This is a genomic window from Candidatus Alcyoniella australis (assembly GCA_030765605.1).
GTDB classification, from domain to species: Bacteria; Lernaellota; Lernaellaia; order JAVCCG01; family Alcyoniellaceae; genus Alcyoniella; species Alcyoniella australis.
In genome coordinates this window covers 1-41,766 of record JAVCCG010000110.1, presented here as the reverse complement: position 1 = coordinate 41,766, position 41,766 = coordinate 1, and the positions used below count along the sequence as shown (strand labels likewise).

Here is a 41,766-nt window from a genome sequence, read left to right as displayed (position 1 = left end):
GATCTTCTTAAGCTTCATCATCCCGGTCTACGTTGTGCTCTCGATGCAGGCCAACTGGCTCCAGAGCGACAAGACCCGCATCAGCATGACCCTGCTCTTCCCGCTGGTGGTGATGCTCGCCTGCGGACTGGCGTTCGTGGTGCGCTCGCTGCTGGCCAAGAAGCTCGCCGCGCCCCTGGCGCTGGTGGCGCTCACGCCGCTGCTGATATTTTTACCGCGGGCAGCGGCCAGGCTCGATTTTGAGACCACCGATTTCTACCAGCACTGGAACATGCTCTACGCCCAGGAGTCCGAGCAGTATCACCAGGTGGTCGCACGCGCCACCACCAGCGTGGGCCTGCTGCCCGACTACGGCCGCATCGACCGCGAGATCGACAGCGGACTCAAACGCGGGCTGCTCAAGCTCAACGAGCACATGCTGTTCTTCACTGCTCCCGAGATATCGGAACACCTGTTTCTCTACCGCGACTGGGGCCTGCTGTTTCCAGACGACTACAGCGTGAAGCCGCGTAGTTGCGATGGCGAGCCAATGCTGCTGAGCATCGATCTGAACACCATCGGCGACCCATCCGGCCCAGCGGTGCAACTGGTCGATTCCGCGGACGGGGAGCGCATGGCCGTTGACCTCAGCGTCCAGCGAATAAAAATGCTGCCGCACTTCGACCGTGTCCTGCTCGCCTGGCAGGATCAGCCGGTCTCGATCAACGTTGACCTGGAACGTGCGCCGTTTAGCTGGTCGGACCGCACGAGTACGGTTATCGACCTCAACCTCTACTCGACATCCGCAGGCCAGTTGAGCCTACCCCATCATCCCGAAACAATGGACAACGTAGATCCCGACGATCCACAGGGCGCGCCGGGTCCGGGTTTGCCGTCGATCTCGCCGCGCCGCTATATCCCGGCCGACTTCTCCGATGGACGGCTGCTGCTGCGGGTGCGGGCCGGTTGCCCGCTGATAGTGCGTAACTGGATCATCAACCACGCCGACTCAACCGTGTTGCGTGTAGATGTTTTTGAGCTTTGCTGGGACGGGGACGTTCCTACGGGAATGCGCTTCCGCTTTAACGAGCCGCGGTTCTATTTCTGATCAGGGTTGATCGACGACCAACGATTGCCGCAGTTCTGCGGCCTGTTGCCGGAAGTATCCGCACTCCCAGCCGTCGGTGATCCCCTGCGGGCAGGCGATGTCGACGTCGAGCAGTTTGTTGGCTTGGTCGGGCTTGTCCATTTCAATGTACAGCTCGGCCAAATACACGCGGTTGCGGTAGACCCAGGGAAAGGCCTGCAGCGCACGCTGGTACGCCTGCTGCGCGCGCTGTCGGTCGCGTAGCGGCCAGGGCACGAGCTGGTAGAAGCGGCCCAGTCCGATGCACGGCCCGGCGTAGTCGAACAGCGGCTGTTGTTGATAGCAGTACTCGAGCTCGTCGCGCAACCGGTTGCCGACCCCCTGGGCCAGCGCCTTGACCACGCTGATGCTGTCGGCGTATTCGGCCATACACAGCGCGTTGTAGTAGTGCCCCTCAATCGCATCGGGCGCGAGCAGCAACGCCTTACTCGCGTAGTCCATGCCGCGCGCGCCAAAGCGTCCGTCGACCTGCGGATCATCTGAGCGGTCGCAGATCCAATAGCAGGCGCGCGCCGCGCGCCACAGCAGGCCATAGTTTAGGGGATCGTTTTTCAGGGTGGCGTCGAGCAACTCCAGCGAGCGCAAAGCATTGCGCCGACCGCCGTCGCGGGTGCTCCACAGCTCGTCGACCTGTATTGCGATTTCGTCCGTGCTGTCGGCAAAGGCGCTCGACGCGATCAGCGCGCAGAGCGCAACGAGAACAAGCAGTGCGCGCCTCAGCGCAGCAACCCCTCCACCGCGGCCAGGGCTTGCTCGATGCCGCCGGGATCCTTGCCGCCGGCCTGGGCCATGTCGGCCCTGCCGCCGCCCGATCCGTCGATCGCCGGTGCGATGGCGCGGATAATATCGTTGGCGTTAAAGCGGTCGGTCAGATCGTCGGTGACCATCGCCAGCAGCAGCGCCCTGCCCCCGGACTCGGCGCCGATCACCACCACTCCAGACTTGAGTCGGTCGCGGACCTGTGTGCCGAAGTTGCGCAGTCCCTTGGGGTCGTCAAGGTCGATCTTCACGGCAAGCAGCTTGATCCCGTTGACGTCCTTGACGTTGTCGTAGATGTCCGAGCCGCCAGCCGATGCCATTTGGGCCTGGATTTTCTCGATCTCGCGCTCCAGGCCCTTGATGCGTCCCAGGGCGCGCTCGGTGCGTTCCACCAGTTCGTCCTCGTTGGCCTTGAGCAGCGTCGCGGCCTCGCGCACGCGCTCACGGTAGCGGCGGGACAGCTCCAACGCTCCGAGCCCGGTGCGGGCCTCGATGCGCCGCACGCCCGCGGCCACGCTGGACTCCGATGTGATCAGCAGCGAACCGATCTCGCCGGTGCTGCGCGCGTGGGTTCCGCCGCACAGTTCTTGCGACACGCCCTCAACGCTGAGTACGCGCACGCTCTGGCCGTACTTTTCGCCGAACAGCGCGGTCACGCCCGCCTCGAGCGCCGCGTCGAGGGGCATCGTCTCCCAGCTCACCAGTCGATCATCGAGGATCAGCTCGTTGGCGATGATCTCGATGCGTTCCAGTTCGCGCGGCTCGATTGCCGCGTAGTGCGTGAAGTCGAAGCGCAGCCGCTCGGGCGTAACCAGGCTGCCCGCCTGCTTGGCGTCGGGTCCGAGTACGGTCTGCAACGCGTGGTGCAGTAAATGCGTGGCCGTGTGGTTGCGCTGGATCGCCGCGCGCCGTTCGCGGTCGACCTCGAGGCTCGCGCTGTCGCCGAGCTTGACCTCACCGCGCAGCAGCTTGGCGCGGTGGGCCACCAACCCCTGGGCCGCATAGACCGCGTCGCGCACCTCGGCCAGAAAGCCGCTGCCCACGATCTTACCCGCGTCGCCGACCTGGCCGCCCATCTCGGCGTAGAACGGCGTGCGGTCGCAGACGATCTCGATCTCTTCGCCCTGCCGCGCCGATTCGACGCGCTGTCCGTCGCGGATCAGTCCGACCACCCGCGCTTCGAGCACGAGGTTGTCGTAGCCCACGAACTGGGTCGGCCCCGCTTCGGCCGCGAGCTCGGCGTAGGCCGACGACACCTGCTGCTCGCCCGAACCGCTCCAAGCCTTGGCGCTGGATTGGCGTTGTTTGGCCATCGCCTGTTCAAAGCCCGGCTTGTCCACGCTGAAACTTTTATCGCGGCCGATGTCCTCGACCAGGTCCAGCGGGAAACCGAAAGTGTCGTAGAGCTTGAACGCCAGTTCGCCGTCGAGTACGCGCTCGGATCCCAGCCGCTCGATCTGCTCGTTGAGCAGCTTCAGTCCGTTCTCCAACGTGCACAGGAAGCGTTGTTCCTCGTGCTTGACCACGCGCGCGATGTAGCTGGTGCGCTCGACCAGCTCGGGATACGCCGGCTGCATCACGTCGACCACCGCGCCACAGATCTGGTAGAGAAACGGCTCGTTGAGCCCGATCAGCACGCCGTGACGCGCGGCGCGGCGCATGATCCGACGAAGCACATAGCCGCGCCCCTCGTTGCTGGGCAACACGCCGTCGCCGATTAAGAAGGTCGTGGCGCGGGCGTGATCGGCGATCACGCGCTGGCTGACGTCGGCCTCGTCCTCGCCGCTACGGTATCCCTTGCCGCTGACGCGACCGATCTGCTCGATGATCGGCAGAAACAAATCCGAGTCGTAGTTTGAGGGCTTGCCCTGCAGCACCGCGGCGATCCGCTCCAGGCCGGCGCCGGTGTCGATGCTCGGCGCGGGCAGCGGCAGCAGCTCGCCGCCGGGCTGATCGCGCTGGTACTGCATAAACACCAGGTTCCACAGCTCAAGGAAGCGGTCGCCCTCGACGTAGGGGTCGTCCGGGCCGAACTCGGGCCCCTGGTCGAAGAGGATCTCGGAGCACGGGCCACAGGGGCCGGTCTCGCCCATCGCCCAGAAGTTGTCCTTCTCGCCCATCCGCAGTACGCGATCGGCCGCAACGCCGGTTACTTCGACCCACAGTTGCGCGGCCTCGTCGTCCTGCTCAAAGACCGTGGGGTACAGCCGGTCGGGGTCCAGGCCGTATTCGCGGGTCAGCAGTTCCCAGGCAAAGCCGATCGCCTCGCGTTTGAAGTAGTCGCCGAAGCTGAAGTTGCCCAGCATTTCGAAAAACGTGTGGTGCCGCGGAGTGCGGCCGACGTTCTCAAAGTCGTTGTGCTTGCCCGAGACGCGCAGGCACTTCTGGCTGGTGGTCGCGCGCGTGGAGCCGATGCGCGAACGCCCGACGAACACGTCCTTGAACTGCACCATCCCCGCGTTGGTGAACAGCAGGGTCGGATCCCCCGCGGGCACCAACGGGCTTGAGGGGAGCACCGCGTGGCCGTGCTGTTTGAAGTACTCGAGGAACCTGCTGCGAATCTCGTGACCGTTCATCGGCTGTTGAACCCTATTTCTGGAAGCGCTCGATCACCATGTCGCCCTTCTCGGCGACCTCGTCGTAGTTCGAGTCGTCGCCGGTGGTGACGCCGGAGACGCGCATCTCGAAATCGCCGGGGTTGCTGCTGTTGGCCAACGCCTCCTCGCGGGTGATCATGCGCCGCATGTACAGGTCCATCAGCGCCATGTCGAAAGTCTGCATGCCATAGGTCGAGTAGCCCTGGGCCATCGTGTCGTTGAGCTCGGGGGTCTTCTTCCGGTCGCGGATGCAGTCGCGCACGCGCGCGGTGGAGACCAGCACCTCAACCGCCGGAACGCGCCCCTTGCCGTCCATCCGCGGAATCAGCCGCTGGCAGATTACAGCCTTGAGCACCGAGGCGAGTTGGAAGCGGATCTCCTCCTGCTGGTACGCCGCAAAGAACGAGATGATGCGGTTGACCGTCTCCATCGCGTCCATCGTGTGCACGGTGGAGAGCACCAGGTGGCCGGTCTCGGCGGCCATCAGCGCGGTCTGGATCGTCTCCATGTCGCGCATCTCGCCCACGAGAATCACGTCCGGATCCTGGCGCAGGGCGCTGCGTAGCGAGTCGACGAAGTTCAGCGTGTCGAAGCCGATCTCGCGCTGGGAGATGATGCTCTTCTTGTCGCGCAGCAGGAACTCGATCGGGTCCTCGATGGTGATGATGTGGCAGGTGCGGTTCTCGTTGATGTGCTGCACCATCGACGCCAGGGTCGTGCTCTTGCCCGAGCCGGTAGTGCCGGCGACCAGCACCAGGCCGCGGCCCTCCATCGAGATCTTCTCCAACGTCTTGGGCAATCCGAGCTGGGAAAACGCAGCGACCTGAAACGGAATCAGCCGCATACTGATCGCCACGGTCCCGCGCTGTTGGAAAACGTTGGTGCGGAAACGCCCCACGCCGGGCACCGAGTAGGCCAGGTCGACCTCGCAGTTCTCGCGGAAACGCTGCACCTGACGCTCGGACATCATCACCTTGGCCATCGCCGAGATCTGCTGCGGTGTCAGCCGCTGCGTCTTGGGATGCTGAACCAGCTTGCCGTCGACGCGGAACACCGGCGGCATGCCCGGCTTCAAGTGCACGTCGCTGGCGCCCTTCTCCACGGCGATTTTGAGGATATCGTTGAGCTCCATCGTCCCTACTCCGTTATTTTTCGGGCTCGGCCGGCGCCTCGGGCTCGGCCGGCGCCTCGGGTTCGGCCGGCGCCTCGCGCACGGCCTCTTTGCCCAGCGGCTCAATCTCGTAGACCAGGCGCAGCTTGTTCTCCAGCTCGAAGGCAATGTCCGGGTTGCTCAGTAAAAATTCCCGGGCTTTCTCGCGCCCCTGGCCGATGCGGTGCTCACCGTAGGAGTACCAGGTGCCGCTCTTGTCGACCAGGCCGTTGGCCACACCCAGGTCGATCAGCTCGCCGGTCTTGCTGATCCCCAGGCCGTAGATGATGTCGAACTCGGCGTCGCGGAACGGCGGGGCCAGCTTGTTTTTAACCACCTTGACCCGCGCGCGAGAACCGAGCACCTCCTGACCGGACTTGATCATCCCGATGCGTCTGATGTCGAGGCGCACCGAGGAATAAAATTTGAGCGCATTGCCGCCCGGCGTGGTCTCCGGGTTGCCGAACATCACGCCGATCTTCATCCGGATCTGGTTGATGAACATTAACGTCGTGGTCGAGCGCGCGATGACCGCGGTCAGTTTGCGCAGGGCCTGGGACATCAGCCGCGCCTGCAGCCCGACGTGGATGTCTCCCATGTCGCCTTCGATTTCGGCTTTGGGAGTCAGGGCGGCCACCGAGTCGATGACCACGATGTCCACCGCGCTGGAGCGCACCAAGACCTCGGCGATCTCCAGCGCCTGTTCGCCGTTGTCCGGCTGGCTGAGCAGCAGATCCTGGGTGTGGACGCCCAGCCTGCGCGCGTAGGAGACGTCCAGGGCGTGCTCGGCGTCGATGAACGCCGCCACGCCGCCGGTGCGCTGAGCCTCGGCCACCACGTGCAGCGCCAAGGTGGTCTTGCCCGAGGACTCGGGGCCGTAGATCTCGACCACACGCCCCCGTGGCACCCCGCCGATGCCCAAGGCAACGTCCAGGCCCAGCGATCCGGTAGAGATCGACTTGATCGGCACCACCGCCTGGCTGTCCCCCAGACGCATGATCGAGCCCTTGCCGAACTGGCGTTCGATCTGGGTGATCGCCGTATCCAGAGCGGAATTCTTCTTGTCGCCCAACTGCTTCGATTCCTTAGCCATGGATGTACTCCTGGTTTTTTTCACATAAAACAGGCGAGTTTATATATCACGCCATCTTGTAGCGGGCAAGACAAGTGTAGCGCGCACCGCCGGGCAGCAGCTGGCTTTGATAGAGCACGATCCGCCGCGCCTCGAGCACCCCCAGATCGGCCTGCGAGCCCGCCTCGACCGCTTTGATCAGCTCGCCCAGTCGTCGGGGAGAACGCACCCGACCCAAAGTCAGGTGCGGCGAGAACCCGCGTCGCTCCGGTTCAAACCCCAGGCGCGCCAGGCGCTGCTCCACGTCCCGTTGCACGGCGCACAGCGCGTCTAGGTCGCCCTCGAGCCCGGCCCAGATCACCCGCGGCCGCCGCAGATCGGGGAAAGCGCCCAATCCCTTGACCCGCAGGGTCCGACCGCGATGCGCAGCAACGCACTGCTCGAGCTCAGCGCTGATATCGGGAACCAGCCGCTCGTGGGTATCGCCGAGAAACTTGAGAGTAAGGTGGATCGACCCGGGCCTGGTCCAACGCAGATCAGCATTGCTCCGGGCCAGGTTGTTCTGGGCTTGTTCCAGGCGTGAGCGCAAATCGTCGTCAAGGGGGATCGCCACGAACAGCCGCCGTTGCGTCAAGAATCGCTCTCCTGGATTCCGAGCATCTGCCTGCGCAATCGTTCGAGGGCGGACCAGGCGCTGACCATTCGCACCCGCGCGCGATCCCAGGGGAAGCGCTGCTTCCAGGCCCAAGATTGGTCCGGCGTAGACAGGCTGATCCAGACCGTGCCCACGGGCTTATCCTCGCTGCCGCCCTCGGGTCCGGCGATGCCGGTCACGCCGATGCCGAAGTCCGCGTCGGCCTGCTCGCGGATGCCGCGCGCCATGGCCAAAGCCACCGGCTCGCTCACCGCGCCGTGCTCCTCGATCAACTCCAGCGGCACGTCGAGCATCTCGACCTTAGAGCGGTTGGTATAGGTCACCGCGCCGCGCATGAAGACCGCCGAGCTTCCCGGCAGGTCGGTGATCAGCTTGGCGATCAGCCCGCCGGTGCAGCTCTCGGCCAGCGCCAGGGTCTGGCCGCGCTCGATCAGCATCCGGGTTACGACCTCGGGCAACGCAGCCTCGCCCGCCGCGTAAACGTAGCGGCCGACCACCGAGCGCACGTGGCGCTCGCACTCGTCGAGCTCGTCCAGCGCACCGTGGCCCGCGGCGCGCAGGGTCAGCAGGATCTCGGGGAACCCGGCCTTGTACCCCAGCTCCACGTCCCCTTGGTAAGGATTTTTACGCAGCAGATCCGAGAGCCCGGACTCGGTCATACCGAAGGTACGCAGCAGTCGCAGCTCGATCGGCGGCCCGAGATCGAGCAGTTCATATAGCCGCGGCAGTAGCTCGTTCTCGAGCATCGCTGCGCACTCGAACGGCGGCCCGGGCAGCACCGCCACCTGCGCTTGGGCGACCGCAACGATAAATCCCGGGGCCGTGCCCTTGGAGTTGGGCAGCACAATCGCGCCCTGCGGCAACTGGGCCTGCTTGACGTTGCTGCGCGGCATGACAAAGCCCATCGCGGAGAAGCGTTGTTCGAGCTGCGCTAGGAGCTGCTCGTCGAGCTCCAGTTCGAGACCCGCGGCCTGGGCCACTGCGCTGCTGGTCAGATCGTCCTCGGTGGGCCCCAGCCCGCCGGTGACCACCACCAGCTCGACCTCGCGCGCCGCGCGCAGTACCGCGGCCGTAATCGCCCCGGAATCGTCGCCCACCAGCTCCACGCGCTCGATTGCCACTCCCCGGCTGGAGAGCGCCTGAGCGATAAGCGGCGAGTCCGCGTCGCGGGTCTTACCCGCGACCAGTTCGGCCCCGGTGGCGATCAGTACCGCTCGCGGGCCCACTTAGATCCATCCGGCGCAGAGCAGCAGCTGCATGGCGATGCCGGCGTAGAGCCCGGCGAACACGTCGTCGAGCATCACGCCCCAGCCGCCGCCGAGCCGTTTGTCGATACGCCGTGCTGGAAACGGTTTGACGATGTCGAAAAAGCGGAACAGCAGAAAACCGTATATCGCCGCGCGCAAAGTAAACGGCGCGAGCAGCATCGTCACTAGGAATCCGACCACCTCGTCGATCACGATCTGGCCCGCGTCCTTCTTGCCGAAATGTCCCTCGGCCCAGGCTGCGGCGAGCACGCCGATGAACAGCAGCGCGATCGTGCTCAGGGCGTACAGCGGCCATCCCAGCTGATAGAAAATGATCCAAACCGGGATGCCGGCCAGCGTGCCGAAAGTGCCGCTGATGATCGGCGCCTCGCCCAGGCCCGCGCCGGTGGCAATGAAGTACAGCATGCGTTCTTTGGCGTTCATCACTCGCCTCCTGTGGCGCCCGAGTCGTGGGGGTTGGTCGGCAGCCCTTGCTCCGCTGCATCGGGCTGCGGCGTGGGCTCGTTCGCAACAACGGGCTGCTCCGCGACCTCAACGCTCCGTCCGGACGGCGGCGTCAGGGGCTGTGCGTTTTGATCGAGGTTCATCTGCGCCATGCGCTCGCGCGCGTACTGCTGGAACTGCGTCAAATATTCGGGCTTGAGCGGCTCGGTCGAGGGCAGCTTCTCGCGCAATGGATTGACGAAGTGCCCGTTCTTCTTCATGCGGAAGTCCAGGTGCGGCCCGGTGGACATTCCGCTGGAGCCCACGTAGCCGATCACCTGCCCCTGTTTGACGCGCACGCCGCGCTTGACCCCGCGTCCGTACTTGCTCAGGTGGGCATAGCAGGTGTTGTAGTTGTTGATGTGCCGGATCTCGACGTACCTGCCGTAGCCGCCCTTGCGCCCGGCAAAGACCACGGTGCCGTCGGCCACCGCGCGCACCGGCGTGCCGGTGGGTGCGGCGTAGTCGATCCCCTGATGCGGCCGCACGATGCCCAAAATCGGATGCTTGCGATGCATGGTGTAGCCCGAGCTGATCCGGCGATAGTTCAGCGGAGCCTTGAGGAACGCCCGGCGCAGACCCTCGCCCGCGAGGTTGTACCAGCCGGCCTTGCCCTGGGGGTCGGTCCAAGACACCGCGGAGTGCGGCTCGTCGTGCACCACGGCCACCGCCGAGACAATCCCGCCGTACTTGTAGAATCGTCCGTGATCGTACTTGTGCTCGAGCAACAGCGTGTAGTCATCGCCCGGTTGTTGCTCCATGAAAAAGTCGATGTCGTACTCGAAGATCTCGATCAGGTTGCCGGTGGTGCGGTCGTCCAGCCCCGATTGCTTGGCGTCCCACCACAAACTGTTCTCGACCTTGAAGCTGTAGGGGGTGAGCAGCACGTCGAGTTCCATCTCGCGCATCTGCGCGACGAATCCCTCGTCATTGCGGCTTACGATCAGCGTGCGCTCGTCGTCGGGCTCGTAGACCAGGCTCATCAGCCGTGCGGGCTCGCCCTGAACGTCGAGCAGCAGCTTATCGCCCACGCGGACTTTAGCCAGATCGTAGTGCTCGGATGCGGCGCCGAGCAGAGCGTGGATCTCGGTCGCGGTCACTCCCCTGTCGAGCAGGATCTGGTACACGGTCTGATCGCGCTCGACCGTCACCGTCTCACCCTTGATCTGCTGCGGCCGTTCGGGCAGTTCGACCAGCCGCGCCAGGGCCGCGTGCTGCTCGTGCAGATCCTGTTGCACAAGCAGCTGCTCGCGCTTGTGCGACAGGTGGATCACCGCTGCGACCACCACCAGGATGGCGATCAGCGCCAAAACCGATTTGAACTTCACTTATGCGCTCCCGAATTCAGTGGCGCTGATCAGCCCGCCGCCGCTGGGCGCGCTGCGCACCGCGTCGATAATCGCCCCGGATACCGCGTCGGCGGCCAGCACTCCGACCCGCGTCTGGTCGGCGCTCACCTGGCCCAGGGACAGGGCAAAAACGATGTCGCCGTCGTAGGGGCTCCAGGCCGGGACCACACAACGCGCCATACCGGCCTGGGCCATGCGCGCCACGCGGTTGGCCTCGATCTTGTCCAGCGCTGCGTTGGTGAACACCGCGACCAGCACCGTGTTCTCGACCGGCCCCAGGCGCGAATCCGCGTCATAGGCCAGTCGGTCCGGAGTGAATATCTCGCCCGGGCTTTGCGGGTCGCGCGCGCCGGCAACGGGTCGGCAGCCGGTCGGGTCGTAGACGCAGCCAAAGGCGTTGACCACGGCCAGGGCGAAGACGATCAGCTCGCCGGATTCCACGCTCGCCGAGCCGATCCCCGATTTCATCGCCTGCTCGATACCCAGGTACTTGCCCACGGCAATGCCGGTCCCCGCGCCGATTGCGCCGACCTGATAATCCGCGGACGCGGACTCGCACGCTTGACGCGCCATCTGCGGAGTGGGCCGCGCCCGCGCGTCGCCCAACCCCAGGTCGAAGACCACGGCGCAGGGCACGATCGGCACCTGGGCGTAGACCGTGTTCTGGCCGATCTCGCGCTCGGCCAGATAGTCGAGCACGCCGGTCGAGGCGCCGGTGCCAAAGGCGCTGCCGCCGGCAAAGCACAGGCCGTGCACGCGCTGGACCACGTGCAGCACGTCCAACGAGTCGCACTGGCGCGTGCCCGCGGCAAACCCGCGCACGTCCATTCCGGCCACTGCCCCATCAACGGTCAGCATCACCGTGACGCCCGTCAGTGCGGATTGGTCCTGAGCGTTTCCAATGGTGAGTCCGGGGAGCGGTATGCGGCGGTTGATCGGCATTTGGCCCAATTTAGATGCCGTCCGAGGGGCTGTCAATCGACGGTCGTCAGCAGCAGCCGGATCGGCGGATTCGGGTCGTAGCTTAAATAGCGCTCGCGGTACAGGCTCCAGTTGCGCATAACGTATTTGACGTAGTTGCGCGTCTCGCGCAGTGGGATCAGCTCCACGGCCGCGGCCTGCTCCATCCCGGAAAAGCGCGGCCACCACTTGGCCGCGTTGCCCGGACCGCCGTTGTACGAGGCCACGGTGCGCACCGCGTCGTTGTCCGCGATTCCCTGCAAATGCCCGATGTACCAGCAGCCCAGGGCGATCGACACATCGGGCTGGTACAGCAAGGCGTGCTTGTAGCGCTCGAGCACGCCGAGCTTGCGCGCGATGTACTTACCCGTGGAGGGCATAACCTGCATCAGGCCGCGCGCGCCCGAACGGCTGGTGACCCCGCTTTGGAACGCGCTCTCCTGGCGCATCAACCCCATCATCAGGTAGGGATCCACGCCGTTGTCCTCGGCCATCAACTTGACCGTCTCAAAGTACGGCTTGGGCAGCCGCAGGCTCCACAGCACGCCATGGGGATCGGGCAACCCGCTGAGCCCGGCCAGGCGCTGCGCGTAGTTGGCCACGATCAGACTGCTCAGCAGCTGCTGCTCGTCCCACAGCGCCTCAGAGAGCAAAGCCGATGCGCTTACTCCGCCGTAGTCCCGCGCGCTGCGCAGCGCCTGCACCTCGAGCTGGGCCTGATCGATCAACCCCATGGCCAGCTGCTCGCGCAGCCGCAGCAAATGGAAGGCCGCGAATCCCTCCTCTTGCGCCTGCGCCGTGTGGACCAACCCCGCTGCATCGTCCGTCGTGGGCAGGGCCATGCCCGCGGGCGCCAGCGCGCCCAGGGACGGGGCCGCGCCGCCCAAATCGAATCGCTCGGAGCGGACCAGCGGCGGCACGCCCATGGACCGCAGTCGTTCACGCGCCAGCAGACCGTAGTACTCGTGCGGCCCCTGGTCGAGCACCGCGAAGTAGCCCAGGGCCGCGCCGGGCCGGTCGCCGCGCGCCTCACAAGCACGGGCCGCCCAGAACAGGGCGCGCTGCACGTCCTCAGAGTCGCTTTCCACATCGGCCGATGCCTCCAGCGCCCGCACCGCGTTGCTGTACTGCCCGGTCATGTACGAGGCAAAGCCGCCGCGCCACAGGGCATCCCCCCGACGCTCGAACTGCTCGAAATTCTCGGCGCAGTACAAAAACAGCTCTGCCGCTGAAACGAAATCGTGAGCGTCCCAAGCCGCGTCCGCCAAGTCGTAGGCAGCCCAGGCTGCCCAGTGGCTCTGGGGGTAGCGCTCCAACAACGCGGCCTTGCGTTGGTCGGCCTCGGAGTCGGAGAGCAGCGGCGTCGAGAGGTAGAGCGCCGCGGCCACCCACTGCTCGTGCTGCTTATACTCGGCGAGCACCTTGTTGAACAGCTCCAACGCCTTGTCGCGATCGCGCCTGTTGCGCGACTTGCTCAATCGATTGGCGTAGTAGACCGTGGCCTCGGCCGCCGCGGCCCCACGCGCCCCACGCTCGATAAGCTGCTGACCGTAATAGCCCGCGGTCCGCGGATGATCGCGGCCAAAGTGGCTGCGCGCCACCTCGAGTAGTTCCTGCGACGAGAGCTTTGGTTGGGACGCGAGTTCACGACTTTGCAGCAACCGCAGCCGCTGCTGTGCCTCGTCGTGCCAACGATTTCCCTTGAACATCGCGGTGAGCAGCAAGTACTCGTGAGCCGCGGCCGCGTATTGGCCGCGCCCCTCCAGGGCTCGCGCGCGGATAAAGCGCAGCCGTGAGTCGCCGGGATGCTCCTGCGCTTCGAGCTGCTGCGTGGCGAGCTGCTCGGCCCGGGAGTAGCTCCCCAGATCGATCAGCGCGTAGAGCTGTAGTTCCTGCGCCTGCTCCACAAGTCGGCTGTACCCATCCAGCTCGATCAGCCGCTGGGCGAAATCGAGCACCTGCCCTGGACTGTCCAGCCGCTGGGCACACAGCGCAGCGTAGTACAGCAGGTAATCCTCCATTTCCGCGTAGCGCCCGCACAGACCCTCGAACCCGGCCAGGGCCCGATCATAACGGCCGCGCTCAAAGGCCGAGTGGGCCGCGTTGAACTCGCTGCGGCACAACTCGATCCGGGATTGATCAGAATCGGCCGCAGCCGTGCAAGACAGCGCCAGCAGCACGACCAACAGCACGCGAAAAATACGGGGTCTGAGCATTGTCTTGGGGGTATCACAACGCGCGGCGCAGCACAATCGCTTGCCCCACAGCCGCCAGATGGCTAAAAATCGGATTGATGAAGATCGCAGTGGTGCAAATCGACGTGCTCAACGGCCAACGCGAGGAAAACCTGCGGCGCATCGAGCGCCGTTTGCGTACAATCGACGTCGAGCTGGCGGTGCTGCCCGAGCTGGTCACCAGCGGCTATTTATTCGCCGACCGTGCAAGCCTGCTGCCGCTGGCCGAACCGGCCGCACCCGGCGCGCCGAGCTTCGAGCTGCTTAAGCGCCTGGCCCGGCGCAGCTCAATGCACATTGTGGCCGGTTTTCCCGAACTATGTGAAGACCGGATTTACAACTCGGCGATGCTCGTGGGCCCCGAGGGGCTGGTCGGGGTCTATCGCAAGACCCACCTGTTCGACCGCGAGCACAGCCTGTTCGACCCCGGCGACAGCGGCTTTAGGGTCTTCGACCTGCCCGGACTGAGACTGGGGATAATGATCTGTTTCGACTGGGCCTTCCCCGAATCGGCGCGTAGCCTAGTGCTGGCCGGCGCGCAGCTTATCGCCCACCCGGCCAATCTGGTGCTGCCCTATTTCCAGAATGCGTCGATCACCCGCGCGCTGGAGAACAGGCTGTTCATCGCCACGGCCAACCGCATCGGCATCGAGCGCGTGGACGACCAGGAGCTGACCTTCACCGGCCGCAGCCAAATCGTGGCCCCGGACGGCCGGGTGCTGGCGCGCGCCGACGGCAAACGGAGCCGCACGTTGCTCGTGGATATTGATCCGCGCCAGGCCGACGACAAGCACCTGACCCCGCGCGATCATTTACTCCAGCGGCGGCGGCCCGAGCTGTACCGGACTACTTGAACAGTCCGAGCTGACAGCCGACGATTTTAATCTTCAGCTCGTTGGCCACGGCCCCGACTTTGCGCGGCGTGACGGCCAGACTTTCGGCGAGTTTGAACGCGGTCTTGCACGAGAGTTTTCCCTGACGGCTGGCGCGCCTGACCGCAGCCTCGATCTCGGATTTACTGGTTGTCATCTATTCCTCCTCTGATGTTGAATCGCTCTGTCCGGTGAGAATCGCGTAGACCTCGGAGCGCGGCAGGCCGAACTCGCGGGCGATCCGCGAGGCGGCCTTGGACGGCGGCTCATCGGGCCGACGAGCGCGCAGCAGCAGCGGCCGCAATGCCTCGGCCGAGAGCTCATGGTCCTCGGGCGGTGCGATCAATAGCGTGACCTCGCCCCGTGGCGGCTCGTCGTGGTAAAGCCGCTCAAGTTCGCTGAGTCGACTGCGCACGAACTGCTCGTGTTGCTTGGTCAGTTCCCGGGCCAACACGGCCCGGCGGTCGCCGAAGATCGGCAGGGCCTGGCCGCAGAGTTGGGCCAGCCGCCGCGGCGACTCGTAGATCACAACTGTCCCGGGAAAGACTGCCAGTTGCGCCAGCCGCTGCAACCGCCGGGCTCCCTTGCGCGGTAAAAAACTGGTGAAGCAAAAACGTTCCATCGGCAGGCCCGAGGCCGACAGCGCGGCGATCAGCGCCGCCGGACCGGGCAGCGGCCGGACCTCGATCCCGCGCTCGAGGGCCGCGCCGATCAGGCGGTACCCCGGGTCGCTCAATCCCGGAGTTCCCGCGTCGCTGATCAGCGCCACCCGCTGCCCCTGCAGCAGCCGCTCCAGAATCGGTTCGATTCGCTGCTGCTCGTTGTGTTCGTACAGACTGATGAGCTTGTTTTTTATATTGTGGTGGGCGAACAGTCGTGCGGCCTCGCGAGTGTCCTCGGCGCAGACCAAATCGGCCTGGGCCAAGAGTTCTACAGCACGCAAGGTGATGTCGTCGCGGTTGCCCAGAGGCGTGGCGACGATATACAGTGTTCCTTTAGATTCAAGCATTTATTAGTTCTCTGCCGTCTTGTTTGCCGTGTTGACATCAGCGGAAGGGCCGCACTAATATCGCAAGCTCGGTGCGGACGGGTCAAGGTATTTAAAAGGAGGACCCTGTGAGAATCGGAATTTTGACTGGAGGAGGCGACTGTCCCGGCCTGAATGCAGCGATCCGGGCGGTAGTACGCAAGTCCAAAATCTATGGTTGGGACTGCCTGGGTATCCTCAGCGGTTGGAAGGGATTAATGCAGCTCAACGCACGCGAGCTGGACCTGCGCAGCGTCTCGGGAATTCTGCCCAAGGGCGGCACGATCCTGGGCACCAGCCGGACTAATCCGTTTAAAGACGAAGAGGGGCCCAAGGTCGTTCAGAAGAACATCGAGCACCTGCACCTGGACGCGCTGGTGGCCATCGGCGGCGAGGACACCCTGGGCGTGGCCTCGAAGCTCCACGAGATGAACGTCCCGGTGGTCGGCGTACCCAAAACCATTGACAACGACCTGATGGGCACCGACGTCACCATCGGTTTCGACACCGCGGTAACCGTGGCCACCGAGGCCATCGACCGTATCCACACCACGGCCGAGAGTCACAACCGCGTGATGATCGTCGAGGTGATGGGTCGCCATGCGGGGTGGATCGCCCTGCGCGCCGGGATGGCCGGCGGCGCGGACGTGACGTTGATTCCCGAATTCCCGTTCAAACTCAGCGAGGTGGCCAACCTGATCATCCGCCGCCACAACCGCGGTAAAAACTTCTCGATCGTGGCGGTCAGCGAGGGGGCCAAGTTCGACGAGGCGGACGGCGAAAAGCTGATCACCCAGGGCGCTTCGATCGACGAGTTCGGCCACGTCACCCTCGGCGGTATCGGCGAGGTGCTCTCGCGTAAGCTACGCGACGCCACTGGGTTCGACGCCAGGGTCACCAACCTGGGACACACCCAGCGCGGCGGCACGCCCACGGCCTACGACCGCAACTTGGCCACGCAGTATGGTGTGATGGCCGTGGAGATGATCAAGCAAGGGCAGTTTGGCATGATGGCCTCGCGCACCAACGGCCACTTCACCTCCGTCGACCTGTCGATTGTCAGGGAGGGGATCAAAGAGGTTCCGGCCGAGTTGTACGAGGTGGCACGGGCCTTCTTCGGCTAATCTGCTAAAATCGAGTATCGGCCCACGTTCGAACCCTGGTGGTTCGATCGATCTTTGACAACCTGCTTCGGTTCGTTCAATCACCGATGAATCGTTTCGTAATTGAGATATCTATTGCCCGGATCATGCATACGGCTTCGTTTCGCCAAAAATCCGGACCCATCGGCTGGTCTGTTTGCCGGCCAATCTTTCGAGACAAGGAGTTTGACAATGGATTTCGAATGGAGATTTTTCACTCCCAATCGTTTGGTGCAATCAATCCCCGACATCTTTTCTGAGCTCAAGGCGCTGGTCGAGAAAATACCCGAGGAACAACGTTCACGTCAGGAAGAGGCGCTGGAGAGACTTTGGGATACCTACAAACAATACCAGGATAATCCCTTAACGGTTAAAACCGACAATCTCTACAAATCAATCGCCTTTCCCTCGATGTTCATGGCCAAGACCCTGCAGGCGATCGACCTGCCCCACGAGGCGATACAGGCCGCCAACCTGGCGACCGAGTGCTTCAACCTCGCCAAGTGGGAACAAAAAATGGTCGAGAGCCTGATGACCTATCTGTACTGCAGGCTCAATGCGGTGCAGGCCGAGGACTTCGTCCTGGACCAGGTGCAGCAGACGATCACCGAACAGGTCAAGACAATCTGCCGTCACCGCGGCTACGAGTCCGATCCGCGGCCGGCGTGCAGCTTCGATCTTCCCCTGCGCCGAGCGCAGGAGGCGGTGTGGAATACCTTCTCGCAGCACATGGAGCGGCTCTCCGAGGAAAACAACGAGCAATACCTGGCGGTGCTCGAACGCGAGCTTAAAAGCGCCTGGAACTTCCCGAGCCACGACCGGCTCAAGGAGCGCGTTCGGCTGTTCCGCGAGCAGGTCAGCGCCCTGCTCCCCGAGCAGGTGCGCCTGGGGATCGAGTCCGGGGCTCTGCGGCCGTTCCACGAGGAGATCATCCCCTCGGAGCTGCACGACCAGATCCGCGAAGCGGTCAAGGCCGGCGACAAACAACAGGTCGTCGAGCTGATTTCGCCCACTGTCGAGTCCCAACTGCGAACCCTGGGCGAGCGGCTGGGCGAGGTGCTGGCGTTCAAGCCGCCCTACCGTCCGCGCAGCCTGCCGCGCGATGTCTACGGCCGCTGGGTCGCGGCCGAGCGCCTCGACTCCGAGGGCGAGATCTCCCGGGCCGAGCAGGCGTTCTCCCAACTGTTCTCCGAGGAGCCGGAGTACCCGATCCTCAAGGAATGGCTGGCCTATTGCCAGGCCCGGCTGGGCAACCTCACCGGCGCCCAGCGTCTGCTCGAACAGGTTGTCAACGTCAAGCGCAGCAACTACCTGACCTTCTGGAACCTGGCCTGCATCCACTTCAAGCTCGAGGATCTGGAGAGCGCGCAGAAGTACCTGGACCAGGACTTCCTGCTGCAGAACAACATGCGCAACACCGACTTCATCGAGTCGATCCTCGGCCTGACGATCCTCCTGGGCTGGGATGAGCGTGTGCTGCACCTGATCGACCATTTCCCGACCAACGAATACGCCGCGCTGGGGCTCTACCTGTCGAACAAGATCGGCAACGAGGAGCGGGCGGCGAACTACCTCGACCGGCTGTTGCAGTTGCTCTCGGGCCCAATCAGCTTCGACCCGGCGCGGGTTCCGGGCCTGACCGATCCGCGGCCCGGCGCCGAGCGACTCAAGCGCGCCTTCAGCTACTTCATCGCCTCGGGCCTCGAGGAACAGGGCGCGGCTTACTTCATCCAACGCACGCGCAATTTCCCCAACAGCTATATCGATCTGGAATACCTCGGTTGCCTTTACGAGAACATGGGCAAACTCGAGCAGGCCAAGAACGCGTTCTTGCGCAAGGCGCAGATCACCAATCGCTCGCGTGCGCACGTCAGTACCAAACGCGAGGTGACCAGCCAGCTGCTGCAGTTCGTAGTGCGGCACAAACTGACGACCCTCGATCCGGAACTACTCGAGGAGGCGCGCGAACTAGAGGTCGATCAGTGGCTGATCGAGCAGGCCGAGCCGTTGATCGCCCAGGCTGCGGTCGAGGAGATTCGGTCGCAGCCGTTCTCGATTGACGAGAGCGCGCAGCCGCAGCCGCGCTACGAGCAGCTGCCGCCGCCCGAGCCGCCGCGTCCAGTGGAGCCGATCGACGCCGCGCAGCTCGCGGCCGATTGCGCCAAGCTGATCAAGCTCGACGACCTGATTCCGGCCTACGTCTTGGCCGAACGCGCCGTGCCCGGTCTCGAGGCACTGGGCCAGGTCGAGGGCAACGTGGCTGCGACCGTACGCGACGCTCTGGAGCTGGCGCGCGGGATTGTCGAGGATCAGGAACTTGAGGCCAGCCACGGCGATCTGGACGCGCTGAACAAACTGCGCATCAAAGCGGTCGAAGCCCAGTCCGCACTGGTCGGCGAACGGGCGGGTTCGACCAGCGCGCTGGTCCAGATGGTCGAGCGGCTGGTCACCGAACTGGGGCGCGACGTACGGCTGCTACCCGATCTGACAATCGAGGCGATCAGCCCGTTCCTCAGCTCCGATGCCGCGACGACCAGCCTAGTGCTCGTCGTAGAGAACCGCGAGCCGATGGACCAGCACGAGGTCAGCGTGACCCTCGATCCGGTCGGCGACGCGGCCGAGCTGCTGGTCACGAAAAAAATCTCGATCGGCGAGATTCCCGCGGGCGGGCGCGCTTACGTCAAGTTTAAGCTGCGGCCGATCCAGTCCGAGGGCAAGGCCGCCTTCAAGGTACGGGCCGAACTGACGGTCAACAAGCAGCGCTGCACGGTCGAGCCCAGCGCGCCGCTGCGCGTGACCGTGACCGATTTTTTCAAAGCAGCCGGCGTCTCGGCGATCACCTCGCCGTTCCTGCCGTTGCGCGACATCCCGGCCAACCGCGGCGAGCTGTTCGTCGGCCGCGACAACCAACTGCGCAGTCTTACCCAGAGCCTCTCGCAGATCCCACAAGGCCGCGTGCCGTTTCTCGACGGCATCAAGCGCGTGGGCAAGACCAGCCTGTTCAACTTCCTCGCCGGCAGCCTGCCCGATGAGTTCTGCGTGGTGCGGCTCAACCTCGAGGGGTTGCTCGCCGATCCGCAGACCTCGAAGTTCGCCTTTTACAAGGGGCTGTGCAACCGCATTGCGGAGACGATGGGCAGCCTTGGTTGCCTGACCAATCCGCCCGACCTCAGCGCACTGGAAAAAGACCCGGACAGCACCCTGGGCGAGTTCTTCAACGCCGTATCCAACGACCAGCGCCACTGCGTACTGCTGTTCGACGAGTTCCAGTACGCGGTCGAGGCGATCCTCGCCAAGGCCAAGAACGGAGTGGACAGCAGCTTCCTTTCGCTGCTCTCCGCGGCGATCGACGACGGTCGTTTCTCGGCCGCCTTCAGCTCGGCCCGGCGGCTGGACGATCTGCTGCACCGTCTGCAGCACAACCTGTTCTCGCGGGTGGTGCGTGTCGAGCTGGACCTGCTGACGCGCCGCGACCACGACCAGTTCCTGAGCTCGGCGTTCTCCTCGCAAAAGATCGTCTTCCCCGAGGAGCTGCTACAGGCCGCCTATCAGCAGACCGGCGGGCATCCGGCCTTCGTCCATCTGCTCGGCGACTGGCTGGTGGTCCACGCCCTGGGCGAGGACATGCGCACGGTGCTGATCCCGGACGACGTGCTCGACGCGGCCGAGGCCCTGGCCCGCGAGGAGGTCTACTTCTCAACGTGGTGGGACGCCTCGATGTTCAACGAGCTCGATGCCCTAGTGACCCGGCGGCTGACCGAGCTGGGGTCGGCGGGGCGCGATGAACTGCTCTCGTCGGTCTCCGCCGCCGAGCAGCTCGAGGGGCGCCAGTCGGTCGAGCGGCTGATGCGCTACGGCATCTTCCGCGAGCAGGACGGCAAGCTGTCGATCAGCGCCGGAATGCTAAGCAAGCACTTGTCCCGGCTGATCGAGACCCGCGGTAACCTGCCCTACCAGACCGACGGCACGGTTGAGCCGCCGGTTGCACGCAACATCGCACTGTTCGTGGATCACGAGAACCTGTTCCTCTCGCTGCAGACCAAGCTCGAGGAGCGCGGGATCGATTTGCGCGACAACAAGCGCATGCAGCACGTGATCGAGCGCCTGCGCGAGCAGGCGTCGCAACTGGGGCCGATGGCGCGTTGCGTGGCCGTGGCCAACTGGGACAATCCGGTATTCTCCGCGCACCAGCGGCTCTACCGCTCCACGGGCTTCGACACGCTGATGCCCCCGGACGCCGATAAGGACGGGGCCGACTTCGAGATCTACGACGAAATCTCCCGGGTTTCGTCGGAGGAGCCCAACGTCGGCACTTTCATTTTAGTCTCGGCCGACCGCGACTTCAGTCGGATCATCATGCGCCTGCGCAACCAGGAAGGACGCTCGGTGCGCGTCTGGGCCGTACGCGGCGTCAGCCTCTCCGAGCGCTACAAGCAACGCCTGGGTAAAGCCCTGGAATACGTGGACGACATCATTAAACTTTAAGATTAATCGATCTTCAGAGTACGCTGGATGGGCTGCGGCCGACTGCAAGCCGCCGCTGGATAATCTCGATCACCAGCGGCGCCAGGTCGCGGTGGATCACCGCGTGCCCCATGGCGTTGGGATGGCAAAAGTCGGTGGTGTACCATAGCCAGCCGCCGGGGCTGCTGTTCATCGCGGGCTCGCCCAGAATCGAGAGGAACAGCTCGCGATCCTGTGCCAACCGCGGCTGCGCCTTGATCCAGTCCGACGAGATCATCTGCAGATCGAATGTGCCCAGGAACGGCGCGCCGAGCTCGTCGGCAACGCGCGCCATGGCCTCGCGGTATTGCGGATGGAGCACGCCGATCTCAATAAACAGCACGTCGGCGCCCGCCGCGCGGGCCAGACGCGCAATCTCGCGTAGGTTGTCCTCGTAGTCCTGGACGCTCACGCGATAGACCACGTCTTCCGGCAGCTCAATCCCGCGATCCTCGTACTGCTGTTCGCCGTAAATCAGCCGCACCAGCAGCCTATAGAGCGCAGTGCTGCGCAGGACGTTGCGCGGCCCGCGCGCTTGGTTGCCTTGGCAACGCTTGGTCAGCCACTCCATGTTGGCGGTAAATCCCAGCTCGCGCGGCACAAGCTGCTTGTCGGGCAGGTTACGGCTCAGGTCCTGGGGGCTGAACGCCGTGTCGAGTTCGTCGTTACGTCCGAAGCTGACAAGTAGCAAGTCCGGTTCAAAGCTCAGCACGCGGTGTTCCAGGTGGATCAGGCCGAACCACGATGAGAAGTTGGGCTCGCCGGCATTGACCACCTCGATTGTCTGACCGCTGAACCGCTGTTGCAGCGCATCCTCGAGTAGACGGCCATAGGTCTTTTCCAGGGGCGTGTCCCAGCCGAAAGTCGAGGAATCGCCGAGCAGCACCACGCGCAAAACGCCCGGCGGCTTGGGCAGCGCAAACTCGGGACCGCGACAGCCTTGGCTGTTGATGCTCAGCTCGTAGGTTGCGTCCGAGCGGGCGAACAGTTCCGAGTACTGGCCGTAGACGCCGTAGGGCGCATCGATCCGCGCTCCGGGTTTGAGCACAAAGGGCAGCCATTGGTCCGAGTCGTAGATCGGCTTGTAGACATCGGCCCGCGGTTGCGGTCGCAGTTTGCCCGCCGCCTGGTTGAGGCAGACCAAGCCGATCAACGTAGCCAGGAAGCAGATCAGCGCAAAGGCGGACCAGAACAGCAGCCTGCGGCCGATGCCAGCTGCTCCCGCCTTGCCGATGCGCGTTTGCTTTCTCATTGAGTCATCTTAGATTCGGTCAAAGATCGATCAATCGTGCTGATCCGGGCGCTGTGGCTCGTCCTCGTCCAGCGATTCGAGGTATAGGTTGTGCATTCCGTGCTCGATCCCCAATCGATCGAGAGCCGCGATCAACTCGACCAACCGCTCGCGCCTGATCTCGTAAGTGTTTTGGTTGTCGGAGGTGCGCCACAGCCGCCAGTGGTGCTCGTCGGGCAAGACAATATCATAGCGCTCGGGATTCCGTTCCAGGTCGCAACTTGGCACGATGATGCAGGTCGAAACCGCTGAGACGCGGTCGATCAATCCGGAGTGCTCAACCAGCGCCTCGAGGGTCTGCGCGAAATCCTGCCGCCCCTCGCCGGGGAAGCCGACGATCAGGTTGATGTGCGCCTCGACTCCGCCTTGGCGGCAGCGCTCCAGGCATTGCAACGCCTGCTCGCCGCTGAAGCGCTTGCCCATCAGCGTAAGCACGCGGTCCGAGAAACTCTCCACCCCAAAGACCAGGCTGTCGCAGCCCGCGCGCTTGAGCAGCGCAAAATCGTCGACCGTCATCTGCGGATCGATTACCGCCTGTCCTGTCCAGCGGATCGACAGGTCCGCGTCGATCACCAGCCGCGCAAACTGGAGTAGCCTTGGGCGCGAGGCGTTGAGGATCAGATCGTTAAAGGCAAACGCGCCCACTGTATAGCGCTCGCTGTAGTGCATGATCTCGCGCAGCATGGTCTCGGGCCGTTTCATGCGATAACCCGCGATCAGCTGGTGGTCGTTGCAAAAGGCGCACTTGCCGATGCAGCCGCGGCCGAACATCACCGGCAGCTTGTTGCTCTGATAAAGATCGAGGTCGAAGTCCTCGAACAGCGGCGTGGGCAGTTCCTCCAGCGGCCGGATCGGCTGCCGTTCGCTGTAGGGTTTGTCCTTGAGCAGCAGGCCCGCAGTCTCGCGCAGCTCACCATGGGCCTTGAAAGCATCGAGCAGTTCATTGAGCGTGGCCTCGCCCTCGCCAACGACTATGCCATCGACCAGCCCGGCCGGAATCAGGCGTCGGTCGGCCTCGAAGAACACCCCCGGGCCGCCTAGCAGCACCTTCTTTTGCGGGTTGCTCTTTTTAATCAGCTCGATCAGCCGCATGCTCAGCCGGAAGTTGCCCGCGTGTACGGTCAGCCCGACCAGCGGCTCCTCTCCCTGGGCCGCGCGCTCCACAAACGCCTCGAACACATCGGCGGTATGTCTAAGGATTTGTTGCAGGTGTTCGGGCTCCTCCCAAAACTTGAGGTGCTCCAGCTGCCACCAGCTGCGATGCTGCTCGTCCGCCGCATCGTACATCGCCATGTTCAGGTCGTAGGCGCTTACCGCGTGGCCCGCCTCGCGCGCGCTGGTCGCCAGCGCGGCCAGACCCAGCGGCGGAAACTCCACGCCCCACGGCGGCGCCATACTCAGCAGCAGCAGCGGGCCGCTGCTTTCGTCCAGACGTTCGCGCGGCGCCTGTTTGCTGATTCCCTCGGAGGCCTCGATCTCGCGCAGATTGTCGCGCTCGTCGTCGTAGAGGTTGATGGTATGGATCGACTTGTCCCACTCGGCCACCAGGTTGGTGATCCGCAACAGTCGGCGGCGGCGCACCTCAAAGGTGTTCTCGCCGTCCGCGGTGGACCACTTGACCGACGGCTCGTCCTTGGGAAAAACGATGCCGTACTTTTGAAAGTCGCGTTGCAGCGGCGCTCCGAGGTTGACCAGGCACGGCGAAATCGACGCCACCTGGTCGATCAGCCCACGGTGCTCGATCAAAAAATCGTAGGTCTCGCGGAAGTCGTCCTCAGTCTCGCCGGGGAAGCCGACGATGATGTTGATGATCGCTTCCATCCCCGCTTGCCGCGTGGCGCCCAGCACGTCGATGCACATCGCCTTGGTGTACGGCTTGTTCATCAACTTAAGCACTTTGTCCGAGAACGACTCCACGCCGTAAACCATGCTCATGCAGCCCGCGGCGCGCATCAGGCTCAGGGTTTCGAAATCCATCTCCTTGCGGACCACGCCCTGTCCGCCCCAGTGGATCTCCATCCCGGCGTCGACGATCAACTTGCACAGCCCTCGCAGCTCGCGCACGTTGCCGTTGATCAGTACGTCGTTGAACGTGAACTCGGTGCGCCCCTGCTCAAAGTGAAAGCGAATCTCGTCGAACACGTCCTGGGCCGAACGCCCGCGGTACTTGCGGTAGATGTGGTGGTCGTTGCAAAACGTACAGCGTCGCACGCAGCCGCGGCTGGCCAAAAGCGGCGCCGCGCGGCTGGAGTACTCCTCGAGGCGTATCGAATGAAAGCGCGGGAACTGCAACTCCCCGGGCTTGAGCACGATCGACCGTTCGATCTGCAACACGTCCGCGGTGTCCCCGGCGCGACGCACGCCCTCGATCCCGCTCTGGAATCCCTCGCCAAGCAGCGCACGCACCAGCTGGACCAAACTGTGTTCGGCCTCGCCGAAGATCACGAAGTCGCCGTTCTCCGGTCCGATACGATTGGGCTCAAAGCTGTTGGACATCCCCGGCCCGCCGAAGATCAGCGTGCGCTTCGGCTGCCGTTGCTTGATGCGCCGCGCGATCTCCAGCGCCACCTCGATGTTGCTGGTGAAGGTCGATAAGCCGATGATCGGCGCGTCCACGGCCAGAATCTGATCCAGGTAGTGCTCGAACAGCTCTGACATCGACTCCACGGTCGGCCGCCACTGCTCGGGGTCGGTCCAGGCCTTGTAACTCTCCATGGTCCACAGCTCGGGACGGTCGGTGCGATTGTAGAGTTTAATGTTCAGGTCCAGGCAACCGACTTTGATCCCGGCGTCGAGCAGCGCCTGCTCGAGGTAGGCGATTCCCAACGGCGCCACGCCCACACCCCATACCGGCGGCAGCAGCAGCAGCACGTCGAACGGCCCCTTGTCGATCTGTTCCAGCCGCGGCGTGCCGCGCTGGTCGCGCATCGGGTCTTGCTCTCCAGGGCGCATGCCCGGAGACGCGGGCTGCTCGTCACAGACCGCACACGGCTCCTCGGGTTCCGAGGGCCCGCAGGGCTGATCGGCATCGGGTCGGGCCTCGATCGCGGTCGGGTCGTCCACGCGCTCCTCAAGGTTGCTCACCAGAAAGTGCAGGTCGAGTTCGCGGATCTTTTGCACTAGTCGCTGGGCGCGCTCGCGTCGCATCTGCGGCGTGTTGAGCTGCGGAATGAACCATTCGAGATCCGCGTTGCGCTTGGGCAGCACGATCCCGTGACGCTCCGCGTCATCAAATATCGGTGAGCCCTCGAGCAGGATCAGCGAGTTAACGCTGGTGATGCCGCATATGTGCTCGCGGTGCTGCTCGATGAAGCGCATGGTAAGTTCGAAGTCCTGTTCAGTCTCACCGGGAAAGCCGACAATGAAGTTGAGCATGGTGTTGATGCCGGCCTGCCGTGCGCGTTGGATGCTGCGGGCCGCATCGTCCGTGCTGAAGCCCTTGTTCATCGCCTTGAGCACCTTGTCCGAGCCGGACTCCACGCCGAAGTTCAGCGTGTAGCAGCCCGCGGCGCGCATCTTGGCGAACAGCTCGGCGCTCATCTCGCCGCGCGGGGCTGCCAGCGCGATCCACTCCACTCCCAGTCCGCTGTCGATCAGCAGCTCGCAGAGGCGCTCGAGCTTGCGCAGGTCGCCGTTGATCAGCTGGTCGTTAAAGCGGAAGCGCCGCCTGCCGTTGTGCGTTACGTGATAGCGGATCTCGGCCAGCATGTGTTCGGGTGGGCGCGCGCGGAAGCGGCCCATGGCCCCGTGGTCGTTGCAAAAAGCGCAGCGTTTGATGCACGAGCGGCTGAACAGTAGCGGCAATTCCGGCTCCTGTTCCGGCTCGCCGTAGAGGCCTATGTCGAACCCCTCGTAGGTCGGGAACGGCAGCAATGCCAGATCGTCGCACGGCTCGCGCGGGGTAAGCTCGGTCCAGGCCTCGCCGCCGGGCACTACCACGCCCGGGAACGGTTCAATGTCGCGATTGTCGAAGATCGCCTCGATCAGCGGCACGATCGCGGTCTCGCCCTCGCCCACAACCAGCGCGTCGAACACGTCCGGCGGAAACAGCAGACGCTCGTTGTGCGTGGTCACCCCGCGCCCGCCGGCGATGATCACCCGATCAGGCGCGCGTTGCCGGATCATCCGCGCCAGCTCGATGGCCGCCGCGCGGTTGGGGCTGTATACCGAGAAGGCGATCACCCGCCGACCGGTGCCCACGATCCGCTCGGCCGCGGCCTCAAGCTGCGGCCGGATCAGCCGCAGCACCTCGGGAAAGCGGTCGACGTCGGTCCAGTTGCGGAAGTTGTTCTCCTGCCACAGCGCGGCGGTCCGATCCTCGACGTTGCGCGCCATGTAGGCGTTGAGGTCCCAAATCAGCGGATCGTAGCCCTGGGACTGCACAAAGGCCGCTACGTATGCAAGTCCCAGCGGCGGCATTTGCGTACCCCACACCGGCGGCAGCACCAGCATCAGCCCGCCGTACCCCGGCCGAATCGGACGCGGCCCGGCTTGCAGCAACCGATCGATGCTCGCCTCAACGTTGTTCAGCCGCCCGATCTGCTGATCCAGCCGCGTGCTGATTCCGGCGATCCGCTCGTCGATGAACGCCGGGGTGGGCAGCACCTCGTCGCGATTGGAGAACTCCACGGGCACGCCCAGACGCTCCAGGGCCGCGCGTACGCGATCGATGCGCGCCACGCGAGTCTCGGGCGTATTCTCGCCCACGGCCCAACGCGCGCCCCAGCCCGGCTCGGAACAATCGGGCATCTCGATGTCCAGGCTGCGCGCCTTTTTAAAAAGCGGGCTGTCGTCGAGGATGATTAGCCCGTTGAGACTACGTACCAGATCGACGTGTTGGGCGTTGCGCTCAAGCCAGTCGATTGTCTGATCGACGTCGTCCTCGGTCTCGCCCGGATAGCCGACGATCAGGTAGAGCACGGCCTCGATCCCCGTAGCGTGGGCCAGGCGCACGGCTCGCGCCGCGTCGTCGCCGTTGTTGCGTTTGCCCATCAACTTCAGCACCCGATCCGAGCCGCTCTCCAGGCCGAACTCCAATCTGAAGCAGCCGGATCGCGCCAATTTATCAAACAGCGCGTCGGGCAGCGGCGGATGGATCGCGATTCCGGCCGACCAGCGGATTGGCAGTCCCGCGTCGATCAGGCCATCGGCGATCTTTGCCAGATTTTCCGCGTCGCCGTTGAGCAGCGAGTCGGCCAGCGAGAAGTACTCAATGCCGTGGCGACGGTGTAGCTTGACGATCTCGGCCACGGCCTGCGCCGCGGGCTTGGCGCGATACCCGCGCCAGAACTTGTTGACCTGGCAAAACGCGCAGGCGTTGAGGCAGCCGCGGCTCCACTCCAACCCCAGGCTCTTGTCGGTGTAGGCCGCCACGTCAAAGCCATCGAAGGTCGGCGAGGGAATCTGGTCCGCAGCGAGCGCAGCCCGCGGCGTGTAGCGCTCCTCGCCGGTCTGCGGATCAACGGTCAGCACGCCGGGCAGGCCGTCAAAATCCCGCCCCTGTTCCAGCGCGCGACAGATCTCGACCAACGTTTGCTCGCCCTCGCGCAGCACGAAGCCGTCGATCATCCCCGGCAGCCGCCCGCAATAAAGCTGTCGCAGCTTATCCGAGAGCACGCCGGGGCCTCCGAGCACGATCGGCCTTTGCTCGCCTGCCTGCCGCAAACGTCTGACAAGCAGCACGATGGCGCTCTCGCGACGATCGTAGGCCGAGATGCCGATCAGTTGCGCCGGATGATCGAGCACACGTTGCGCCCAACGATCCCACTGCGCGCCGAAGCGCTGCTCGATCTGGGTCTCGTCCTCCCAGAACACCCCGCGCTCCCACTGCCAAAGCTGCCGCGTGGGCTCGTCGCTACTGCCGTAAAGCTCGATGTTGAGATCAAAGACCTCGGCGCGGAATCCGGCGTCCGCGCAATAGCGCGAGAGGCAGGCCAGGCCCAACGGCGGGTTGGCCGGCAGCCACGGCGGAAGCTGCAACAGCAGTACGCAGGGATCCTGCTCATCGTCCGTTGCTTGCTTGTCGTCCGCGGCTTGACCCTCATCCTGAGCCTGCGAACCCTCTGCCGTTGCAATCGCCGAAACCTCGACCACGGCAGCAGCAGGATATTGGGCCGCCTCGTCCGTCGGCTGCTTGGCCTGCTCGGCCTGTTCGGCCTGCTCGGATTGCTCCGCGATCGCGTCCTCGCAGTGCAGGCAGATGAAATCTTCGTCAGCATCATCTTGGCCGCAGGCCCGCCGCAGAAACTCCAGGCGCTCGGGACCGCGCCAGATGTCGAGCACGCTACGTTTGTTCAGATCGCCCCAGATTTCGGAGCGAGCCCAGTCCATGCAGCACGGAATCACCGAGCCGTCGTGGAGCACGTGCAGCATGCGGTAGGCCCAGACCGTGCGGCAGCCCGCGAGAACGTCGTGCCGTAGCGGTTTGTGTCCAAAGACCTCGACGTTGCCCGCGCGGCTGACGTACCCCTGATAAAGGTCGAGGCGCTGCACGCCCTGGTCGCGCCAGAATTGCGCGGCCTGGTCAAACTCCGCGTCGCTGACGTAGGGCCGCACGTGGTAGATGTTGACCATCGAGTAGTTGGGGTCCTTGAGCTGCTGCGCACGCTGGATAAAATTCACAATCCGGCCGCGGATTATCGCAAAGTCTTTGCGTCCGCAGACCTGGCGGTAGGTCTCGGTGGTGTTGGCGTGCACCGAGAAACCGATCCAGTCCAGGCCCGATTCGAGCAGCCGCTCGCTCAGCCGCGGGGTAAGCGCCGCGCCGTTGGTCAGGATGTGCACCTTGGCCTCGGGCAGCGCCGCCTTGACCGCGTCGATGCGCTCGACGATCAGCGGATCGAGCAGCGGCTCGTTCATCAGGTAGACCATCGCGCGCTCGAACCCGCCGATCTGCGCGCACTGGGCGAGCAGGTCCTCGAACAGACCTTGGTCCATCTCGCCCTGGGGCAGCTCGCGGCGCAGTTTGGGATATGGGCAAATCACGCAGCTGGAGTTGCAGCGGCCGGTGGTCTGGATCATCACCATCCGCGGCCGGTCGTACTGCTCGACGATCTGCTGGGCTTTCACGCCCCCTTCTCCCTGTCCGCCTCCGGCCCCTTGAGCAGCAGGTGGCCGAGCACTAGGTAGTCCAGGTGTCCCTCGTGGAACGAGCGGATGGCGTCTTCGGGCGTACAGACGATCGGCTCCTCGTGCATGTTGAACGAGGTGTTGATTAGGGTCGGCAGGCCGGTCAGCTCGTGATAGCGCCGCAGAGTCCGGTAGTAACTCGGATTGTCTTGCTCGGCCACCAGCTGCGGCCGCGCCGTGTTGTCCACATGCACCACGCCCGGGGTACGCTCCCTAGTGAACGGCGTACAATTAAAACAGATGTTCATAAAGCGTGCAGTGAACTCCGCGCCGCCCACGCCGTTGAAACACTCGTCCGCGTGCTCGACCAGGGTCGCGGGCGCAAAGGGCATAAACTCGGTGCGCTTCAGCCGCCGGTTGAGCCAGTCGTTGACCGCCGGGTCGACCGCGCTGTAGAGAATCGAGCGGTTGCCCAGGGCCCGCGGCCCATATTCCATCCGATCGCAGAAGCGCGCCACGACTTTACCTTTTGCCAGCAGCGCGGCCGCCTCGTGCTCCATGTTCTCGGGCTGCTCGACCCCGTGGGGCCACTGCGCTGCCGCCCGCTCGATGCTCCGGGCATCGAACTCGAACCCGGTGTAGACCGTGGGCAGCGGATGCGGCTCAAGCCCCGCGGCATACAGCGCCGCGCCGTAGGCCAGGCCGGAATCGGACATATTGGGGAAGATGTAGATTTGCTCCACCGAGTCCAGCTCGTGGATCCGTTGGTTGAGTTTGACGTTCTCGAACACGCCGCCGGCCAGCGCCACGTTGCGCACGCCGGTGATCTCGACCCAGTGCCGCACGAACTTGACCGCCTCGCGCTCGAGGTTGAGTTGCAGTGCGGCTGCCACGTCCTCGCGCGAATGGCGTCGCAGCTCGCGGTAGTGACCCAATCGCGGCGACTGCTTGAGGCAGTAGTTGAGCCTTGAGAGGCCCGGCGAGCGGAAGTGCAGCAGTCGGTTCATCTGATCGAGCAGCGGGAACGGGTCGCCGTAGGCTGCCAGGCCGGTGAGCTTGCCCTCGTGGCGGTTGGGCGTAAACCCCAGGAACTCGGTGGCGCGCGAGTAGTAGCTGCTCAGCGAGCACAGGCCCTTTTGCCTGAACACGCGATCGAGGCTGCCGTCAGGGCGGCCGACGCTGACCGTGACGCTCAGGCCGTCGCCCATCGCGTCCATTGTGATCACCGTGGCCTCGGAAAACGGCGAGGTGAGAAACGCCGCCGCGGCGTGAGACGTGTGGTGCTCGACGAATCGCAGCGGCGCCTTGAAACCGCGTGCGCGCAGACGGCGGCTGATCAGCAGCTTAGAGAGCAGCATGTCCAGCTGCCAGGTCGGCGGCAGGCTCAGCGCGGCGACCTGGTAGAGGATGTAGAGGTTGAACAGGTAGCTGAACTGCCCGGCGTTGCGCCGCATGCGCTCGTGTCGGCGGTTGAACAATCTTAAGGGAAAGGATGGCGTGAAGTTGCTCGCCAGCGCGACCAGGTCAACGTCCTGCGGCGACCAGCCCGCGCTCTGGAGCACCGCATCGATGGTCTGCCAGGGGAACTCGCCCGAGTTCTTACGGCGATCCAGGCGCTCCTGGTTGACCGCCAACAGCACCCGGTCGCCATCGAGCAGCGTCGCGCCCGAGCCGTGGTTGTCCGACAGCGCCAAAATCTTCATCGTCCGCTCACAGCTTGCAACAGCGGGCGCAGCCGGGCATTAGCCCGCCTTTGACCAGCCGCCGGTAGGCGGTGTAGCGCTCGTTGTTCCAAATCTGCTCCATGCTCTGTCCGCGCACGTTGCCCATCGGCAGGTAGATGAACTGGCAGGGGTAGACCTCGCCGTCGGCATTGAGGAACGTCGAACGCCAGATGAATACGCAACGTCGTTTGATCTCGAAACGCTCGGAATACCACGAGCGCATCTCAGCCTGGTCGAGGATCGGCTTGAGCACGATCTTTTCGCCGTAGCGTTCGAGGATGTCCAGCAGTTTGTCGATGAAGTCGTCGGGGTTCGGCGAATGGCAGTAGGCGAGCACCTCGGACTCCACGCCCGGGAAATTCTTGTCGAGCACCCGGCGCTGGGCGTCGAACTCAGCGTGGGTCAGGCAGTTCAGGTGACTGATGCGCACGGTGCGGATCGGCAAATCCTGGGCCAAATCGATGAACGCCGGCAGGTCGTCCAGCGACTGCTCGGTGATGATGTAGTTGACCATGCAGCCCTTGCCGCCAAGCTCTCCGCCGTAGGTTCGCAGGTTGTTCATCGAGCGTTCGAACGCGCCGGGCAAGCCCACCGCCCGGTCGTGGTTCTGCGCCATGCCGTGGAAGCTGAAGATCATTACGTCGTTGCCCGCAGCCACCAGCGAGGCCAGCGTCTCGCGCTCGGGCAACAGCCCGTTGGTTACGATCCCCGTGGCGCAGCCGCGGCGCTTGGCCAGCTGGACGATATCGGGCAGGTCCTTGCGCACGAACGGCTCGCCGCCCGAAAGAAATATCCCGCTGCGCTCGGTGCCCAGCTCGTTGAACAGCCGTTCGATCTGGGCCAAATCCAGCTCCTCGCCGCGCTGTATCGAGTTCTCGGCGTTGAAGCAGAACTCGCAGTTGAGATTGCAGCGGGTGGTGACGTTGAAGTTGATGATCGAGGGCAGACGCCGCCCGCGGCCGCCGCGCAGATAGTAGTCCAGCGGAAAGGTCACGGTCTCCACGATCAGCCGACCGATCGGGAAGAACGGCCGGAAGACCTGGAAATTGACCAGCTGGCTTTTCAGGCTGCTGCGCGTGCTCAACGATCCTCCGTCACTGGAACAGACCTTTGTTTTGCGAAACCCAATCGATCAGCCGCTCCACGCCCTGCTCCACGTCAACCTTTTGCTTCCAGCCCAGCTCGTCCTCCACGCGGCGGATGTCCGAGACGTAGATCAACTGGTCGCCGGGACGCCAGTCCGCGAACGCCGGTTCGATCTTGCGATCCAGTCGGCGCTCGAGCATTTCGATCAGCTCCAGCAGCGAAAGCTGGCGCTGCGGCCCGCCGCCGATGTTGAAGATATTACCCGCCGAGACCTGCGGCTGCGCGATCGCGCGGGCGTAGGCGTCGACCAGGTCCTCAACGAACAGCACGTCGCGCACCTGCATCCCGTCGCCATAGATTGTTAATTGTTTGCCCAGCACCGCGGCGATTACGAACCAGGCGACCCAGCCCTGATCCTCGACGCCGAACTGCCGCGTGCCGTAGATGCAGCTCATGCGGAACACGCAGCTGGGCAGGCCGTAGATCCGTTGATAGTCGCGCACGTACTGGTCGGCCGCGCCCTTGGAGCAGCCGTAGGGCGAGTAGAAATCCAACGGCCGCTGAGCGTCCACGCCGTGGGGCAGGTCCTGGTAGGCGTAGCGCCGACCATCTTGCCGGATTTTGAGGTCCTCCATCTTGCCGTAGACCTTGTTGGTCGAGGCGAAGACCACGAACGGCAGCTCGTCCAGCGCGCGCGCCGCCTCGAGCACGTTGAGCGTGCCCTGGGCGTTGATCTCGAAATCTTCGCGCGGATTCTCAACCGAGGTCGTGACCGCGACCTGCGCCGCGAGATGGATCATCGCCTGCGGCTTGAATTCGCTTAGCGCGGCGTTCACCGCGTCGGCGTCGCGCACGTCGCACTCGAAGAACTCGAAATCGCCGCGCCCCTTGAGCCACTCGAGGTTCGAGCGCGAGCCGCGGCGCGACAGGTTGTCCAGCAGCGCCACCTGGTGGCCGTCGGCCATCATCCTGTTGGCCGCGTTGCAGCCGACGAAGCCGGCTCCTCCGGTGATCAGTACTCTCAACTCTCCTCCTCGGTCTTGGCCCATTGGATGGTTCGTTGCAATCCCTGCTCGAACGTCACCTGCGGTTGCCAGTCCAGCAGCTGCGCGGCCTTGGCAATCTTGGCCTGCATGTGGCGCTGGTCTCCGGGCCGCACCGGCTCGTAGCGCACCTCGTAGTCCTCGCGCGTCTTGCCCAAATCCGCGAGCACCGAGTCGACCAGCCGGTTGACGGTCAGCAGCGTGCCCGAGCCCAGGTTGAACACCTGGCCGTAGGACGCGGGCTTGTCGATCGCCGCGATCCAGGCGTTGACCACGTCGTCGATAAATATGAAGTCGCGCGACTGCTCGCCATCGGAGTGGATCACGATCGGCAGACCGCGCAACGCGGCGTTGATAAAGATCGCCAGCACACCCTGGTAGGGGTTGGACAGGCTCTGTCGCGGACCGTAGACGTTGAACATGCGAAACGCCGTGACATTCGGCGGCGCGTCCAAATCGCTGCGCATGCCCGTGGCCAACAGATAGCGTTCGGCCGCGAGCTTGGTAATGCCGTAGTAGCTCACCGGCAGGGTCGGGTCGTCCTCGGTCACGGGCAGCCGCTGGGGAAGGCCATAGGCGGTCATGCTCGAGGCGTAAAGTACGCGCGGCACGCGATGCTCGACCACGGCCTGCATCACCTCGATCGCGCCGTTGACGTTGACCGACAAGTCGTCCGCCGGGTCGAGAAAACTGCGGATCGTCGAGGCCTGCCCGGCGATGTGCACCACCAGATCAAGCGGTTGGTCAAAGGCCGCGGCCAGCTCACGGCGATTGCGCACGTCGCCCTTAATGTAGCGCACGCCCTTTGGCACGTTGGCCGGGTTGCCCGTGGATTCGTTGTCGATCACGGTCACGTCCCAGTCCAGATCGAGCAGCCGCTGCGCCATGTGGCTGCCGATAAATCCCGCTCCGCCTGTTACCAATGCCTTACTCATTTCTCGTCCACCACCTCGTGATAATCGCGTTCAAGATATTTATGTTCGGTCTCGCTCAACGCCTCCATCCGGCGTTGCAATTGTTCGTTGTGCATCAAGTTGTCGCAGGTGCGGTAGCAATCGATCTCGCGAAAGTACGGATCGGACTTGCGCTTGTTCAGCGCCATGCGCCTAAACTCGCGGTAGCGTTCGCCGTTCCAGATCTGCTTGAAGCTCTCCTTAAAGAGGTTGCCCATCGGCTTGTCCGAGCCGCGGCAGCACGGCGCCACATCGCCGTCGGCCAATACCCGGCTGAAAATCCAGCCCACCGCGCAGGGCACCTGATCGACCGTGCGCAGGTCGTAGCGGCCGTTTTGCACGTCGCCTTGCCCAAGCCTACGCATCAATCCCTCGTAGTTGTCCAGTACAAAGCTGCGCTCGGGCGGTAGTTGGGCCACGCGCTGCCGCACCTGCTCGAGATGTTCGGTGAGCACCTCCACGTGCGGCGGCGTGAGCAGCAGCCCGTCGGTCTTGTGGCTCACCGAGTCGACCAGGGTGAAGTAGATGCCGTCGGCACCCACGCGCAGGGCGAAGTCGAGCATCTCGCGCGTCTCCATGAAGTTCATCGAGAACAGCACGTTGGCCAGCAGCACCTTGGTGCGCTCGGTCTTCTCCGCGCATAGCTGGCGTAGGTGGGCCTCGATGCGCTCAAAGGTGCGCGCGGTTTTGCTCGGATGGCTGCGGCCGTAAACCTCGGGCGTCCCCGCCCAGAGGCTGACCGTCACCTCGTCGAGCTCCAGCGCCGCCATGCGGCTGACCCACTCGGGTTTCATCACCGAGAAGTTGGTGGTCACCGCGCAGCCCATTCCCCGATCCTTGACGTGGGCCATCAGCTCGAGCAGCTCGGGGTGCATGAACGGCTCGCCGCCGCCGGTGAAGCGCACTTGCTTGGTGCGAAGCTCGTGCAGCTGATCGATCAGCTCGCGGATCAGCTTGCCGGGCAGCTCGAGGTTCATCCACTGGGCGCTCTGCATCTCATCGCCGAGCAACGGAGAGCGCGTCCAGCAGCCGATGCAGTTGTTGTTGCAACGGTTGGTGGGATCGATGGTCACGATCGACGGGCCGACGTACGCCTGCTCGCCGTTGAACACGCCGGCCAGGTCGAGGTTGTCGCGCAGGAATTTGTGGTACTGATCGGCCTTGCCGCCGTGCAGCTCTGATTGCTGCGGCTGATCCTCGCTGGCGGCCTCGTCGGTCGCGGGCTCGGTTTTAATTAGATAGAGCAGCGGGTCGCCGATCACCTCGAAGCGGTATTCCACCGCACGCGCCGCGTGAAGTTCGAGCGCACCGCTGAAGGGGCCCGCGCCCTGGGGCGGATCGAGGGTCAGCGACTGTTCGGGATTGCCATCGAGGCTGTAATGGCAAATCACCTCACGGCAGAACGGGATCGAGGGATAGTAGCGCACGGGCCAGCGCCGTTGATCGTAGTTCGCGAGCAGATCGAGCACTTGCCGCTGCTCATAGCGCGGACCCAGTGCGGCCGATCCCATGCTGAAGCTGCCGGTTCGCGGTAAGCCGCACAGCACGTAATGGCCGAACAGCGCGTTTCCCAGGGCAATGCCGTCGTCCGCCGCGCCGGGTTGGATGAAGATCCGTTTAAACGGCGTGCGGTCGACGATGATCTGGTTGGCCACCGAGTTCAGGCCCACGCCGCCGGCCACGCAGATGTTCTCCAGTCCGCTGCGGCGCTGCAGGTCGGCGGCCACGTGCACCAGCACGTCCTCGAGCCGACGTTGCGTGGCCCAGGCCAGGTCCTTGTGGCGCTGCTCGATCGCGTCGCTGGGCGCCTTGGGATCGCCGAACGCCTCAAAGAAACGGCGGCCCAAACGCTTGAGGTTCACCGGGTCGTCCAGCACCCGGTCGCCTTGCCACCAGCACATCCAATCTTCATCAATGCGCACAACGCCCTCGGGCTCAAGGCGGATGATGCGCTGCATGGTCTCGTAGAACGGGCTGTCCGATCCGTGGGAGCTAAGTCCCATGAAACTGCCCTCCTCCATCCCGAGGAAGTGCGCGACCAGGGCGTAGAAGTAACCCATGCTCGCGTTCGGGCCGTGCTCGAACAGCTCGACTATCTTCTCGCCGCGTCGCGCCGTGCAGGCGCTGAGCGATTCCGAAGGATAGTTGCGCGCTTCGCCGCCGCGGTCCTGCTCGAGCAGTTGCGCGAGGGTCGGATTGCAATGGCTTACCGTAAAACCGCGGTCGCGGAACTCGACCTCGTGCGGCAGTAATCCCCAGTGGCAACGGTCGGGGACCAGCGGCGGGATCCCGCCCGAGGCGTCCACCGAGAGCACGGCCGCGTCGCTAAAGCCGCTTGGAAAAAATGCGCTCGAGATATGCCCCAGATGATGAGCGAGCTGCACCACGCGATCCTTGCGCTCAAAGTCGGGGAACACGTCCACCGGGTCGTGGTCCGGCGGATAGTAGGTCGCCGTATCGCAGAAGATCCAGTCCACCTGGTCCAAGGTCAAGCCAGCTTGGTCCAGGCAAGCGTGCAGCGCGCGGCGGATCGAGTTGCGCTTGTCGCCGCGGCGCACGCGGGCCAGCCGCTCCTCGTTGACGCAGCAGACCACGCGGCCATCGACCAGCAGGCAGACGCTCGAATCGTGATCCGAGACCACACTGCCCACGATCTTCAGCGCGCTCAACGCTGCTCCGCCCGATGCTTGGTGACCAGCACGTCCTGGATCACCAGCGCGTCGAGCTCCACGGCAAGGAACTCGGCCAGTGCGTCGGCCGGTGACTCGACGATCGGCTCGCCGTGATCGTTGAAGCTGGTGTTGAGCAGCACGCCCACGCCGCTGAGCTTTTCAAACTGCGTCAGCAAAGCGAACAGCGGCGCGTTGTCCTCGCGGGTCACGGTCTGGATTCGGGCTGTGCCGTCGACGTGGGTAATCGCCGGCAGTCGCTCGCGCCACTGCTCGCGCACCGGCGCCACCAGCAACATGTGCGGGCTGGGCGCGTCGAGCTCGAAATAGCGCGAGACCTGATCGGCGAGCACTGCCGGAGCGTAAGGCCGGAACCACTGGCGATGCTTGATCTGTTCGTTGAGCCGCGCGACCACCGTGGTCGAACGCGGGTCGGCCAGGATGCTGCGCTGGCCCAGGGCCCGCGGGCCGAACTCGGAGGCGCCGTAGAACCAGCCGACGATTTTGTCATCGGCCAGCAGCTTTGCCACCTGCGCCGTCGGGTCATCGAGCACGCGGTGCTCCACCAATGGCAGCTTGACCCGCCACATTCGGCCGTCGCGCGTATCGGAGTAGACCAGCCGCCCGCTCATCCGCCGATCATCCTGTTGCGTCGGCGGTAGCGCCGCGCCACGGCCTTGAGGATCGCGCGCTTGTGCGGTGAGAGACTGTCGATGCGCATCTTCATGTGCTCGATGCGTCCCAGGTCGTCGCACGACTTGTAGCAGCCGATCTGCGCGTCCGGGTCGTTGCCGATGTAGCGGAAATACGGATCGCGCTTCTCTTTGACGTTGGCCTTGAGCCGGAACTCGCGCTGACGTGAGCCATTCCACAGCTCGCGGAACCCGGTCTGGTGCAAATTGCCGATCGGAATCCGGTGGCTCTTGAGGCAGGAGTTGACGTTGCCGTCGGCCAGCACCCGCGCAAACTGCCAACCCACGGTACAGGGCATGGTGTCGATGATCGTGCGGTCGTGCTCGCCCACAGTGGTGTGGTCGGCTGAGATCCGCCGCAGAAACTGATCAAAGCGAAAGAGGATCAGCGGATCGCCCGAGGCCGCCAGCCGCTCCCGCGCATCCAGCGCATCCTGGTAGAGCTGCGCGCGCTGTTGCTCGTTGAGCAGCAGGCCGTCGGTGCGTGCGGGAATCGTGTCGACCACTGTGAACTCCACCGACTCGCTGCCCGTGTCGCGGGCGAAGTCGATCATCTTGTCGATCTCGTGGAAGTTCAAATTGCTGATCACGTGGTAGACCTTGATCCGTGGGACCTCGCGTTTCTCTTTGTTCAGCCGCGTGAGCGTCTTGCGGATCTGGTGGAAAGTCTCCTCGGTCTTGTTCGGGTGCAGCAGCGAGTAGGTCTCGGGGCTGCCGGCCCAGACGCTGATGTTCATGTAATCGACCGGCGCCTCGATCAGCTGTTGCAGGCGCTGCTCGTCGATCAGCGTGAAGTTGGTGTTGATGTTGCACACCAGGTTGTGGCTCTTGATGCCCTGGATGATGCGCTGGATCTGCGGATGCATGTACGGCTCGCCGCCGCCTGCAACGTAGACCTCCTTGCTGCCCATCGCCGCGATGTCGTCGAGCAGTTGCTCGATCATCTCGATCGGCAGGGTTTGGGAGCGCTGCTCCGCGGGCAGCGCCTTGTCCAGCAGCAGCGGGCTGCGGCACCAGCAGGCCAGGCAGTCGTTGTTGCAGCGGTTGGTCGGATCCAGCTGCAATGTGTGCGGTCCGACGTAGGCGTACTCGCCGTCGAGCACGCCGACGATATCGAGGTTGTGATGAATCAGCCGGCCCAACGGTCCGCGGGCTTTGTCCAGCGGCAGGGCGATGGCCGGGCCGTCTGTGCCCGACCGTTGTTCGGGCGCCTCGCCCACATCGCCGCGCTCCATCACCAGGTGCGGGTTGATCCCCGGCCCGGCGGTCTGGGTCTCGGGACGGTCCTCGTCGTCAAGATCGAATGCCGCGCTAGCCTGCTCGACGGCGGGAGCGGCATTGGGGGGCGGCGATTTTTTTATAGAAGCGGGCCGCGGCTTTGGCTGAGGCGTCAGCGCTTTGTTATGTTCCTTGTTTTTTTTTTGCTTCCAGTACAGCCAGCGCCGCTCCTCCAGGGCCAGCTGGTAGGCGCTGAGCAGGTTCTCGGCGGTCACGCCCCAGTTGTACTTCTGTTCGGCGCGTTGCCGCGCACCCTGGCCCAATCGCCGCCGCAGGTCCGGGTCGGCCAACAGCCGCAGAATGCCGTCGGCCATCTCGTCGGCGTCGCCGGGCTGGACCAGCACACCGCTGTCGCCGACCATGTTGATCACCTCGCCCATGCGCGAGGCGACGATCGCCTTGCCCATCGCCAAGTACTCGACGATCTTCAGCGGGCTCTTGCAGCGGGTCTGGGCGGTGTCGGCGAACGCGGCCACTGCCACGTCGGCCTCGGCGATGTACAGCGGCACCTGATCGTGATCCACCGGCCCGGTGAACACGAAGCGGTGGTTGATGCCCAGCGCCTCGGCCAGTTGGTACAGCTCGCCGAAACGATCGCCGCCGCCGACCACCAGGAACGTGCACTCCGAGTTGTGCTGCATCACGATCTTGGCCGCCTGCAGGAACAGCTCGGCGTACTGCGCGCCGTGGAGCTGCCCCAGGTAGAGCACGATCGGGCCGCTGATGTCGTGAATCTGTCTGATGCGCGAGCCGTCGATCCCCGGGTGGAAGCGCTCGATGTCCGCGCCCACGTGCGCCTCGAACAGCCGCTGGCCGGGCACGCCGTAATCCAGCGCCATCTGGTGCAGCCCATCGGAGGCGTAGGAGACCGTGTCCACCATCCGCGGCACGAGCTTCTCGAACACGTCGATGTTGTAGCCCACCATCCGGTTGGGCGGGTTGTAGTTGTAAATGCCGTACTCCCAGTCGTCCCAATCGTAGTGCAGCGGCTTGCCCAGCTTGCGACCGGCCCAGATCGCCGGGGCCGAGACGTGGGCAAAGCACTTCTGGAAATGGATCACGTCGGCCCAGCGCGCGAACTCGACCGTGCTGCGCATCTTGGCCAGCAGCGCGAACTGGTAGCGGTAGGCCGGGATCGTGACGAACGGGTACTCCTGGCGCTTGGTCGCGTCCTCCAGCGGCGTCTTGGGGTCGATCAAATGGTAGATCAGCCGCACCTCGTGGCCGCGCTTGACGAACTCGCTGGCGATGTAGGTGATCCGCACGGTCCACGGCTCGTGGTTGCTGTAGATGTCGTGGGGGTGGAGCATCAGGATCTTCATTGGCCCTTCCCCTTGTGGTTGCCCGGGAAGATCTTGCGGCCGGTGCGGCGCTGCCATTTGTCCATGTAGAAATTAGTGACCAGGTTCACGATCCACAGGTACCAAAAGCGCGGGGCCTGGCGCAGCAGCCTGCCCGAGGCGCGGCGCAGCTTGCGTCGACGTCTGCCTCCGGGGCGCTGCCGCAAATCTTCGACCAGCCGACTCGAGATGTCGTACTCGCGCCGCAGGCCCTTGATCTCGCGCGTCATGTCGTTCACTTCCGCGGCCCGGCGCTCGAGATCGATCCGCGCCACGTCGAGGGCCATGCCCTGCTGGGCTACGCTGCGATCACGCTCGCCCAGCGTGCGCGCCAGCTCGTCGATGCGCGCCTGGCGTTGCGCCACCTGCTCGCGTTGGGACTCGATCATCGCGCCCAGGTCGCCGATCCGGGCCTCAACCGCCTGCAGTCGGCCGTCGCGCTCGTTGATCAGCTGATCGAGCTGCTCGACCCTGGCGCGCGAGCCCGCGGCCAGCTCGGCGTGCGCCGCCTGCACGGTCTGGTGGGCCTGGCGCAGAGCATCGAGCTCTTTGCTAAGATCGAGTGAGCGTTCCGACTCGTGGTCCGCGTGCTCGGTCTGCTGCTTGAGCAACGCGTCCTTGGCCTCGATCCGGCCGCGGTGCTGCTCGACCTGCTCGGCGACCTGCTCCATCTCCAGACGCAGGCTCTCCAATGCCTGCTCGCGTTGCGCCAACGTCTCGCTGAACTGCTCGCGCAGCTTGGCCGAGCCGCTGCTGAGCTCGCGCTCGGCCGACTCGGAACGTTCGCGCAGCTTGTCCAGCTGGCCGGTGAGGCGTTCGATCTCTTTATCGGCCTTGCGGCCGGACTCGAGCAACGCCTGCTCGTGCCGCTCGGCCTGGCGCTCGAGCTTCTGCTGCATCTGCCGCAACGTCTCGTCACGCTCGCGGCTGAGTTGTTTGGTCTCGTCCTGGTGCTTGATCTGCCCCTGTTCGAGCCGCTCGCGCAGTCGGCTGATCTCGGATTGCAACGGCTCAACCTCGACGGCCGCCTTGCGCGAAACCTCGGTCAGCTGCTGCTCGTGGCGTAGGTCCTTGGCCTCAAGCTGCGTTTGCAGCGCGCGCAGCCGCTCGTCACGCTCCAAGCTCAGCTGCTTGATCTCGTCCTGAAGCTTGGTCCCCTCCTGCTCCAACCGCTGGCGCAGGTTTTGCGCCTCGCTACGCAGGGCGTCGGTCTCGATCGCCGACTTCTTGGCCGACTCGGCCATCAGCTGCTCGTGGCGCAGATCTTTGGCCTCGAGCTGCGTCTGCAAAGCGCGCAGCCGCTCGTCGCGCTCCTTGGTCAGCTGCTTGAGCTCGTCCTGGTGCTTGGTTCCCTCCTGCTCCAGCCGTTGGCGCAGGATCTGCGCCTCGCTGCGCAGGGCGTCGCTCTCAACAGCCGACTTCTTG

26 protein-coding genes are annotated in these 41,766 nt (G+C 64.4%); 4 read left to right on the top strand and 22 right to left on the bottom strand.

The window, feature by feature from the left end; translation table 11 throughout:
- On the top strand, positions 1-1,087 hold a 1,087-nt coding region (locus tag P9M14_13260), incomplete at its 5' end, for a hypothetical protein (GenBank protein MDP8256713.1).
- Here the strand turns inward: P9M14_13260 and P9M14_13255 are convergent.
- The 10 genes from P9M14_13255 to P9M14_13210 form a co-directional block, all read right to left on the bottom strand.
- Positions 1,088-1,711, bottom strand: coding sequence for a tetratricopeptide repeat protein (locus tag P9M14_13255; GenBank protein ID MDP8256712.1), 624 nt, complete (start codon positions 1,709-1,711; stop codon positions 1,088-1,090).
- A gap of 131 nt (positions 1,712-1,842) precedes the next feature.
- Positions 1,843-4,461 (bottom strand): alanine--tRNA ligase, encoded by a 2,619-nt coding sequence (gene alaS / locus P9M14_13250; protein MDP8256711.1) that lies wholly within the window; start codon positions 4,459-4,461, stop codon positions 1,843-1,845.
- Between the two features lie 13 nt (positions 4,462-4,474).
- Positions 4,475-5,614 (bottom strand): type IV pilus twitching motility protein PilT, encoded by a 1,140-nt coding sequence (locus tag P9M14_13245; protein MDP8256710.1) that lies wholly within the window; start codon positions 5,612-5,614, stop codon positions 4,475-4,477.
- A 13-nt stretch (positions 5,615-5,627) separates the two neighbouring features.
- Complete coding sequence (gene recA, locus P9M14_13240) at positions 5,628-6,725, bottom strand: recombinase RecA (GenBank protein MDP8256709.1); 1,098 nt, start codon at positions 6,723-6,725, stop codon at positions 5,628-5,630.
- Between the two features lie 46 nt (positions 6,726-6,771).
- Complete coding sequence (gene thpR / locus P9M14_13235) at positions 6,772-7,338, bottom strand: RNA 2',3'-cyclic phosphodiesterase (GenBank protein ID MDP8256708.1); 567 nt, start codon at positions 7,336-7,338, stop codon at positions 6,772-6,774.
- Positions 7,335-8,585 (bottom strand): competence/damage-inducible protein A, encoded by a 1,251-nt coding sequence (locus P9M14_13230; protein ID MDP8256707.1) that lies wholly within the window; start codon positions 8,583-8,585, stop codon positions 7,335-7,337. Before P9M14_13230 ends, thpR begins: the two co-directional genes overlap by 4 nt.
- A complete protein-coding gene (locus P9M14_13225; GenBank protein MDP8256706.1) occupies positions 8,586-9,050 on the bottom strand; it encodes a phosphatidylglycerophosphatase A in 465 nt (154 codons plus the stop codon).
- Positions 9,050-10,438 carry a M23 family metallopeptidase gene (locus P9M14_13220; protein MDP8256705.1) on the bottom strand — a complete coding sequence of 463 codons (1,389 nt, stop codon included), beginning with the start codon at positions 10,436-10,438 and terminating at the stop codon, positions 9,050-9,052. The genes P9M14_13225 and P9M14_13220 overlap by 1 nt, the downstream gene beginning before the upstream one ends.
- Positions 10,439-11,401 (bottom strand): P1 family peptidase, encoded by a 963-nt coding sequence (locus P9M14_13215; protein ID MDP8256704.1) that lies wholly within the window; start codon positions 11,399-11,401, stop codon positions 10,439-10,441. It abuts the gene before it with no gap.
- Between the two features lie 32 nt (positions 11,402-11,433).
- Positions 11,434-13,635 (bottom strand): lytic transglycosylase domain-containing protein, encoded by a 2,202-nt coding sequence (locus P9M14_13210; protein ID MDP8256703.1) that lies wholly within the window; start codon positions 13,633-13,635, stop codon positions 11,434-11,436.
- A 77-nt stretch (positions 13,636-13,712) separates the two neighbouring features.
- Here P9M14_13210 and P9M14_13205 point away from each other — a divergent pair, with 77 nt between their 5' ends.
- Positions 13,713-14,507, top strand: a complete 795-nt coding sequence (locus tag P9M14_13205; GenBank protein ID MDP8256702.1) for a nitrilase-related carbon-nitrogen hydrolase — start codon at positions 13,713-13,715, stop codon at positions 14,505-14,507.
- Here P9M14_13205 and P9M14_13200 read toward each other — a convergent pair.
- Both P9M14_13200 and rsmI read right to left on the bottom strand, forming a co-directional pair.
- A complete protein-coding gene (locus P9M14_13200) occupies positions 14,500-14,682 on the bottom strand; it encodes a hypothetical protein (protein MDP8256701.1) in 183 nt (60 codons plus the stop codon). The genes P9M14_13205 and P9M14_13200 overlap by 8 nt on opposite strands.
- Complete coding sequence (gene rsmI / locus P9M14_13195; protein ID MDP8256700.1) at positions 14,683-15,534, bottom strand: 16S rRNA (cytidine(1402)-2'-O)-methyltransferase; 852 nt, start codon at positions 15,532-15,534, stop codon at positions 14,683-14,685. It abuts the gene before it with no gap.
- A gap of 107 nt (positions 15,535-15,641) precedes the next feature.
- Here rsmI and P9M14_13190 point away from each other — a divergent pair, with 107 nt between their 5' ends.
- The gene (locus P9M14_13190; protein ID MDP8256699.1) at positions 15,642-16,676 is read left to right on the top strand and encodes an ATP-dependent 6-phosphofructokinase; all 1,035 of its coding nucleotides are present in this window, start codon (positions 15,642-15,644) and stop codon (positions 16,674-16,676) included.
- A 210-nt stretch (positions 16,677-16,886) separates the two neighbouring features.
- Positions 16,887-21,179, top strand: a complete 4,293-nt coding sequence (locus P9M14_13185; protein MDP8256698.1) for an NYN domain-containing protein — start codon at positions 16,887-16,889, stop codon at positions 21,177-21,179.
- Positions 21,180-21,192: 13 nt separating this feature from the next.
- On the opposite strand, the gene P9M14_13180 is transcribed toward P9M14_13185, so the two are convergent.
- From P9M14_13180 to P9M14_13135, 10 genes are all read right to left on the bottom strand, one after another.
- Positions 21,193-22,449, bottom strand: a complete 1,257-nt coding sequence (locus P9M14_13180) for a GDSL-type esterase/lipase family protein (protein ID MDP8256697.1) — start codon at positions 22,447-22,449, stop codon at positions 21,193-21,195.
- Between the two features lie 30 nt (positions 22,450-22,479).
- Positions 22,480-29,556 carry a radical SAM protein gene (locus P9M14_13175; protein MDP8256696.1) on the bottom strand — a complete coding sequence of 2,359 codons (7,077 nt, stop codon included), beginning with the start codon at positions 29,554-29,556 and terminating at the stop codon, positions 22,480-22,482.
- The gene (locus P9M14_13170) at positions 29,553-31,259 is read right to left on the bottom strand and encodes a carbamoyltransferase C-terminal domain-containing protein (GenBank protein ID MDP8256695.1); all 1,707 of its coding nucleotides are present in this window, start codon (positions 31,257-31,259) and stop codon (positions 29,553-29,555) included. The genes P9M14_13175 and P9M14_13170 overlap by 4 nt, the downstream gene beginning before the upstream one ends.
- 7 nt (positions 31,260-31,266) lie before the next feature.
- Positions 31,267-32,364, bottom strand: a complete 1,098-nt coding sequence (locus P9M14_13165; protein MDP8256694.1) for a radical SAM protein — start codon at positions 32,362-32,364, stop codon at positions 31,267-31,269.
- Positions 32,365-32,374: 10 nt separating this feature from the next.
- Positions 32,375-33,391: an SDR family NAD(P)-dependent oxidoreductase gene (locus P9M14_13160; GenBank protein MDP8256693.1), complete on the bottom strand. Its 1,017-nt coding sequence runs from the start codon at positions 33,389-33,391 to the stop codon at positions 32,375-32,377.
- On the bottom strand, positions 33,388-34,344 hold the full coding sequence (locus tag P9M14_13155; GenBank protein ID MDP8256692.1) for an SDR family NAD(P)-dependent oxidoreductase: 957 nt from the start codon (positions 34,342-34,344) through the stop codon (positions 33,388-33,390). Before P9M14_13155 ends, P9M14_13160 begins: the two co-directional genes overlap by 4 nt.
- Entirely contained in the window at positions 34,341-37,031 is a 2,691-nt protein-coding gene (locus P9M14_13150; GenBank protein MDP8256691.1) for a carbamoyltransferase N-terminal domain-containing protein, read from the bottom strand. The genes P9M14_13155 and P9M14_13150 overlap by 4 nt, the downstream gene beginning before the upstream one ends.
- Positions 37,028-37,663 carry a carbamoyltransferase C-terminal domain-containing protein gene (locus P9M14_13145; GenBank protein ID MDP8256690.1) on the bottom strand — a complete coding sequence of 212 codons (636 nt, stop codon included), beginning with the start codon at positions 37,661-37,663 and terminating at the stop codon, positions 37,028-37,030. The genes P9M14_13150 and P9M14_13145 overlap by 4 nt, the downstream gene beginning before the upstream one ends.
- A complete protein-coding gene (locus tag P9M14_13140; GenBank protein ID MDP8256689.1) occupies positions 37,660-40,323 on the bottom strand; it encodes a glycosyltransferase in 2,664 nt (887 codons plus the stop codon). Before P9M14_13140 ends, P9M14_13145 begins: the two co-directional genes overlap by 4 nt.
- A partial coding sequence (locus tag P9M14_13135) for a hypothetical protein (protein MDP8256688.1) occupies positions 40,320-41,766 on the bottom strand: 1,447 nt, incomplete at its 5' end. The genes P9M14_13135 and P9M14_13140, both read right to left, overlap by 4 nt.

Coding starts and splice junctions, on each gene's coding strand:
- alaS (MDP8256711.1), bottom strand. CDS start 4,461: ATGAACGGTCACGAGATTCGCAGCAGGTTCCTCGAGTACTTCAAACAG.
- P9M14_13245 (MDP8256710.1), bottom strand. CDS start 5,614: ATGGAGCTCAACGATATCCTCAAAATCGCCGTGGAGAAGGGCGCCAGC.
- recA (MDP8256709.1), bottom strand. CDS start 6,725: ATGGCTAAGGAATCGAAGCAGTTGGGCGACAAGAAGAATTCCGCTCTG.
- P9M14_13225 (MDP8256706.1), bottom strand. CDS start 9,050: ATGAACGCCAAAGAACGCATGCTGTACTTCATTGCCACCGGCGCGGGC.
- P9M14_13215 (MDP8256704.1), bottom strand. CDS start 11,401: ATGCCGATCAACCGCCGCATACCGCTCCCCGGACTCACCATTGGAAAC.
- P9M14_13210 (MDP8256703.1), bottom strand. CDS start 13,635: ATGCTCAGACCCCGTATTTTTCGCGTGCTGTTGGTCGTGCTGCTGGCG.
- P9M14_13205 (MDP8256702.1), top strand. CDS start 13,713: ATGAAGATCGCAGTGGTGCAAATCGACGTGCTCAACGGCCAACGCGAG.
- P9M14_13200 (MDP8256701.1), bottom strand. CDS start 14,682: ATGACAACCAGTAAATCCGAGATCGAGGCTGCGGTCAGGCGCGCCAGC.
- rsmI (MDP8256700.1), bottom strand. CDS start 15,534: ATGCTTGAATCTAAAGGAACACTGTATATCGTCGCCACGCCTCTGGGC.
- P9M14_13185 (MDP8256698.1), top strand. CDS start 16,887: ATGGATTTCGAATGGAGATTTTTCACTCCCAATCGTTTGGTGCAATCA.
- P9M14_13180 (MDP8256697.1), bottom strand. CDS start 22,449: ATGAGAAAGCAAACGCGCATCGGCAAGGCGGGAGCAGCTGGCATCGGC.
- P9M14_13170 (MDP8256695.1), bottom strand. CDS start 31,259: ATGAAGATTTTGGCGCTGTCGGACAACCACGGCTCGGGCGCGACGCTG.
- P9M14_13155 (MDP8256692.1), bottom strand. CDS start 34,344: ATGAGTAAGGCATTGGTAACAGGCGGAGCGGGATTTATCGGCAGCCAC.
- P9M14_13145 (MDP8256690.1), bottom strand. CDS start 37,663: ATGAGCGGGCGGCTGGTCTACTCCGATACGCGCGACGGCCGAATGTGG.
- P9M14_13140 (MDP8256689.1), bottom strand. CDS start 40,323: ATGAAGATCCTGATGCTCCACCCCCACGACATCTACAGCAACCACGAG.